Genomic DNA, 57,671 nt, shown 5'->3' with positions numbered 1-57,671 from the left:
ACCGGCGTGGCGCAGTCGCACAGGATCGCCAGGGAGGAGATCTTCGGCCCGGTGCTGTCGGTTCTGACGTTCCGCACGCCGGCCGAGGCCGTCGAGAAGGCCAACAACAGCCCCTATGGCCTGTCCGCCGGGGTGTGGACGGAGAAGGGCTCGCGCATCCTCTGGATGGCGGACAAGCTGCGCGCCGGCGTGGTCTGGGCGAACACCTTCAACAAGTTCGACCCGACGTCGCCGTTCGGCGGTTACAAGGAGTCCGGATACGGCCGCGAGGGCGGCAGGCACGGATTGGAGGCGTATCTCGATGTCCGACCCATGTGAGCACCGCAGGAGGCCCCGCCGGTCCCGCCGCGCGCAGGCCACGAAGGGACGCGCCTACGCCCGTGCGGGCCGCACGACCACGACCGTCCGTCAGGGATGGTTCGCCCACCGCTGCGGGGTGAGCCGCTGCCGCCAGGTGTTCGTGCCCGCACGGCTCTCGCCGGAAGAGATGACCTGGAGAGGCGATGACTGAGCCGGGCAGGCTGGCCGTTCGCAAGACGTACAAGCTGTACATCGGCGGGGCGTTCCCGCGGTCGGAGAGCGGAAGGTCCTACGTCGTGACCTCCTCCAAGGGCGAGTTCCTGGCCAACGCCTCGCGGGCCTCGCGCAAGGACGCCCGCGACGCGGTGTCGGCCGCGCGCAAGGCGTTCCCGGGCTGGTCCGGGGCGACCGCCTACAACCGGGGGCAGATCCTCTACCGCGTCGCCGAGATGCTGGAGGGGCGCCGGGCCCAGTTCGCCGCCGAGCTGGTCGACGCCGACGGCGTGTCGGCGCGCAAGGCCGGCGAGCTGGTCGACGCCGCCGTGGACCGCCTGGTCTGGTACGCGGGCTGGTCGGACAAGATCGGCGCGCTGCGCGGCGCGGCCAACCCGGTCGCGGGGCCGTACTTCAACCTCTCGACGCCGGAGCCGACGGGCGTGGTGGCCGTGGTGGCGCCGCCCACGGGGCCCCTGCTCGGCCTGATCTCGGTCATCGCGCCGGTGATCGTGACGGGCAACACCTGCGTGGTCGTGGCCTCCGAGCGAGCGCCGCTGCCGGCGATCACGCTGGGCGAGGTGCTGGCGACGTCCGACCTGCCGGGCGGGGTGGTCAACCTGCTCACGGGCCGGGTGGCCGAGCTGGCGCCCTGGCTGGCCTCGCACATGGACGTGAACGCGATCGACCTGACCGGCTGTCCGGAGGAGCTCGCGGTGGCCTGCGAGCGGGACGCCGCGGAGAACCTCAAGCGCGTGCTGCGTCCCGCCACCGGGAAGGTCGACTGGCTCGCCGACCCGGGCGTGGAGCGCATGACGGCCTTCCTGGAGACCAAGACCGTCTGGCACCCGATCGGGGTCTGACCGTTCCATCCATGAAAGGGCGCCGGCCACGTGTCGGCGCCCTTTTTCGCGCTCGGGGTCCTGCTCGCCGGTCTCGGCGAGGCGTTCCTGGCCGGCGTGGCGTTCGGCGCGCTGCCGGGGAATTTCGCCGGACTGGTCGCTGTTCCGTCCGGCATCGTGCTGACGATCGGGGTGGTCGTGTCGGGGCCGCTGCGGGCCATCGGCTTCGCCGGAGTGGGCCTCGGGGCGCTCCTGTTCATCCCGGTCGGCCTGCCCGCCAGTGGGGGGCCGCTTGGTGCCCGCTTTGTCCTGGAATGGTATGCCTGGGTCGCAGGTTTCTCTTTGTGGGACCGGGGGCGGAAGCGGTGCGGAACGTCGTCTACTTCGGTGGCGCCGCGCTCGCCGTGCCGCTCGCGGTCCTCGCCGGCTGGGCCCTGCTCGGCCTCGTCCTTGCTCGTCCTTCTGGCCCGGCGGCCCTCTGCCGAGCCAGAAGCCCCTCGCCACCCGGTGACCGCTTCCGGAATCTGAGGGCTACTCCCCAAAAGCGGTGAACCAACTGTTCGCTGCACGCCCGGACGTTTCGGGAAACCGGAAAGATCGGGCCGGGCAACTGTCGGGATCCGGCACTCGCTCGGCCCGCCCACGGACGTCATGATCCTCACAAGGAGGCGATGGTGGGAACGATGGCCGCAGAGAGGGCCAGTGAGATGGGCGACGCCGAGGCGCCCGCGGGCCGACCACCCCGGCCGCGGACCCGGCTGGTAGGGCGGTTGTTCATGATCGCCTGTGTGGCGGTCGTGGTGGTGACGTTCCGCGACCGGCTGCCGGACCCCGGCGAGATATGGGCGCTGATGACGGGCGCCCACCCCGGCTGGCTCATCGTCGCCGTCACGCTGGAGACGTCGTCCATGCGCGCGTACGCCCGGCTGATCCGGCACCTGCTCGCGGCGGGCGGCGCCCGGCTCACGCTCCCGCGCGCCGTGGCCGTGACCTACGCGCGCACCGCGGTGTCGAACTCCCTGCCCGGCGGCCAGGTGCTCAGCGTCGCGTACACCACCCGGCAACTGCGCGTGCTCGGCGCGACGACCCCGCTCATCGCCGCCACGCTCGTGCTGCTCGCGGTGTTCTCCACGATGACCTTCCTCGCGCTCGGCGTGGTCGCCCTGCTGGCCGAGCCCGCGACGCGCGCCCCCGCCGCGTGGATCCTGGCGGCGCTGGCCCTGACCGTCGCCCTGACGGTCAGGTTCCGCCCGCGCGGCCTCGTCCGGTGGCTCGCCGGGCGCGGCGGGCGCATGGGCGCCATGGTGCGGGGAGTGTGCGACGCGCGCGCGGCGATCTCGCTCACGCGGCGCGACGCGTTCGTCCTGCCCGGCCTGGCGCTGCTCAACTGGCTGCTCGACGTCGGCTGCCTGGTGGCCGTGTGCCTGGCCACCGGCGTCTCCGTCGGCCCGAACACGGTGCTGCTCGGCTACGTCGCAGCCAAGGCCGCCGGCGTGATGGCGCTCGTCCCCGGCGGCCTCGGCGTCACCGAGATCGGCATGGCCGCGACCTTCGTGGGAGCGGGAATGACGGGCGCCGCCGCCGCGGCCGTGGTGGCGATCTACCGGCTGATCTCGTACTGGGGCGTGCTGATCGCGGGATGGGGCGCCTGGCTGGTGCTGAACTTCATCGCGACTGGAGCGCGTCCAGAGCGACGGCCATCGCGATGATCAGCCGCCGGTCGAGCCGAGGGTCGTGGATCTCGACCACGTAGCGGTCGCGCAGGCCCCACACGCGGTCCACCGAGAACGCGATCTGGGCGCCCACCCCGAAGTCGAAGTGATACGGCAGCCACGACAGCAACTCGGTGCGGCGCAGCAGGCTCACCAGCAGTCTGCGTTCCCGTCCGGTGGAGGTCGGCATGCCCGGCTGCTGGAAGTGCCACGTCGAGCGGAGCAGCGACTTGGCGAAGTCCTTCTTGAAGAAGCCGATCGGCTGCCCGTTGTGGTCGACGACGTCGTAGCCGCTGGCGAGGTCGATGACCTTGCGGGCCTTGAACCCGGCGAGCACGTACTCGCGGGAGTCGTCGGTGTAGAGCGTGACCTGCTCCTTGAGCGCCATCCGCTTCTGCTCGGCGAAGGCGACCATCGGGCCCTCCGACCCGTCGGGCTGCTCAAGATGGACCGCATAGCGGTTCACCATCATGGTGATCTTCTGGCGCACCAGCAGCCGGCGCTGTGATTGTAAGGTCGCGAAGTCCACGTCGCTCTCCATGGTCGGGGGATTGCCACTGTAAGGGGTCTGCACAGGGGCACGGCGTCATGGCCCGCACCCCGGAACGACCCTGACCTCCCTCCGGGACGACCCTGATTTCCCCCGAACGACTGACGTCCCCGGAACGGGGCATGGATCTCCTTCGTTGGACGGGCTGGAAGAAGATCCGGGGGAGGAGACGAATGCATCGGTCACGAGAACACAGGATCATCGCGGGAGTCTGCGGCGGCCTCGCCGAGAGCTGGGGATGGCGCCCCTCGATGGTGCGCCTGCTGTTCGTGCTCTCCTGCATTCTGCCGGGGCCGCAGTTCCTCATCTACCTGCTCTTGTGGGTGTTGATCCCGAAGGCGCCGCCCCGCGCCGGGCGCTGGTAGCCCGCCCATGACCGGGGCGCCGCGCGGCGACGGCGCCCGAATCATCCATTCATAGGACGTACGCTCGGACTGTGAGCGAACGAATCGTACGCGCGCGGCCGCTGGCCCTGATCGAGGACGACCTGGTCGACTACGAGAAGGCCATGGAGAGCATGGCCGAGCTGGTCGCCGCGCGCCAGCAGGACGAGCGGCCGGACACGTTGTGGCTGCTCAGCCACCCTCAGGTGTTCACCGTCGGGAGGCGCACGCTCCCCGAGCACCTGCCCGACCCCGAGCGGGGCATCCCCGTCGTCGCGACCGGCCGCGGCGGCCAGCTCACCTACCACGGCCCCGGCCAGCTCGTCGGCTACCTGATCGTCAAGCTGCGGCCGGACGAGGGCGTCGTCGACTACGTCCGCGAGGTCGAGCTGCGGCTCGTCGAGGCCCTCGGCGAGCTGGGCCTGGCCGCGGAGCGGCGCGACACGCCCCCGGGGTCGGAGCTGCTCACCGGCGTCTGGACGCGCGACACCGGCCGGAAGATCGCCTCGATCGGCATGCGCGCCGGGCGGGGCGTCACCAGCCACGGCTTCGCCCTCAACGTGGACGGCGACCTGGACCCGTGGCACTACGCCGTGCCGTGCGGCATGCCGGAGGTCGAGATGACGTCCCTGGTCAACGAGGTCGCCTCCGCCCCGGACGCCGAGCGCGTCCGCCGCGTGGTGGCCGGGGCCTTCGAGGCGTCCTCCATCTGACGAACCCTCATCGGCTCGCGCCGCGCGGGCGCGAGCCGATGAGGCACAGGCTCAGCCGACCGGTTCGGCCTTTCCCGCGGGCAGTTCCTCGATGTTGCGGCGCGGGCCGCTGAACCAGTGGCGGGCCGAGACGAACCACCAGACGGCGATGGCGAGGATCACCGCCCCGACGGCGATCGGCGCGTAGTTGACGGCGGTCCAGGCGAAGTCGTCCGCGCCCGGCACCCCGGCGGGGCTGATCGGCAGGACGAAGTAGATCGAGATGACGATGATCTCGATCACCGCGATCCAGCCGAACGCCTTGTACTTGCTCCCGAGCGTCCACGGCCCCGGCTGGAACGCCGCGCCCATGCGCAGCCGCAGCCAGATCGGGATGAGGAACGCCAGGTAGAGCCCGATGACGGCGATCGACACGACGGCGAGGAACGCCACCGGCGTCGTGGAGCCCTCCGGCGCGTACAGGGCGGGGATCGTGATGAGCAGCGCCACGACGCAGCCGGCGATGATCGCGTTGACGGGCGTCCTGTTCTTGTCGACGCGTGACCACAGCCGCCAGCCGGGGATGGCGCCGTCGCGGGAGAACGCGTAGGTCATGCGGGACATCGAGGTCACGCAGCTCATGCCGCAGAAGAACTGCCCGATGGTCGAGATGAGGAAGACCACCTTCACCAGGTTCGCCGGCAGCGACGACTCGAAGATCGCGCCGACGAAGCCGCCCGCCTTGTTGACCGCGTCCACGTCGGTGGCGGCGAACAGGAAGGACAGCAGCAGCACCCAGCCGCCGATGGCCGAGTAGAAGATCGACTTCCACAGGCCCTTGGCGGCGCTCATGGCGGCGCCGTGCGTCTCCTCCGACACGTGCGCGCAGGCGTCGAAGCCGGTGATCGTGTACTGGGTGAGCAGGAAGCCGAGCGGCAGCACGTACAGCCAGAACGCCGGGCCGGAGGTGCCGTCGCCGAAGCCCGAGTTGTTGAACCGCTCGAACAGGAAGCCCACGCTCTGGTGTTCGGAGGGGCCGAAGACCAGGATCAGGATCACCACGGCCGCGCCGGCGACGTGCCACCACACCGAGATGTTCTGCAGGATCGAGATCAGGCGGTGGCTGTAGATGTTGATCAGCGCGTGCAGCACCAGGATGACCGCGAACAGCAGGAACGTCTGCTTGAGCGCGTCGCCGCTCGCCCAGCCCTCGTCGAACAGGCCGATCGTGATGTTCAGGAACGTCGCGCAGCCGTAGTCCACGGACGCGGTGACGGCGATCAGCCCGATCAGGTTCAGCCAGCCGGTGAACCACCCGTGGACGGGCCGGCCCAGCTTGGCGGCCCACCAGTAGATGCCGCCCGCCGTCGGGTAGGCCGAGACGAGCTCGGACATGCAGAAGCCGATGATCAGGATGAACGCCGAGATCACCGGCCAGCCGACGGAGATGGCGAGCGGCCCGCCGTTGTTCCACGCCTGGGCGAAGGTGGTGAAGCACCCGGCCAGGATCGAGATGATCGAAAAGGAGATCGCGAAGTTGGAGAAGCCGCTCCACGTCCGCGCCAGCTCCTGCTTGTAGCCGAGCTGGGCCAGGCGTTCGGCGTCGTCGTCGAGGTGGGACTGCTGGGCCATCGGGCCTCCTTGCGTGCGCGGTGGTGCCGTGGGGGGTGCGCGTCGGGCTGAGTGGAGATGACGGTCGGGAAGAGCGGCGCTCTACCCGGGGCGGTCGGTCGGACGGGGAGGCGACGGCGGGCGGGGACGGGACGGGGGCCGTCGTCCCCGGGCGCCGTCGATGAGCGGGCCGAACCCGGGATCGTCCAGGTCGCGCACGGCCTGGGCGAACTTGTCGGCGGCTTCGGCGTCGTAGTCGAGGTCGGCCGCGGCGGCGTGTTCGGCGAGCAGGCCGTGGTGGACGCTGAACCACAGGGTCCAGGTGAAGTTGGACATGATCAGAAAAAGCTGAACTCTTGCCGCGGGATCCTCGTCTCCGAAGTACGCATTCGTCAACCTTTTGACCATTTCTTGGTCGTAGTCCGCCTCCGCCGCGATGTCGCCCAGCTCGAACGCCGGGTCGTAGTTGCCGGAGAGCTGGTAGTCGACGATGCGGACCGCGGTGCCGTCGAAGATGAAGTTCTCCGGCAGCAGGTCGTTGTGGCAGGGGACGTCCGGCGAGCGGCGCGCCTCCAGGGCCGCCTCGATCTCGGCCACCACCGGAAGCCGGTCCTCGAAGCCCTGCGGGATCTTCAGCCCGTGCGTGTGGCACAGGCCGAGCAGCTCCTCCAGCTTGCGGAAGATCGAGAAGTCGGTGGCGAAGCGCGGGCCCGCGTGCAGGCGGCGGCAGGCCTCCGCGATGCGCCCGGCCATGGCCGGGTCCCGTACGGCCGCCGCGTCCAGGGTGACGCCGTCGATGTACTCCAGCAGCACCGCGCCGGGCAGCCGCAGCAGCACCTTCGCGCCGACGCCGGTGCTCGCCGCGGACACCGTGTTGGCGATCTCCAGGTCGAGGGGGATGCCGAGCCCTACGGCGGACACGCGCGGGTCCAGGACGCGCAGCAGCCAGCGGTCGCCCTCGGCGGTCTCGACCAGGACGATCCTGTGGCTCAGGCCGCCCTTGATCTGGGTATGGGTGACCGGGCGGCCGGCCCAGGCCGTGACGAGTTCGAGTGCCGAGGTGAGGACATCTGGCACGCGAGCCTCCTTTGGTCTACCTTCAGACCATTGATCCGATTCTCCGGGCTGGTTGTTACACGGGGGTACCAATGGTGAAACTTCCCGCCGAGGCCCAGGCCGTGGTCGTCGGTGGAGGTGTCGCCGGATGCAGCGTCGCCTACCACCTGGCGCGACACGGCTGGACGGACGTCATCCTCCTCGAACGGCACGAGCTGACGGAAGGGACGACCTGGCACTCGGCGGGGTTCGTCGGCCAGCTCAGGTCCACGGTCACCCAGACCCGCATGATCATGTACTCGGCCGGGTTGTACCCCGAACTGGCGGAGCTCACCGGCCTCGACCCCGGCTGGCACGGCGTCGGCGGGCTGCGGCTCGCCACCACCCCCGAGCGGCACGAGGAGCTGCTCCGCCAGGCCGGCGCCGCCGAGACGTACGGGCTCGACATGGAGCTGCTCTCGGCCGGCGCCGCGCGGGACATGCTGCCGCTGATGGAGGTCGCCGACGTGCGCGCGGCCCTGTGGCTGCCCGGCGACGGCTGGCTCGACCCCGCGAGCCTCGCCCGGGCCCTCGCGGCGGGCGCCGAGAAGCTCGGCGTGCGCATCGTGACCGGCGCCGAGGTGACCGGGCTGGACGTGCGGGACGGGCGCGTGCGCGGGGTGCGGGTCGGCGAGCAGGTCATCGCCACCGAGACCGTGGTGAACGCGGCGGGGGCGGCGGCCGGGACGATCGGGCGGCTGGCCGGGGTGGACGTGCCCATCGTGCCGATCAAGCACCAGTACGTCGTGACGCCGCCGTCCGGAGCGCCGGCGACCACGCCGACCGTGCGGGACCCGGACAACATCGTGTACTTCCGGGAGGAGGGCGGCGGCATCCTGGTGGGCGGGTACATCCGGAACCCGCAGATCTGGGACACGGCCGCGCCGCTGGCCGAGCCGCGCACGCTCTTCGACCCCGATATGCCGAAATTTCAGGAATCGTGGGACTCGGCGCGGCACCGCCTGCCCCACCTGCGCGACCTCGACGGCACCGAGCCCGGCGCGTTCGCCAAGGTCGTCCACGGCCCGGAGGCCTTCACCCCCGACGGCGAGTTCCTGCTGGGCGAGACCGCCGTCGCCGGGCTGTGGGTCGCCGCCGGGTTCTGCGTCCACGGCCTCGCCGCCGCGGGCGGGGTCGGCAAGGTCATGGCCGAGTGGATCGTCGACGGCTCGCCCGAGTACGACGTCTTCGGCATGGACATCCGCCGGTTCGGCGCCCACGCGCGGGGCTCCCGCTGGTCCCGGGCCAAGGCCCTGGACTCCTACGGCAAGTACTACGACATCGTGTACCCCGGCGAGGAACGCACGGCCGCCCGCCCGCTGCGCCGCTCCCCGGCCTGGCCGCGCCACGCCGCCCTCGGCGCCGAGTTCGGCGAGAAGGCCGGCTGGGAGCGGGTGAACTGGTTCGCGCCGGGCCCGGAGGACGAGGGGGAGGAGTTCCGCCCCGCCGGGTGGGCCGGCCGCGTCTGGTCGCCTGCGATCCGCGCCGAATGTCTCGCCACGCGGGACGCCGCCGCCCTGTTCGACCAGACCTCCTTCGCCAAGCTGGAGATCAGCGGCCTGGCAGGCCTCCAGCGGCTGTGCGCGGGCGACCTGGACCGTCCCGTCGGCTCGGTCGTCTACACGCAGATGCTCAACGAGCGCGGCGGCATCGAGGCGGACGTCACCGTCACGCGACTCGCCGAGGACCGCTTCCGCGTGGTCACCGGCACGGCCTTCGGCGTCCACGACGCGGCCTGGCTGCGCCGCCACGGCCTGGACGTGCGGGACGTCACCTCCGCGTACGCCTGCTACTGCCTGTGGGGCCCGAAGGCGCCGGCCATCCTGGGCGAGCTGACCGGCGACGACCTGACCTTCGGCTACCTGCGGGCCCGGGAGATCAGCGTCGGGTACGTGCCCGTGCTCGCCCAGCGCGTCACGTTCGCCGGGGAGTTCGGCTGGGAGCTGTACTGCCCCGCCGAGTACGGCCTGACGCTGTGGGACACGCTCATGGAGGCCGGACTGCCGCACGGCATGCGCCCGGCCGGGTACCGCGCCCTCGACTGCCTGCGCCTGGAGAAGGGCTACCGCGTCTGGGGGCTGGACATCACGCCCGAGACCACCCCGATCGAGGCGGGCCTCGGCTTCGCCGTCCACCGGGACAAGGAGTTCCTCGGCCGCGACGCCCTCGGCGCGCCCGCCCGGACGCTGCGGTGCCTGGTGCTCGCCGACCCCCGGCAGGTGTGCCTCGGCGGGGAGCCGGTCCGGGTCGGCGGCGTCCCCGCGTCCCGGGTGACCAGCGGAGGGTACGGCCACCGCGTCGACCGCTCGATCGCCTACACCTACCTGCCCGCCGGGGACGAGCCGGGGGACGTCGAAGTCGGCGCTAACGGCTCCTGGGTGGCCGCCGAGATCGTCTCCGAGCCGCTCTACGACCCGGGCAACAAGCGCGTCCGCGGCCTGCCGGGCACGTAGCGGCGCCGGACAGGGTTGAGGCGGGCCCGTGGCGTGAATACACACAACCTATGGGCCCTCGTCACCCGGCGCTCCGCCCGCGCGGGCCGCCGCCCGCCGAGCCGGAACGAGGCGAACCGACCAGGCGAAACCTCAGCACAGGAGGGCGAGCATGGGCACTCCCGCCGCCGACGACACCGGCCGCGACCCCGTGACGGTCAACCTCATGGATCCCGGCCTGATGGCAGATCCCTTCGCGGGCTACGGGCGCCTGCGGGAGGAGGCGCCGCTGGTCCGGGGCACGTTCTTCGGCCGTGGCACGCCGATGTGGCTGGCCACGCGGTACGAGGACGTCAAGATGGTGCTCGGCGACCACCGGTTCGTGAACAACCCGGCCAGCGTGCCGGGGCTGGACGTCGAGAACATCCGCCGGCGGGAGCTCGGGGCCCGCGGCATCCCCGCCGACCTGGCCGAGTACGTCCTGGAAAGCGTCCTGGACGCCGACGGCGCCGACCACATTCGCCTGCGCAGGCTCGTCTCGCGCGCGTTCACCGCCCGCCGGGTCTCCGAGCTGCGGCCCCGCGTGGAGCAGATCACCGAGGAACTGCTCGACCGGCTGGCGGCCACGGCCGAGGACGGCGTCGCCGACCTGATCGAGCACTTCGCCTACCCGCTGCCCATCACCGTCATCTGTGAGCTGGTGGGCATCCCCGAGGAGGACCGCCCGCGGTGGCGGGCGTGGGGCAAGGCGCTGGTCACGCTGGAGAACGGCGGCATGGGAGACGCCCTGCGCGAGATGGTGGCGCACATCCACGAGCTGATCGACCGCCGCCGCGCCGCGCCGACCGGCGACCTGCTGACCGGGCTCATCCGCGCGCACGACGAGGACGGCGACCGGCTCAGCGACACCGAGATGGTCACGCTCGTGCTCACGCTGGTCCTGGCCGGGCACGAGACGACCGCCCACCTGATCGGCAACGGCACCGCCGCGCTGCTCACCCACCCCGGCCAGCTCGCCCTGCTCAGGAGCGACCCGGCGCTGACGCCGCGCGCCGTCCACGAGCTGATGCGCTGGTGCGGCCCGGTGCAGGCCACCCGCATGCGGTACGCGACCGAGGACCTCACGGTCGGCGGCATGCCGGTGCGCAAGGGCGAGACCGTGATGGCCGTCCTGGTGGGAGCCAACCACGACCCGCGCGCGTTCGACGACCCCGAACGCCTCGACATCACCCGCGAGCCGGATGCCGGGCGCAAGGAGACCCACGTCGGTTTCGGGTACGGGCTGCACTACTGCCTCGGCGCGGCGCTGGCGCGCCAGGAGGGGGAGGTCGCGTTCGAGGCCCTGCTGCGGCGCTTCCCCGACCTGTCGCTGGCCGTCGACCCCGCCGACCTGGAGCGCCAGCCGATGCCCGGTTCCTGGAGGCTCGCCCGCCTCCCGGTGAAGCTCTGACCCTCTGGCACGGGGCTCTTGGGGCCGCCTGGACCTCGGCTAGATCTCGTCGCGCAGGGTGGTGAGGAAGCGCCGCGACTCCGACGCCGTGGCGGCCTCGACGCACAGCCGGTCCATCACCCGCATGTAGGGGTCGGTCTCCTCGCGCTTGTCGAGGTAGAGCGCGCTGGTGAGCTGCTCCATGTAGACGACGTCGGGAAGCTCGGGCTCAGCGAAGCGCAGGATCGTGAACGGGCCGCCCGCCGCCGCGTGCCCGCCGTGACCGAACGGGATGACCTGGACGGTGACGGTGGGGATCTCGATCAGTTCCAGGAGCCGGTCGACCTGGGCGCGCATGATCGCGCGGCCGCCGAGCGGGCGGCGCAGCGCGGCCTCGTCCACCAGGGCCCACAGCCGCGGCCCGTCCGGGCCGGTCATGCGCTCCTGCCGGGTCATCCGCAGCGCGATGCGGCGGTCGATCTCCTCGGCGCTCGCGTTGGCGTGGCCGAGCTTGATGATCTCGCGGGCGTAGTCCTCGGTCTGGACGAGGCCCGGGATGAACTGGATCTCGTAGGTGCGGATGATGGAGGCGGCCTCCTCCAGCCCGACGTACAGCTCGAACCACGTGGGGAGCAGGTCGCTGAACTTGTGCCACCAGCCGGGGGCGTTGGCCTGGGCGGCGAGGGCGACGAACGTGCTCCGCTCGCCGGGGTCGGTCACGCCGTAGAGGGTCAGCAGGTCGGCGACGTCGCGGGTCTTGAACCCGACCCTGCCGAGCTCAAGGCGGCTGATCTTGGCGTGCGAGGCGCGGATGGCGTGGCCCGCCTCCTCGCGGCTGATGTCGCGGGCGGTGCGCAGGCGGCGGAGCTGGGCGCCGAGGAGGATCCGGAGCACGGTGGGACCGCCCCGTGAGTAGGCGAGGACATCGTTGTCCTCTGGCCGGTGTTCGGGACCGGGCGCCGACGTCATGGGAGCTCCCTGAGAGCCGTGGATCAGTGATTGACGCGCCAGTGTCTCATCCCTCGTCGAGCGACGTACACAGCGGGTGATGGCGGCATTTCTCACACTGATGCCGTTATGTGCACGTCATAGGGGTAGCTGTCGGGATTTTGTTGGAGAAAATTCGATCTGCACGTGCATCTGCTCTTGCACCCGTACGCCCAGTGAAGAAAGATTGACCTCCCACGTCATGCCCCCGACCGCGCCAACGGCCCAACGTAGCGAGGATCCCGATGACCGCACACCTGGTACGCCGGCAGAACGTGGTACGGGGTGAGGCTCCCTGGTGGCTCCTGCCGACGATGGAGTACAACCTGTGGGAGCCGGTGGACGCGGAGCTCTCCGGGCTGGGGCGCACCGGCACGTCGATCAAGACCGCGCGCGACTTCACCGTCGCCACGCTGAGCGACTGGGGTCTCGGGGAGCTGTCCTACGACGCGCGCGTGGTCATCTCCGAGCTGGTCACCAACGCGGTCCGGCACGCGGGCGAGCCGACCCGCATCCGCCTGCTCCACCACGCCTCCCACCTGGTGTGCGTGGTCGCCGACCCCACCGACCGCCCGCCCGTCGTCACCGACGCCGACTACTTCGCCGAGACCGGCCGCGGCCTGCGCCTGGTCGAGAGCCTGAGCTGCTCCTGGGGCTGGCGCCTGTTCGACGGCCGGGGCAAGCTCGTCTGGGCCGCCTTCACCACCCCCGCGACCCTCCACCAGCGCCGCGCCTCCGCCTGACCCCGGTCTCGCGCGGCCGGACCCCTAGCGTTCGAGGGTGCGCCCCTCTTCCAGGGCCAGGCGGGTCAGCTCGACCCGGGAGCCGACGCCCAGCTTGCGGAAGATCTGGCGCAGATGGAACGCCACAGTGTGCACACTGATGAACATCTGGTCGGCCACCTGCCGGTTCGTCCACCCCTCGGTGACCAGCAGCGCGACCGTGCGCTCGGTGTCGGTCAGGCTCGCCCAGCCGGACACCGGCCGGTCGGCGGTCGCCCAGTGCCGGTGGCGCACCCCCATCTCGCGCAGCCCGCGGCGCACGCGCGCCGCGTCCCTGACCGCCTCGGCCTCCTCGTAGCGGGCGAGCGCCCGTTCCAGCGCGCGCACGGCCCCCGGACGGTCGTCCCGGCCGGCGAGCTCCACCCCGAGGTCCTCGGCCGCCGACGCCCGCGCCCACGGGTCGCCGCCGCTCTCGCAGGCGGCCCGTAGCGCCTCCGCGTCGCGGTCGAGCAGCCCGCGGGCGTGCAGGGCCGCGGCGCCGGCGGCGGCGAACCCGGGGTTGCGGGCCGCGAGGTTCTCGGACGCGGCCGTCACCACCTCGGCGCCCGCGCGGTCCCCGGCGGCGAGGGCCAGCCTGACCAGCCAGGACGCGGCGTCGGGCTCGCCGGCCAGCACTCTGCGCGCCTCCCGGGCACCGGAGTAGAGGTGCGCCACGAGCTTGGCCGCCTCCACCGGGCCGTCACGCGCCTCGGTGGCCTGGGCGGCGACGATCGCGCACCACGCGGGCGTGACCGTCCCGGAGCCCGGCGGCTCCCGCGACGCCTCGGCGTGCCGGCAGGCCCCGCTCACGTCGCCCCGGCGCAGCGCCACGGTGGCGAGCACGGATTCGGCGAGCGGGCCGAACAGGCGCCTGCCGAGGCCGTCGGCGAGGTCGAGGGCGGCCCGGGCCTGCGCGGCGGCCCCGTCCAACCGGCCCGCGACCAGCTCCACGCGCGCCCGTACGGCGGCCGGACCCGCCGCCCACGCGACCTGTCCCAGCGCGTCGGCCTCCCGGCCGGCCTCCTCGACCACCGCCCGCGCCTCGTCGGGCAGGCGCGAGTCGGCCAGCATCGAGGCCAGGGCCAGGCGCGGATGCGTCCGGGGCGCCGGGCCCCTGTCCGCCCGCCGCACGGCCTCCCTGGCCAGCCGGAGCCCCTCGGCGAGACGGCCCGACTCCCACCGGATCACGGCCAGCACCACCATGGCCCCGGCGACCACGCCCTCGCCGCGCCCGTCCCCGGCCGCCCACACCGCCGGGCCGCCCCGGCCGAGCAGGACCCTCCCGGCCTGGTGGCGCAGCGCGTTGCGCACAGGCGCGGGCAGCCCCTCGGCGACCGCCCGCCACATCAGCTCGTGCCGGAACTCCAGCTCGTCGCCGGCGGCCGTGAGGACGCCCGCGTCCAGCGCCTCCTCGAACGCGGGCAGCAGCGTCGCCGCGTCCGTCCCCGCCAGCTCGGCCGCGTCCTCGGCGCGGAACGTGCGGCCGAGGACGGCCGCCGTCTCGACGAGCAGCCGGGTCTCGCGGCCGAGACCGTCGAGCATCGCGCGCGCGACGGCGAGGACCCGCTCGGGCGGCCGGTCGGACAGCAGCCGGGCGCGCCCGCACGCGACCTCGACGGCGCCCTCCTCGCGCAGGCCGGTCAGCAGTTCGGTGAGCAGGTGCGGGTTGCCCCCGGCGCTCGCGGCGAGCGCGAGCACGTCCGGGTCCGGCGCCGCGCCGAGCAGGTCGGACGTCAGCGCGGCCACCGCCTCCTCGTCCAGCGGCCCCAGCGCGGCGCGCGCCGCCCCGTCCCGTTCCAGCACGTCGAACAGGCGCCGCGCGTCCTCGTCCGGCCGCGGGCCGGGGGTCTCGGCGATGCCCGTGCGCCGGGCGAGCAGCCACACCAAGGGCGCGTGCGCCAGCTCCCAGTGGAGCGTCCGCAGCGCCGCGAGCGTGTCGTGGCCTGCCCACTGCAGGTCGTCCAGGCAGACGAGCACCGGCCGGGTGGACGCGGCCTTCTCCAGCCGCGTCCGCAGCCGTTCCAGCAGGTGGAGCCGGGGGTCGCGCCAGTCGCCCGGCGCCTCGTCGTCGAGGAACTCGCCGACGGGTGGCTCGTCCAGGGCCCGGAGCAGTGGCGCCAGAGGGACGAACTCGCCGAGCCGCTCGGCCCCGCCGCTGATCGCCAGGAAACCCTCCCGGGACGCCCGCGCGGCCGCCTCGGCGAGCAGGGCGCTCTTGCCCGTTCCCGGCCCGCCCTCGACCAGAAGCGTGCCGCCCTTGCCCGTCCGGGCCGCCGTCAGCAGCCGGGTGACGGTGTGCCATTCGGGCCCAGGCGGTCGTGAATCGCGTCCGCGCATGCCTCCCCCCGCTCGCGGGGTCCGTCCGTTTTCCTCCACCGTACACATGGGCTGAGCTGGGCTTTCCTACCAGGTTGAAGGATGTGCCCGGTCGTTTCGCCGACCAATGTCGTATGTGGGCGTTCGTGGGGTCGCGCGGGGCGGCCCCGCCGCGTCAGCGTGCACGCGACCGGGGGGTCACGGGACCGGGGAAGTCGCGGAAGCCAGCGGGAGCCATATGGGGAGGGCGCAATGGCCAAGGCAGTCGGAATCGATCTCGGTACGACCAACTCCGTCATCGCGACGACGGAGGACGGGCAGCCGGCCGTCATACCCAACGCGGAGGGCCAGCGGACCACGCCGTCGGTGGTGGCCTTCACCGAAACCGGCGAGCGCCTGGTGGGCCAGCTCGCCCGCCGCCAGGCCATCCTCAACCCCAAGGGCACGATCTACTCGGTCAAGCGCTTCATCGGACGCCGCTACGACGAGGTGCAGAGCGAGATCAACGCCGTGTCGTTCGACGTGGTGCCCGGGCCCGAGGGGGCCGTCCGGTTCAAGGTCAGGGACAAGCCGTACGCGCCGGAGGAGATCTCGGCGCTGATCCTGCGCAAGCTCGTCCAGGACGCCTCCAAGTTCCTCGGCGAGAAGATCACCGAGGCCGTCATCACCGTCCCCGCCTACTTCAACGACGCCCAGCGGCACGCCACCCGCGACGCGGGGAAGATCGCCGGCCTGGAGGTCATGCGGATCATCAACGAGCCGACGGCGGCGGCGCTCGCCTACGGCCTGGACAAGAAGGGCAGCGAGACCGTCCTGGTCTTCGACCTCGGCGGCGGGACGTTCGACGTCAGCGTCCTCGACATCGGGGAAGGCGTGATCGAGGTACGGGCCACCGCGGGCGACACCCACCTCGGCGGCGACGACTTCGACCGGCGCATTGTGGACCACCTCGCCGACGAGTTCCAGCGCCAGGAGGGCATCGACCTGCGCCGGGACCCGCAGGCGCTCCAGCGGCTGTTCGAGGCGGCCGAGAAGGCCAAGGTGGAGCTGTCGTCGGTGACCCAGACGACGGTCGGCCTGCCGTTCATCACGGCGGACGCGAACGGGCCGAAGCACCTCAACACCACCCTGATGCGCTCGACGTTCGAGGAGATCACCCGCGATCTGGTGGAACGCACCATGGGCCCGGTGAAGCAGGCCATGGAGGACGCCAAGCTGACGGCCGACGACCTCGACGAGATCATCCTGGTCGGCGGCTCCACCCGCATGCCGGCCGTGCAGAACATCGTGCGCCGCCTCACCGGCGGCAAGGAACCGAACATGACCGTCAACCCGGACGAGGTCGTGGCGGACGGCGCCGCGACCCAGGCCGGGGTCCTCAAGGGCGAGGTCAAGGACGTCCTGCTGCTCGACGTCACGCCCCTGTCGCTCGGCATCGAGACGCTCGGCGGCGTGATGACCAAGGTCCTGGAGCGCAACACCACCATCCCGGCCCGCCGCACCGAGACCTTCAGCACGGCCGAGGACGACCAGAGCGCCGTGGACGTGGTCGTCCTGCAGGGCGAGCGGGGGCGGGCGGCCGACAACCGGGCGCTCGGGCGGTTCCGGCTGGAGAACATCCGGCCCGCGCCGCGGGGCGTGCCGCAGGTCGAGGTCACCTTCGACGTGGACGCCAACGGCATCCTCAACGTCACCGCCAAGGACAAGGACACCGGCGGCGAGCAGCGGATCACCATCAGCGAGAGCTCCAACCTGGACAAGAGCGAGATCGACCGTATGGTGCGCGACGCGGAGGAGCACCGCAGCGAGGATCAGCGGCACCGCGAGGCGATCGACGCGAGGAACGAGCTGGACTCGGTGGCCTACCAGGTGGAGCGCAGGCTCACCGAGCTGGGGGACGCGGTGCCCGTGCACGAGAAGGCCCGCGCCGAGCAGCTCGTCGCCGACGCGCGGCAGGCCATCAAGGAGGAGGCCCCGACCCAGCGGCTGCGCGACCTGAGCTCCGAGCTCCAGCAGATCTACCACTCGCTGAGCGCCGTGTCGCCGCGGGGCGAGACCGCGGGCGCGGGGGGCCGGCGGCAGGGCGGGACCGGCGGCGGGCAGGACGACGTCATCGACGCGGAGTTCACGACATCCGATTGAGGGCCCGCTGAACGGACATAGGGCTTATATCAGCAAATATCGGGCGTGCGTAGGCAGGGGTCGCGCCGCCGGCACGCATCGACTGGACGGGCGTGGGCTGACATGGCTGATCAACACGACGAGGCGCCCAGGGCGACACGGGCCGGACCCGCCGAGCCCGCTGGGCCCGTCGAGCCCCCGGAGCCGCCGGGGTCCGGCGCCGGGACCTCGCGGACCTCCGAGACCGAGCCCCCTGAGACCTCCGAGAACTCCGTGGGGTCGCCGGTCGAGGACATGGAGGCGAAGCTCGCCGAGCTGGAGGACCGCTGGCTGAGGTCCGCCGCCGAGCTGGACAACTTCCGCAAGCGCATCGCCAGGGACGCCGAGCGCATCCGCATCGACGAGCGCGACCGCGTCACCCGGGACTGGCTGCAGATCGTCGACAACCTGGACCTCGCTCTCCGGCACGCGGGCGATACGGGGGGCACAGGGGAGTCGCGCCTGGTGAACGCCGCCGTCATCGAGGGCGTGCGCGCGGTGCGGGACCAGGCCGTCGGGCTCCTCGCCCGGCTCGGGTTCCGGCGTCACGACGAGGTCGGGGTGCCGTTCGACCCGGCCTTCCACGAGGCCATGGGCACGGTCGAGAACGACGAGCTGCCCCCGGGGACGGTCATGGAGACCGTGCGCCCCGGCTACGGGGAGGGCGAGCGGCAGCTCCGCCCGGCGGCGGTGATCGTCTCGACCGCGCCGGAGTGAGGCGGCGACGATGGCCGCGCGCGACTACTACAGCGATTACTACGAAGCCCTGGGGGTGCCGAGGACGGCCGACCAGGACGAGATCCAGCGCGCGTACCGCAAGCTCGCCCGCACCTACCACCCCGACGTCAACAAGGACCCATCGGCCGAGGAGAAATTCAAGGACGTCTCCGAGGCCTACGACGTGCTCTCCGACCCCGACAAGCGGCGCCGCTACGACGCGTTCGGCCCCGACTGGCGGTCGGTGCCCGAGGACGTCGACCCCCGCGCCTGGTCCCGGGCGCGCGCGGGAGCCGGAGCGGGCTTCGGCGGCGGGCCGTGGGGCCGCGCCGGGCGCGCGTCGGCCGGGCAGGGCCGGGGCTTCCGCTTCGGCTCCGGGGAGGGCATCGACATCGGCCTGGGCGACCTCCTCGGCGGCATGTTCGGCGGCGGGAGACACGGCGGCCGCTGGGGGCCCACCCCGGGAGCCGACCAGGAGGTCGAGCTGCCCCTCACCGTGGACGAGGCCTATCACGGAGGCCGCCGCTCGCTGACGATCCATGCGCAACAGGGCCATGCGCAACAGGGCCATGCGCGACAGGGCCAGGGCCCGGGCGGGCCGAAGACGCTCCAGGTCATGATCCCCGCCGGGGTCACCGACGGCCAGCGGATCCGGCTGGCCGGCCAGGGCGGCACCGGCACCGACGGCGGCCGGGCGGGCGACCTGTACCTCATCGTCCGCCTCTCCGACCCCCGCTACCGCGTCGAGGGCCGCGACGTCTACGTCCCGCTGCCGCTCGCCCCGTGGGAGGGGGCGCTCGGCGCGACCGTCGCCGTCGACACCCCCGCAGGTGAGGCCAAGGTCAAGGTGCCGCCGGGCACCTCGACCGGCCGCCGCCTGCGCCTGCGCGGCCGGGGCCTCCCCAACCCGAAGGGCGCCCCCGGCGACCTGTACGCCGAGGCCCGCGTCATGGTCCCGCCCCACCTCACCGGCGAGGAGCGGGAGCTGTTCGACCGGCTGGCGCGGGCGTCCACCTTCAACCCGAGGAGGGGGACGCCATGAGCGAGGCGGGTCCCGTGAGGCCGAGCGAGGAGGGGAACGTGGGGAACATGGCGACGTCACTCGTCCGGGCGCCCGGCATCGGCCTGGAGGCGTTCGCACGGGCCGGCGGGCTCCACCCCGACCAGGTGAGACGGCTGGTCCGGCTGGGGCTGCTCGATCCCGTGGACGCGTCCGGGACGGACATGAGATTCCCGCCCTCCCAGCTCGTCCAGCTCGGCAGGATCGAACGCCTGCACGCGGGGCTCGCGCTCAACTACGCGTCGCTCGGCGTCGTCCTCGACCTGCTCGACCGCATCGAGCGGCTCGAGGACGCCCTGCGGCACCGCCCACCACCCACGGGAGTCACATCGTGGACCCGAACCGACTGACCCAGAAATCACAAGAGGCCCTGCACGACGCGCAGACCAAGGCCATACGCTTCGGGCACACGGAGGTCGACGGCGAGCACCTGTTGCGGGCGCTGCTCGACCAGTCCGAGGGGCTCGTCCCCCGGCTGATCCTGGCGACGGGCGGCGACCCCGACAAGCTGCGCCTGGAGCTCGCCGCCGAGCTGGAGCGGCGCCCCCACGTCAGCGGCCCCGGCGCCTCGCCCGGCGAGGTGTACGTCACCCGGCGCCTGTCGCGGCTGTTCGACACCGCGGACGCCGAGGCCAGGCGGCTCAAGGACGAGTACATCTCCGTCGAGCACCTGCTGCTGGCGCTCGTGGAGGAGGGCCCGGAGACGGCGGCGGGCCGCCTGCTGCACGGCCAGGGGCTCACGCGAGACCGCCTGCTCGATGCGCTCACCCGGATCCGCGGCAACCAGCGCGTCACCTCGGCCACCCCGGAGGTCGCCTACGAGGCGCTGGAGAAGTACGGCCGCGACCTGGTGGCGGACGCGCGGGCGGGCAAGCTCGACCCCGTGATCGGGCGGGACACCGAGATCCGCCGGGTGATGCAGATCCTGTCCCGCAAGTCCAAGAACAACCCCGTGCTCATCGGCGACCCCGGCGTCGGCAAGACGGCGATCGTCGAGGGGCTCGCCCAGCGCATCGCCCGCGGCGACGTCCCCGAGGGGCTGAAGGACAAGACGATCTTCGGCCTCGACATGGGCACGCTGATCGCGGGCGCGAAGTACCGCGGCGAGTTCGAGGAGCGGCTGAAGGCCGTCCTTACCGAGGTCAAGGCGTCCGAGGGACGGATCCTGCTGTTCGTCGACGAGGTGCACAACGTCGTCGGCGCGGGCGCGGCCGAGGGCGCGATGGACGCCGGGAACATGCTCAAGCCCATGCTGGCCCGGGGTGAGCTGCACCTGATCGGTGCCACCACGGTCGCCGAGTACCGCAGGTACGTCGAGAAGGACGCGGCCCTGGAACGCCGCTTCCAGCCGGTCTTCGTGGACGAGCCGTCCGTCGAGGACGCCATCTCGATCCTGCGCGGGCTGCGCGAGCGGTTCGAGGTGTTCCACGGCGTGAAGATCCAGGACGGTGCGATCGTCGCCGCCGTCGTCCTGAGCCACCGGTACATCACCGACCGGTTCCTCCCTGACAAGGCGATCGACCTGGTCGACGAGGCCTGCGCGATGCTGCGCACCGAGATCGACTCGATGCCCGCCGAGCTGGACGAGCTCACTCGCCGCGTGACGCGCCTGGAGATCGAGGAGGCCGCGCTCTCCAAGGAGGACGACCCGGCGAGCGGGCGGCGGCTGGAGGCGCTGCGCCGCGAGCTGGCCGACCTGCGGGCCGAGGCGGACGCCATGCGCGCGCAGTGGGAGGCCGAGCGGCACGCCCTGAAGAAGGTGCAGCAGCTCCGCCAGGAGATCGAGACCGTGCGGCGCGAGGCGGAGCGGGCCGAGCGCATGTACGACCTCAACCGGGCCGCCGAGCTCACGCACGGCAGGCTCCCGGAGCTCCGGCACAAGCTCGCCGTCGCCGAGGAGCAGCTTCAGTCCAAGCAGGGCGGGCACCGGCTGCTGCGCGAGGTCGTCACCGAGGACGAGATCGCGGGCATCGTGTCCCGCTGGACCGGCATCCCGATCACCCGCCTGAAGGAGGGCGAGCGCGAGAAGCTGCTCAAACTCGACGAGGTCCTGCACCAGCGGGTCATCGGCCAGGACGAGGCGGTCGACGCGGTGGCCGACGCGATCATCCGCGCCCGGTCGGGCATCAAGGACCCGCGCCGGCCGATCGGCTCGTTCATCTTCCTCGGCCCGACGGGGGTGGGGAAGACCGAGCTGGCCAGGGCCCTCGCCGAGGCGCTGTTCGACAGCGAGGAGAACATGGTCCGCGTCGACATGAGCGAGTACCAGGAGCGGCACACGGTCAGCAGGCTCGTCGGAGCCCCTCCCGGCTATGTCGGGTACGAGGAGGGCGGCCAGCTCACCGAGGCCGTGCGGCGCAAGCCGTACTCGGTCGTGCTGTTCGACGAGATCGAGAAGGCGCACTCGGACGTCTTCAACACCCTGCTCCAGGTGCTGGACGACGGGCGGCTGACCGACGCCCAGGGCCGTACGGTGGACTTCCGCAACACCGTGATCATCATGACGTCGAACATCGGGTCGCACTACCTGATCGACGGCGTGACGCACACGGGCGAGATCGAGCCGCAGGCCCGCGACCTGGTCATGGCCGAGCTGCGCACGCGGTTCCGTCCCGAGTTCCTCAACCGCGTCGACGACACCGTGCTGTTCAAGCCGCTGACCGAGCCGGAGATCGAGAAGATCGTCTCGCTCATGTTCGACGACATCAGGGCGCGGCTGGCCGACCGGCGGATGACCCTGGACGTCACCGAGGCCGCGCTGCGGTTCATCGCCGAGCAGGGCTTCGACCCCGTCTACGGCGCCCGGCCGCTGCGCCGCTTCATCGCCCGCGAGGTCGAGACCCGCGTCGGCAGGGCCCTGATCGCCGGGGACGTCCGCGACGGCGCCCTGATCCACGTGGACGTCGCCGATGGCCACCTCGGCATCGGCTACGAGAACCCCTCGGAGTGAGGCAGGTGATCACCGATGCCGGGGCCGAACCAGCGCGTGCGCGCCCGGGTGCTGGGGGAATGTCGTGGATTCGTTCTCAGCGAAATTCGTCCAGAGCGTAATCGGTGTCCCGGAAATGTGCCCTCAGTGAAAAAGGTGTCCGCCCGGTCGGATATCTGGCAGCGTTAAGTCACCTTATGGCGCGCGTAAAAGCCCGTCATTACCAGGCGACTAATCTCTGGGAGCAGGTGACCAACGGTGACCCCGAGGCGTTCTTCCCGTGACCCGTTCACGACCACCTTCGAGACCGGCTCGCACCCCGTCCAGGTGCAGCAGCCGATGATGGACCCGCTGAGTCAGCGCCTGCTGCGCGAGCGCATCATCTTCCTCGGCCAGGAGGTCGACGACGAGATCGCCAACCGCATCTGCGGCGAGCTCCTCCTGCTCTCCGCCGAGGACTCCGAGCGTGAGATTTTCCTTTACATCAACTCCCCGGGCGGCTCGGTGTCGGCGGGGCTGGCGATTTACGACCTGATGCAATACATCCCGAACGAAGTCTCGACGGTGGCGATGGGTCTCGCCGCCTCGATGGGCCAGTTCCTGCTGAGCGCGGGCACCCATGGCAAGCGGTACGCGCTGCCGCACGCCCGCATCATGATGCACCAGCCGCTCGGCGGCATCGGCGGCACCGCGGCCGACATCAAGATCCAGGCCGAGCAGATGCTCCACACCAAGAAGACCCTTGCCGAGCGCACCGCCTTCCACACGGGGCAGACCGTCGAGCAGATCGAGTCCGACTCCGACCGCGACCGCTGGTTCACCGCCTACGAGGCCAAGGACTACGGGCTGGTCGACCACGTCGTGCCGAGCGCCAGGCTCGTGCCATCCGAAGGCCCGGTCTCCTCGCCGTCCCCGGCATGATCCCCGGACCGGTGGCGACCCCAGAACCCCGCGAACGGAGGCGATCATGAGCGATTCGACAATACCCGGCTTCCCCGGCGAAGTGGCGCCGATCCACGGCCGGTACGTCCTGCCGTCCTTCACCGAGCGCACGACGTACGGCGTCAAGGAGATGAGCCCGTACAACAAGCTCTTCGAGGACCGCATCATCTTCCTCGGGGTGCAGATCGACGACACCTCGGCCAACGACGTCATGGCCCAGCTCCTCACGCTGGAGTCGCTCGACCCGGACCGCGACATCAGCATCTACATCAACTCGCCGGGCGGCTCGTTCACCGCCATGACGGCGATCTACGACACGATGCAGTTCGTCAGTCCCGACGTCCAGACCGTCTGCATCGGCCAGGCGGCGTCGGCCGCGGCCGTGCTGCTGGCGGCGGGCGCGCCCGGCAAGCGTTTCGCGCTGCCGCAGGCGCGCGTCCTGCTCCACCAGCCCGCGATGCAGGGCACGTACGGGCAGTCGAGCGACATGGAGATCGCGGCCCGCGAGATCCTGCGCATGCGCGCCCTGCTGGAGGAGCTCGTGGCCCGCCACTCCGACAAACCGGCCCACGTCTTGCGCCGCGACATCGACCGCGACAAGATCCTCACCGCCGAGGAGGCCAAAGAGTACGGCCTGATCGACGAGGTGTTCTTCCCCCGGAAGCGCGTGGCGGCGGGTCCGCCCACGGTGGTGCGCTGACTGTTCGCCACACCGTCGGGCGCTTACGCTGCGCCTGCCGTAGCTCGCTGACGGGCCGATCACCGTGATGCGCTGACAACACGCCGAAGGCGCCCGCCCCCAGATGATCCGGGGGACAGGCGCCTTCGTGTGGTCCCGAGTCGCCGACCGTCGGATGGTCCGGTCGTCGATTCGATCGCCGGCCCGGTCACGTCAGACGGACCTGGCCGGCCTTCTCGTCACGTCAGACCTGGCCGGCCTTCTCCAGGGCCGCGCAGCAGGTGTCCACGATCAGGCGGGTCACCACGTACGGGTCGCAGTTGGCGTTCGGGCGGCGGTCCTCGATGTAGCCGTGCTTGTCGATCTCGACCTGCCACGGGATGCGGACCGACGCGCCGCGGTCGGCCACGCCGTAGCTGTACTCGCTCCACGGGGCGGTCTCGTGCATGCCGGTGAGGCGGTGCTCGATGCCCGCGCCGTACCCGGCGATGTGCTCGGCGGCCTTCCCACCCAGCGCCTCGCAGGCGGTGATGATCGCGTCGTAGCCCGAGCGCATCGCCGCGGTGGAGAAGTTGGTGTGCGCGCCCGCGCCGTTCCAGTCGCCCTTCACCGGCTTGGGGTCGAGCGTGGCGGACACGTCGAATTCCTCGGCGATGCGGTAGAGCAGCCAGCGGGCGACCCAGAGCTGGTCGGAGACCTCCAGCGGCCCGCCCGGGCCGACCTGGAACTCCCACTGGCCGGGCATGACCTCGGCGTTGATGCCGGAGATGGCGAGGCCGGCCTCCAGGCAGGCGTCGAGGTGCGCCTCGACGATGTCGCGGCCGTACACCTCGTCGGCGCCGACGCCGCAGTAGTAGAAGCCCTGCGGGGCGGGGAAACCACCGACCGGGAAGCCGAGCGGGCGGCCCTCCTTGAAGAAGGTGTACTCCTGCTCGATGCCGAACCAGGAGTCCTGGTCGGCGAACTGCTCGGCGACGGGGGCGAGCTGCGCCCGCGTGTTGCTCTTGTGCGGGGTCATGTCGGTGAGCAGCACCTCGCACAGCACGAGGACGTCGTCACCGCCACGGATCGGGTCGGGGCAGGTGAAGACCGGCTTGAGGACGCAGTCGGAGTTCTTGCCGGGGGCCTGGTTGGTGCTCGACCCGTCGAAGCCCCAGATGGGCAGTTCCGCGCCGTCGGCAAGGATCTTCGTCTTGGAACGAAGGCGTGCGGTCGGCTCGGTGCCGTCGATCCAGATGTACTCGGCCCTGTAGGTCACTTCGATCCCTTCGGCAAGGCGGACAGTGGCGTGATGGAGCGGGACTCGACGAACTCTCCGCGCTTCCTCGCAACGCCGACGTTGCCAATTAGCCGTTTCAAGGCTGTTGCCCGTTTATAAACGCCGTGTGAAATCGGTCGCGGTCCAGGGTGTCTTCCGTCACACATCGTCCCTGGTCAGGTACCCCGCCTGGGTGTTCCCGGCCGCAGGAGCCATCAAGCTCGAAATCTGGAAAGGGATGACCGTGCCGCCGCTCCGGCCCGCCGTCGCCTAGTCTGAGGATCATGGCCAGAAGTTCCTGGTCAGCCAGGTCGAGATCGGGCCACGTTCACGGCATGGACGCTTGCGCCCGGAACATCGGGCGAACAGCACGGAAGCTCGCACGTGCGCCCGGGGCGGTGGTTCTCCGTGCCGCCTCTCGATCTTTCGCCGTTCGGTACGTGTCTGGAGGAAGCTCATGATCCTGGTCACCGGAGCCACGGGCAACGTCGGCCGCGAGGTCGTCGACCAGCTTCTCGCGGCCGGGCACGACGTCCGCGCCCTCACCCGCGACCCCGGGACCGCGCGCCTGCCCGGCGGCGTGGAGGTCGCGGCCGGCGACCTCACGCGGCCCGAGACGCTCCCGGCGGCCCTCGACGGGGCGACCGCCGTGTTCCTGTTCCCCGTGCCCGGCAGTGCGCCCGCGTTCCTCAAGGCCGCCAAGGACGCCGGCGTCCGCAGGGTGGTGCTCCTCTCCTCCATGGCCGTGGACGACGACGCCGAGGTGCAGTCCAACCCGATCGCCGCCTTCCACGCCGTCATCGAGGACGCTGTGGCCAGGTCGGGCCTGGAATGGACGTTCCTGCGCCCGGGTGCCTTCGCGGCCAACTCCTACCAATGGGCGGAGCAGGCCAAGGCCGGTGACGTGGTACGCGTCCCCTTTCCCGGGGCGGTCACCGCGCCGATCGACGAGGCCGACATCGCCGCCGTGGGCGTACGGGCGCTGACCGAGGACGGCCACAACGGCGCGAAATACACCCTCACCGGCCCCGAGCAGCTCACCCAGACCGACCAGGTCCGCATCATGGGCGAGGCCCTCGGCCGGCCGCTGCGCCTGGAAGAGCTGCCCGCGGAGGTCGCGCGGGAGCGCATGATCAAGCACACCCCCGCGGAGATCGTCGACACGTTCCTCAACATGTTCGCCAAGTTGGTCGGCGGCGAGGCCCTGGTAACCGGCACCGTCCAACAGGTGACCGGCCACCCCGCCCGCACCTACGCCGAGTGGGCCCAGACCCACGCGAACGCCTTCCGCTAACCCCGCCCCGGGGGTCGTCCAGTCGAGCGGGAGGCCCTTCGGGATCGCCCAGGAGACGAGCACGCCGTCGCGCTCCAGCCGGAAGTCCCAGTGCAGGCGGCGCGCGTGGTGCTCCTGGACCACGAACGGGTCGTCGCGGCCCCGCAGGAGCGGCCCGGGCCCGGGTACGGGTACGGGCGTACTCTCGGGCGTGATGTTCGCGCGGGTTCGACCGAACGGCTCACCGGTTGTAACGAAGATCGGCTATGGTGCGTCTGGCCGCAGGCGCCATCTGGCCGCAGTCGATGCTCGCGTGACGCCCGTGAGGACCTTTGACGACGCAGGAAGTGCACCAGCCACCCGCCACCGTCTCCGCGTACCAGCAGGACCGGCAGGCAGGCGACCGCGGTAGCCGCCTTACCCGCTGGACACGACTTCGTGACCGGGCTCTGCCGTGGACGCTCGTCGCCGGCCCCCGCCTCCAGGCGGCCTTCATGGCCGGGATGCTCGCGCTGATCGGCCTGTGCGTGGGCGACGCCGTCGCGGGGTTCTTCCCGTTCGGCGCCTCCACTCGCAGCGTCAACGACCTGGGCAACCAGTACATCCCGTTCTACGCGTACTACTGGGATGTCCTGCACGGCCACGCCCGCGGCGACCTGTTCGTGAACTGGGCGTCCGGTTTCGGCTCCAGCTACCTGCCGGACGTGTTCTACTACCTGGCCAGCCCGTTCTCGTTCCTCATCGCCCTGTTCCCGCGCGACCAGATCGACCTGGCCGTGTACGTCCTCACGGTCGCCAAGATCGCCACCGCGGCGGCCGTCATGGCCCTGTATCTGCGCTGCCTCAGCGTCCGCGGGCGGCTGCGCTCCGGCTGGGCGGCCGTCTTCGGCGCCGCGTACGGCCTGTGCGGCTGGGCCGTGACCGACGCCGCCTACAACCCGATGTGGCTGGACGGCCTGATCGCCTTCCCGCTGCTCTGCCTCGCCGCCGAGTGGGCCCTGGCCCGCCGCCACCCCGTCCTCGGCACACTGTGCGTGGCCTTCACCTGGGCCTGCAACTTCTACACCGCGTACTTCGCCATGATCGGCGCCGCCGTCGTGCTGCTGATCCGGCTGGTGTCCGAGCACCGTCCCCTGCGCGACCGGCTGCGCATCTCGGGTCGCGCGCTGCTGTGCGGCGGGCTCGGCGTGGGCCTGGCCGCGCCGATCGTGCTGGTCGTCTTCAGCGCGGCCCGCGACACGTGGCCGGTGGCCTCGAGGACGTTCATCTCCGTCGACGCGGCTCCTCTGCTGGGGCGGCTGCTCGCCGGTAGCTACGCGTTCAGCTCGCCCGCGCTGTTCGTGGGCACCTTCGCGCTGTTCGCCGCGCTGACCCTCCCGTTCAACCCGGCCGTGCCGCCGCGCGTCCGCGTGGCATGGACGGTCGCGATCACGCTGGTCCTCGGCTCCATGCTGTGGGAACCGACCGTCCACCTCTGGTACGCCTTCACCAACCCCAACGGCAGCTACTACCGCCAGGCGTTCGTGCTGTGCGGCCTGCTCGTGATCGCGGGCTGGAAGTCGTTCGCGTACGGCGTCCCGCGCCCGTACGCGCTGGTGTGCGCCGCCGTCCTGCTCGGGGCGGCGGTCTGGGTCGCGTCCCGATGGCAGGACGCGACCCCGCACATGATCCAGTGGACGGTCGTCACCGCCGCCGTGGGCGCCGTGCTGTACCGCACGCTGACGCTGATGCGGGGCCGGGGCCCGGCTATGCACCACGGCGTGGCCGTCGCCCTCCTGGCGCTCCTCGCGACCGTCCAGACCGTCGAGGCGGCGGCCAACGTGGCACTGGTGGACGCGCGGCGCGCCGACTTCCTCCACAACTACGCGACCCGCGGCCCGTGGCCGGAGAGCCTGCGCGCGGTCGTGGTGTCCGCCGACCGCTGGCCGGCCTACCGTACGGATCCTGGGGAACCGCGCATAACGGCCAACGACCCGCAGTTCCTGGGCGGTGAGGGCGCGGAGTACTACAGCAGCATGACGTCCACCGCCCTCATCGACACCCTCGCCCACCTCGGTTTCGGCTGGACGTCACGCGGACGTGCCCCCAAGAGCGTGGACAACCCGGTCACCGACACCGTCTTCGCCATCGGCGCCCGCGCCCACTCGCGCCAGGTGACCCATCCCATGGGCCCGCGGCGGGCAGCCGAGCGCCGGACGGAGGTGACCCTGACCGTCCGCACGACCGCGCCCCTGGTGACCGTACGGCCACCGTCCCGGCGGTCGCCGCGCTACGGCCATTCGCCCTTCCGCAACCAGGAGCTCCTGCTGGGCGCCCAGGTGTACGACCTTCCCGCCACGACGTACCTGCGCAAAGACGGCACACCGCTCCCCGGGAACCCCGACGGCTCGCTCCAGACCATCCCCGACCCGGTCCGGACTCCCTCGTACCCGTACATCCTGCGCGCCACGTGCCGCCCCGGGGACGAGGTCTACCTCCACGCCCCCGAGTTCTCCGGCGCCGCGACGCTGGCCGGCCGCGACCCGGTCTCCTTCACCGGCGTCGCCGGCCAGAGCCGCGCCTCGATCCAGAAGCTCGGCACGGTCCCCGGCAGCGGCCGCCTGAAGGTCAAGCTGCGCCCGTACCTCGTCAGCCGGGTGCCCGCCCAGGCGCTGGCCTGCCTGGACCCCGCCCGCCTGGCCGAAGCCGTCCGCCACCTGCGAGCCACGGGCGCGACCCGGGTCGACGTCTCGGGCCACACCCTGAAGGCCACGCTGCCCCCCGCCGCCACGGGCGCGACCCGGGTCGACGTCTCGGGCCACACCCTGAAGGCCACGCTGCCCCCCGCCGCCACGGGCACGGCCGTGGTCGCCGTCCCGGCCATCACGGGCTGGACCTGCTCCCTCGGCCCCGGCCCCCGCAGCCGTCCCGGCCAGTACCTCGGCCTCCTCGCCATCCCCCTGAACGGCAGGGAAACCTCCCTGACCTGCTCCTTCACCCCGCCGGGCCTGGGAGTGGGCCTGCTGATCTCCGGCGCGGCCCTGCTGACCGGCGGCGTCCTCTACGTGGGCCGTCGCGCACTCCGCCGCAGGCGAACCCGGCTCAGGCCCACACCCGCGACATGAGCCGGGGCACCGCCTAGCTGGGATGATGCCGTACGCCATGGCGGTCGTCCCGGTGAAGTCGGCGTGCCACGTGGTCGCGCCGCGTCACACCGTGGCGCGCTCGCGCTGGAAGGTGCGGACGCCGGCGACCGCGAGCGGCAGGTACATCAGGGCGAACGCCGTGCCCACCACGTAGGTCAGGCTGACCGGGATGACCATCATGCCGACGAAGGCGGCGAGATAGACGGCGGTCAGCCACCACCCGGCGACGCCTGCCCGGGCGAGGGCGACGCTCAGCGAGAGCAGGCCCAGGAAGGCGAGCAGCGTGGTACCGCTCCACAGGGGCATGAACGCCGAGGCGTCCACGGTGTCCGAGACGCGCGCCGCGACGTCGATCGGGAACTGCTGTCCGATGACCATTCGCCACCAGTCGTCGCGTACGGCCCCGGACACGTTGAGCAGCCCGATCGCGGTGGCGAGCGCGCCCAGCAGCGCCGGCCACCGGCCCTTGCGTCCGCGCACCAGCCCGGGGACGGCGAGCGCGCCGAGCGCGCCGAGGATGAGGCCGTAGTGGAGCAGCATGGCCGAGAGCTGCGTCAGGAAGCCGTCGCGGGCCAGTGAGGTGATGTAGTCGACCGTCGAGTCGGAGGCTTGCGGCGGGCAGGCCATCATGCCGCCGAAGATGAGCACGGGACCGCTGATCAGGGCGGCGCCGCCGGCCCGCCGCAGGAAGCGCCCGGTGCGGTCGGTTTCTTCGGTCAGCGGCTCCGCGGTCGCCGTGGCGCTGTGGGTGAGGGGGGTCATTTGGTACCTCCGTGTCGCTTTCGCTGTGGGATTTCGTTATGGCGAGAACTCTCCCGCCGCGGGGCCGTCCGGCGGATCAGCCGTCGCGCATCGTGATGGCTCCTCGCTTCGACGGATCGGACGTAGGCCGCGTCCACTGTCCGGTGGACCCGGCGAGCTGCGAGGGTCCGCCATTCGGGGGAGTCGCCGCAGGCCGCGCGCGGTTACGATCGGTGGCCATGACGATGACCCGGTTGAGGGACGTCCGGCTCATTCCGCTGGTTTTCGGGCCGCTGATCAGCTTCCTGGCCGTTCTGGAGACCACGCTCGACACCTCCTCCTTCGGCGCGAGCGCTACGGCCACCTGGATGTCCGGGGTCGCGCTGGGCCTCGGGGTCGTGGTCGCGGCCTGGTACCCGCTGGCGGGCACGGTCATCGCCGCGGTCTGCCTGCCGGTGGGCGTGGTCGCGTTCGGCGCGCCGGGGGTCGGCGGCGCGGCGATGATCGGGCTGATCGGCGTGGTCGGGTGGGCAGGGTGGCGCGAGCCCCCCCGGCGTTCGGCCGTGGCGCTGTGCGTGGCGGGCGTGTCGTTCGCGTGGATGTCGATCGCGGCCGGCGGGACCCTGTGGGAGCTGTTCTTCGTCCCGGCGGTGCTGCTGCCGGGCTGGTTCATGGGACTGCTCGCGCGGCGCAGCGGCGAACGTGCGGTCAAGCTCGCCGAACTGGCCGCCGCGCTCGACGCCGAACGCGAGGCGAACGCCCAGGCCGCGGTGGCGCAGGAGCGCACGCGCATCGCCCGGGAGGTGCATGACGCGGTCGCGCACTCGGTCAGCGTGATGACGCTGCAGCTCGGAGGCCTGCGCCGGATGCTCGCGGACCGTCCGGTCGAGCTGGAGGTCGTGGCCGGGCTGGAGCATCTCGGGCGGCAGACGGTGGAGGAGATGCGCGGGCTGGTCGGCATCCTGCGCGAGCGCGTCGACGGCGAACGGCCGGCGCCCGCGCCGTCGCTGGCCCGGGTCAGTGAGCTGATCGCGGACGTCCGCGCCGCCGGTCTTGAGGTCACGCTGAACGCCCCGGCCGAGCCGCCCCGGCTGCCGCCGGTCCTGGACCTCACCGCGTACCGGGTGCTCCAGGAGGCCCTGACGAACGTGCTGCGGCATGCCGGGCAGGTGCCGACCGTGGTCACCATCGGCTACACCGAGCAGGCGCTCACCCTGGAGGTGCGAAACGAGCCGGGACGTCCCGCCGCCGACGCCCGGAGCGGCGGCCACGAACTCGGCGGACAGGCTTCACGGCGCGGTGGTCACGGGCTGGTCGGCATGCGCGAACGGCTGACGATGGTGCGCGGGAGCCTGCACGCCGGTCTCGAGCCTGACGGTGGTTTCGCGGTCCGTGCCCGATTCCCCATCCCCCGCATATGGTAAGAAAGGCGACAGAGGCATCTCGGTGGCCCTCGCCGACGACGAGGCGATGGTGCGCGTGGGCCTGCGGATGGTGCTCAACGGCGAGCCGGACATCGAGGTCGTCGGCGAGGCGTCCGACGGCGTCGAGGCGCTCGACCTGGTCGCGCGTACCCGGCCGGACGTCGTGCTGATGGACATCCGCATGCCCAGAATGGACGGGCTGGAGGCGTCGCGGCAGCTCGTCCGCGACCACCCGGACAGCAAGGTCATCGTGCTCACGACGTTCGACGAGGACGAGCACGTCGCCGCGGCCCTGCGTGCCGGCGTCAGCGGCTTCATGCTCAAGATCTCCCCGCCCGAGCACCTGATCGAGGCGGTCCGGACGGTCGCGGCAGGCGGGGGCCTGCTACACCCGGCGGTGACCCTGCGCGTGATCGCCGCGTTCGCCGGACAGCCCGACCCCGCCCGCGTCCCGAACCGCGCGGCCGAGCTGGACTCACTCACCGGCCGCGAGACGGACGTGCTCAAACTGCTCGCCCAGGGCTTGACCAACACCCAGATCGCCGCCCGCCTCTACCTCGGCGAGGCCACGGTCAAGACCCACCTGTCCCGCGTCCTGATGAAACTCAACCTGACCACCCGAGTCCAGGCAGTCGTCTTCGCCTACGAAAGCGGCCTCATCCGCCCCGGAGACCACGACCGCCCCTGACCATGGTCACCCACTCGGTTGAGCTTGCTCCCGGTGAGGATGGGCCACGGAACCTGCGAGACCAACTTTCCGACGCCGAACGTAGCGTCTCTGAATCAGATACGTATCATTGATTCAGGAGGTGGGGCGCTCATGGATCTCCAGCAAATAGGTGCACGGGTAAGGCGGGAACGCGAACGGGCAGGTCTCACTCAACGAGAGTTGGCCGACCTGACCGGCATATCTCAGCCCACCCTGGCGCGCATCGAGTTGGGTAGCCGGCCAAGGCTCACGATCGCCGAGCTAGATCGACTCGCTACGGCCGTTGGCGTTCCACTACGTGAGCTCACCTCGGGCAGCCCGGTGAGAAGTCGGGTTCGCATCGCGGCGCGCATGGCGGAGGCGCCTACTGAGGCTCTAGAGGCCGCCTTGCGGCTGGCCGTCGACATACTCGTGCTGGACGACCGCCTTGATCGAATCCTCCAAAATAGTCAGACTCCAGCGGGCGAGGTACTTCGTTCGGTCGTGGATCTGCCGCTTCCAGACCCGGTCGACTCCTGCGAAGAGCGAGGGCGCGCGCTCGCGCTGACCGTGCGTAGGGAACTCGAACTGGGCGGCGCACCGCTGGCCGACCCTGCCGAACTGGTGGAGCGACTCACCGGAGTCGATACCGCTGTTGTGGACTTCCCTGCGGGGATCGACGGGTTCACTGTGACGGACCCGGCCCGCAACGTCACACTGATCGTGGTCGGTACGCGGGCGGTAGCCGAGCGACAGCGCTTTACCTACTGCCATGAGCTCGGACATCTGCTGTTCGGTGATGGTACCGAGACGCACCTTTTGGACGGGAGTCGTACCCCAGCTGAGCTTCGCTGTGATGCGTTTGCGCGCAACCTCCTCGCCCCCCAGGACGGAATCAGGGCTTGGCTCGGTGCTGAGGGCTCACAGGGCGAGAGGGCTTTCAACGAGCGGACATGTGCGCTACTGGCCCGTCATTTCGGGGTCAGTCTGATGGTGATCCTCATTCAGTTGCAGCGCACGGGCCTGATCACCGAACAGCAGGTTGAGACGTTGCGTGGTCCCAGCGGCGTGCAACTGGCGTGGCGCTACGGGTGGGGTCCCCAGTACGACCGTGAGCAGGAGGTCAGTCGAACGATCCGTCCTCCGCAACGAGTACTCGAAAGGGCCACGGCGGCTTACCAAACAGGCAAGCTAGGCATTCGAGTGCTGGCCGAACTAGAAGGCCAGGATCCAGCGGTTACCGAAGCCGCCCTGACGGCGGCGGGCGTCGTACCCGAACCCCCACAGATCCGCCGGGCGGACATGGATCGTCTTCTCGCTCGGAGTCGCTCACACGGACCTCTGCACTGCTCATCGCAAGAGCAGGATCATCAGGATGGCTTGGAGGTTCCTCCTCCTGGTCGGACACCACGGCGGCCGGTGAGCGGCAACGGGTAGTCCTGGCAGCGGGAGCGTGACCGGTCGGGCTCCTCGTCGACTCTCGTAACCGGCTAAGACCAGGAAGCTTGGGCTTCTTGCCATCGGCACATTTCCGGGTTTTCTGGTAGGAAATATTGACTGTGTCGTGAAGTGGTGCAAACCTCCTTGCTGTGAGCAGCGCACCTCTGACGATCGTGGTGGTGGGAGCCGGGCCGGGCGGCACCGTCATGGTCGATCGCCTCATCGCCAACGCACCCCCAGGGCGCCGGCTGGAGATCCACGTGGTCGACCCGCAGCCCCCGGGCGGCGGGCGGACATGGCGACGCGAGCAGTCAGAGCTGATGTGGATGAACTCCCAGGCCGTGGACGTGAGCCTGTTCACCGACACGAGCGTGCAGATGGAAGGACCGATCCGCCCGGGCCCCGCCATCCACGAGTGGGCGGCCGAGCACGGCTACGACGTCACACCCGCCACGTTCCCGCCCCGGGTCATCCAGAACGCCTACCTGTCCTGGTGCTTCGAGTACATCGTGACGTCGGCGCCGCCGGAGGTCACCGTCCAGGTCCACCGGGCCACAGCCGAGGCGCTCACCGAGGCCGGTGGCCGTCAGCGGGTCTGGCTGGACGACGGGGGCGAGCCCCTCGACGCCGACGCCGTCCTGCTGGCCCAGGGCTACCTCGACGCGGCGCCCGGCGGCGTCCATCAGGAGCTGGCGGACTTCGCCGACGCGCACGGACTGGTGTACGTGCCGCCGAACTACGTCGCCGATCTCGACCTGGACATGATCCCGGCGGGCGAGCCGGTCATCCTGCGCGGCATGGGTCTGGCCTTCATCGACACGATGGTCCTGCTGGCGCAGGGGCGCGGCGGCCGGTTCGAGCCCCGGCCCGGCGGCGGATACGTGTACCACCCCTCCGGCGCGGAGCCGATCATGTACGCGGGCTCACGCCGGGGTATCCCGAACCACTCCAAGATCACCTATCCCGAGCTGGGCGCACCCCTGGCCGAGCCCCGCTACTTCGTGCCCGACGCGGTCACAGGGCTGCACGAACAGCACGGCCCGCTCGACCTGCCCCGGCATCTGTGGCCACTGATGGCCAAGGAGCTCGCTCACTTCTACTACCACGAGCTGTTCGCCGCCCACCCCGAGCGGGTCACGCTCCCCTGGGAGAAATTCCTCGACCGGTACGACCCGCTCGGCTGGGACGACGACGAGCGGATCACTCTGGTGGAGGAGGCCGTGCCGAGGCGCGAGGACCGGCTCGACCTGTCGTACCTGCTGTCACCACTGGAGGGGCTGCGCTTCGACGACGCCGAGGATCTTCAGCAGTGGCTCCGCGCGTACATCGTCGCCAACGTCGAACGGCACGCCGACCCCGCCCACAGCGCCGACCTGGGGCTCTACAAGGGGCTACTGGTGATGCTGGGCCTGATCCTGGACGTCGTGAACCGGGGCCTGCTGTCGGCGAGGTCCCAGGCCGAGGATCTCATGGAGTGGTTCCAGGGCGTCTTCAGCTACTACGCGTCCGGGCCTCCACCGCAGCGGCTCCTGGAGTTGGAAGCCCTGTCGCGGGCCGGGATCGTCCGGTTCCTCGGCGGCGGCGTCACCGTGACCGCCGATCCGGAGGCCGGACTGTTCCGCGCGTGCGGCACGCAGGTGCCCGGCCACGTCGAAGCGCGGGCGCTGATCGAGTCCCGGCTGCCCGCCGCGAGCATCACCCGGGTGCAGGATCCCCTGCTGCGCGGCCTGTACGACAGCGGCTCGATCACCGAGGGGGTGCTGACCGGCCCGGACGGCACGACCTACCGGCTCGGCCGGCTCCGGGTCCAGAACGGACGACTGGTGAACGCCGCAGGTACGGTCCACCCCCGCCGCTTCGCCCTCGGCCACTGGGTAGGCCAGGGCTTCACAATCGCCGGCTTCGCCCGCCCCCACGCCAACGCCTTCCCCTTCCGCATCGCCGACGCCCTAGCCCGCGACCTCCTGTCCGAAATCACCTGACCGTCCACCACAGCCCCCTCGACGCCGAACGCCGTCTTGTAGAACTCCACCGAGGGAATGACGGCGACCAAGGGTCATGCGGACCCTGATGCCCCTTTGTGGTACGCGCCACCAGGTCTCTCGACGTGGACGGCCCGGGGCGGTGCTCGGTTATGCAGCGCGATTCCCACCGCTCACCCCACGTCCAGACGGTCGGCGATCCGCCGTAAAACAGTCGCTACACGCGGTGACCTGTTCCGGGCTCGCGGCGTTGTGTCCTGGGCTGGTGGGTCGAGCACAGGCTTGGCCGCGATCGCCCTGTTGTACTCCTCATCGATAATCGCGTGGAACCGCCTCGCCTTACGTGTCTGCGAGGTCCTGATACGCGCCTCCCGCGCGTCTCTCCAGAAGATCCGCCCTGGCCTGGCGGAGAAGATGGCCGTCGCTCCATGACGAAGATGGGTCTCGGAAAATGTGCCGAGCTCGAACCTGGTCTGCCAGTAAGAGACGATGAGATTCGTGTACAGCTGCTGCCTGAGGGCGTTCTCATCCTTCTCCGCGCTGAACACTCCCCAGCATTCACGATAGAGGGGATCATCCAGGGCCATCGTCATCAGCTCATTGTGAGTCGTACGTGAGGCCTGTTCCCTGGCGAGCTTGGCGTCACGTGCCTGTAGCACCAGGGAAACGGTGATCGCTACCAGCGCGAAGACGGAGATCAGCGCGGCAGCCGCCCCATACGTCTGCCCTATCTCACTTCTGCGTGACCACCCGCCGCCATCGTCGAGCAGGTCGACCGCGAGTGGCGACAGCACAACAAGCCCTACTGCCAGCAGCACGAGCGCGACGGTCAAGAAGGTGGTGAGATGGCGTGCCGAATGTGAGCTTGTCAATGCTTTGAGCTTCGCGTGACGCTGAGGAATCTGGGCGGTCATACCGCCTTTCATACCCCTTGAGGTGCGGGACGCGGAAGGTCCGCGATCTTCCTGGGGAAGTATCGAAGGAGGTCCTCGCCCGCCTGCCAGTAGTCGATGATCTCGCGACGGCAGATGTCGATGAGGTCGACATCGGTGAACTTACGCGCGCCGGACAAAACGCCATTCGTGTACTGAATGTCGTACATAACGGGGGGTGTGGAGTGGTGTCCGAGTACTACGACCTCGGGCAGCGTGGCTCGCGTCTCCCGAGGTGTGGCGGCTTCTACGGGCAGGATCCGAATCTGCTCGCCCAGTTCGGCCCACGCCATGAGCAGGTGCAGTTCCCACTGAAGGTAGGGAGTCGGTGGTTCGCATACGAACCGGATGCGCCGTTGGACGATCCCACACCGGTCGAGCTCGCGCTGGTGCTCCATCCGGCCAGGGCGCATCTCGCCGGCAAGCCTCAACGACGTGTCCCAGTCGCCTTCGGCCATGGCCAGCCAGCTCGGGGTGGTGGGTTCCTTGAATGTGAGTTGCCGCTCCAGCTTCCAGGACATGTCGATCTTCCAGAAGTGATGCCGGAAGTCCTTTTTGTAGCTATCCAGGTCTAGAAACTGCGCGGGAATGTCGCCGAGCTGCTCAATCATCTGGAATGTCCGGTTTGGCGGCCTGGAGAAGGAATCGCGGGATCATCACGAGACGTTCGTCGGCGCGAATGGTCACATCGTCGGGGAGTCGTCCTGCATAGCTCGCTGTGACATCTCTCCCTACCACCGCGATGTCCCCGTTCTCCATCTCCCATATGTCGGGGCAGCCGTCCGTATTCGCAGTGCTCCCGAGCTCACGCATCGACTTTCCGAGTCTACGCAGAAACCCGGCCTCAGTCTCCGCTTCCCAAGGTGTGTCCACTGGCCTCACCTTCCAGGTACGAAAACCGTCTCGGAATCTCTCCCAGCGTCACACGACTGATGAAATATATCAATAAATTAGGCCGAAGGTTGATATATGTCGCATCCGAAAGCGCGTATTTCGCCATGGTCGCCGGGCTAAACCGCTACCCGACCCAGCCCGGGGGCTCACCCCTTCCGCATCGCCGACGCCCTGGCCCGCGACCTCCTGACCGAAATCACCTGACCGGCGGGTGCGGAGTCCCCTCTGTGACCGTTCTCACCGTGGTGAGAAACGGTCAGGGAAGCGCGACGAACCGGCCGAGGAACCGCCGCGCCGAGGCGGAGTCCAGCCTGCGGTCCACGTTGGTCGCCCGGCACGCGGAGTCACCGGTGATCGTCGTGGCCACGAGGAGGTCCGAGTCGGGACCGCCCAGGAAGTCGGGGCCTCCGGAGTCTCCATGGCAAGTACCACCGTCACCAGTCGACGGGTTCTGCGACAGTGTGAGCCATACCTTTTCGAGGCTTTGGAAGGACCCGGACGTCTGGTTGCGCGTGTCGGTGTAGAGGTAGGTCTCGCCATCGGGTCCGTCGGTGGGGGCCGGCGATCCGTACCCGACCGGGGTGAACGTGGCCGTCGCCAGCGTGTGGTCGTCCTTGAGCCGGTCGAGCAGGTTCGCGGTGGGCAGTCTCGCCGGCGTGATGTTCGGAATCGCCTTGGTGAAGACGACCACCGCCATGTCGTGCGGGTCGGAATGGCGACCACCATAGCTCGGGTCCGCGATGTAGCGACCGCTGTAGACCGTGTCACCATCCCGGTAGTGGGTTGAGAACGAAACCCGGGCGGTCGTCTGGCCCGGCTTGCCGCAGTGGGCGGCCGTGAGGAAGACGGTCGGCGAGATGAGCGTGCCACTGCAGTAGGCCCATGTGCCGTCAGTGAACATGTGATCGGCGATCAGGGCCCCCACCTGCGGGTGCTTGTTCCCGTCGGGGGTGCCGTCGGTGATGGCGCCTGCGGGGGAGACGCCACCGGCGACCACCACAACGACGAGCGCCACTGCCAGGAGGGAAGTTCGCATTCGCATGGAACACGATAATAGGTAAAAAACCACCCCAAAACGGACGGCTGAGGCGGTTCGAGGGTAAAGAACTAGGCTGCCGAACCGGCCGAGCGGAGTCCGCGGGCGCGGGCAGCTGATCGGGCGGGTGCCCTTGGGTCGGCGGCCTCCACCGCAGCGAGCCCGGCATCCAAGAGCGCGAGGTCGCCGACCAGGTGTTCACCAGCACATCGAGCCGCCAGGCGTCCAGGCGGTCGCCCTCGGCGGCATAGGGAATCGTCCGCAGATCGGCCGGCGCCGGATTGCGGCCGGCCCGGCATCGGCGAGCCGCCGAGGTCATCGCTTCTGCAGATCCAGATCCTGCAAGAGATCGACGATTGTGGTCAAAGGGTATGCGCCGCCGATGAACCTAGACGCATCCGAACCGGCGAACGTGATACCGAGCATGACATCTGTCATCGGGGAGGGGTGAACGGCGCATCGGAACCGGTGTGCTGTGGCACTACAGCGACGAGTTGTGCCATCGAAGACTCTGTACATGAGACGACGAACCCTCCTCGCCGCCACCGCGGTGGCCCTGCCCGTTACGCTGCTCGGCTTCCGCCCCGCCCAGGCCGCCGCCCCGCGACTGGACCCGCGGACGGGCGTGCCGCTGGACACCCGCGCCCAGGCGTTGATGGCCCGGCAGGCCCTCGCCGGGGCCTCCGGACCGGCGCTGAAGTCCGCGACGGTCGCCGGGTCGACCCGGCTGCGGCTGCCCGCGCCGACCGGCCGGCACCGCATCGGCACCGTGTCCCTGCACCTCGTCGACCGGTCCCGGCCCGACCCCTGGGTGCCGTCCGTCCCGGTCCGCGAGCTGATGGTGCAGGTCTGGTACCCGGCCCGGGACGTGCGCCACCACCCGCGCGCCCCGTGGGTGTCGCCGGCCCTCGCCGCACTGCTCGCCCCGCCCGGCTCCGACATCGAACTGCCCACCACGCACGGGCACACCGGCGCGCCCGCGCTGCCGGGCCGCCGGCCCGTAGTGCTCTACTCGCCCGGCTTCGGCGTCGAACGCACCGCCGCCACCGCGCTCGTCGAGGAGCTCGTCAGCCACGGGTACGTCGTCGTCACCATCGACCACACGCACGACTCGCCGCTGGTCGAGTTCCCCGACGGGCGGGTCGCCCTGAACGCCGTGCCACCGCCGACGGGCGACCCCGCCGACGAGGAGCGGCTCATCACGAAAGCGTTCGCCGCGCGGGTGGCCGACACCCGGTTCGTCCTGGAGGCCGTGACCGTCCTCGCCTGCGGCGGCAACCCCGACAAGGGGCGCCGGCCGCTGCCGAGCGGGCTGCGTGACGCCTTCGACCTGCGCCAGGTCGGGATGCTCGGGCACTCCCTCGGCGGCGCCACCGCAGCCGAGATGATGTACCTCGACCGCCGGGTGGTCGCCGGCGGCAACGTCGACGGCACCGCCCTCGGCCGGGTCCTGGAAGGTCCGGGCGGCGGACTGAACCGGCCGTTCCTGCTGCTGAGCTCCGACGGGCACGGCCGCGACACCGACGAGTCGTGGGCGCGGCTGTGGGCCGGGCTGCGGGGGCCCCGCCACGAGCTGCAGCTGCTGCGCTCCGGGCACATGTCCTTCACCGACTACCAGGTGCTCCTGCCGCAGGCCGGGGTCCCGGCGGCGGACCTCGAGCCCGGGTTCGGCACGATCGACGGCGAACGTTCGGTGCGGGTGCAGCTGGTGTACCAGTTGGCGTTCGTCGACCGGTACCTGCGCGGACACCGCGAACCGCTGCTCGACGGGCCGTCGGCCCGCTACCCGGAGATGCGGTTCCTGCCGTGACCGCCGTCGTGGAAGCCGTCGCGTTGCAACGCCGCTACGGTGCCTTCACCGCCGTCCGGGACGTCTCGTTCAGCATGCGGAAAGGGGAGCTCTTCGCGCTGCTGGGGACGAACGGGGCCGGCAAGACGTCGACGCTGGAGCTGGTCGCCGGGCTCGGCCGGCCGGGCGGCGGCACCGTGCGGGTCCTCGGCCACGACCCGGTCCGCGAACGGGCCGTCGTGCGTCCCCGGACGGGGGTGATGCTGCAGGAGGGCGGGTTCCCGCTGGACCTCACCCCGGTCGAGGCGCTGCGGATGTGGGCCGGGACGCTGCCGGCGCCCCGCCCGGTCGCCGAGGCCCTCACCCTCGTCGGGCTCGACCACCGGGCCACGGTCCGGGTCCGGCAGCTCTCCGGCGGTGAACGGCGCCGCCTCGACCTCGCCGCCGCCGTCCTCGGCCGCCCCGACCTGCTCATCCTCGACGAACCGACGACCGGCCTGGACCCGCAGAGCCGCCACGACGCCTGGTCGCTGCTGCGCGGTCTGCTCGCCGACGGGGTCTCGATCCTGCTCAGCACCCACTACCTGGAGGAGGCGCAGGAACTCGCCGACCGGCTCGCCATCATGCACCGCGGCGTGATCGTGACCGCCGGCACCGTCGCCGACGTCGTCAGCGCCTACCCGGCGCGGATCGCGTTCGACCTGCCGGCCGGGCTGGACCTCACCGACCTGCCCGACCTGCCGGGGACCCGCGGGGTCGACGGCGGCCGGGTGACCGTACACACACCGCAGTTGCAACCGGCGCTCACCGCGCTGCTGGCCTGGGCCGACCGGCACACCGTCGAACTGGCCCGCCTCGACGCGAGGTCGGCGTCGCTGGAAGAGGCATTCCTGTCGATCGCCGAGGAGGGCGCATGAGAAGGCTGCTGTCGATCGGCCGGGCGGAGCTGCTGCTGCTCGGCCGCAACCGGACCGCCCTGTTCAACGCGGTGCTCGTGCCGGTGGCGATCATCGGCCTGCTCGCCGCGGGCCGGAACCGGTCCGACCCCACCGGTGGCGCCGAGCTGATGACCGGACTGCTCGGGTTCGTGCTCGTCGGGGTCCTGTACTACACGCTGGTCAGCACCTACGTCGCCCGCCGGGAGGAGCTCGTGCTCAAATGGCTGAGGACCGGCTCGTTGACCGACACGGAGATCCTCATCGGGACCGCCGGGCCGACCGTCACGGTCGCGCTCGGGCAGATGCTGCTGTTCGTCACCGCCGGCGCCGTCGTCCTCGGCCTGCGACTGCCCGTCAACGCGCTCGTGCTGCTGGTCGGGGTGCTCGCCGGGACCGCCGTGTTCGTGCTGCTCGCCGCGGCGAGCTCCGCGTTCACCCGGACCGTCGAGCTGGCGCAGGTCACCACCCTGCCGGTGCTCATGGTGTGTATGGCCGGGGCCGCCTTCCCCCTGGACACCCTGCCGGCGCCGGTGGCGGAGGCGCTACGGTGGCTGCCACTGGCCCCCACACTGGACCTCGTGCGGCTCGGCTGGCTCGGCACCACCGGGCCGGGGCCCGCACACGACTTCGTCGGGGTGCTCGGTGCGGCGGCCGCCCCGGCGGGGCTGCTCGCCGTGTGGATGGTCCTCGGCTGGCTCGCGGTGCGCCGCTGGTTCAGCTGGGAACCGCGTCGTTGACGTCTTCGGAGGGGGACCGGTGATCGGTTGGTGGCGGCGGCAGAGCCAGGCCACCCGGTTCGAGTGGTACGTGCGGGGGTCGTTCTACACCCAGGTGGCGCTGTCCCCGTTGTTCCTCGGCGGGCTCGTCCAGCTCGAGGTCGCCCCCGGGCACCGGTTCGTCCTCATCGCCCTGCTCGTGCTGCACACCGCGGTCTGCCTCGTGCTCGTCCACCACGGCATCGGGGCGTACCAGGGGTCCCGGCCCCGCCCCACCGGCCTCATCCTCGTCGGCGGCGGGTTGACCGCCGTCGGCCTGGTCGCCGGGTACCTCGCCTACCCGGAGCCGACCCCCGGCCACCCGGACGGCCCGGCGGCGGGCCTGCTGCTGGTCGTCAGCGTCACGTACGTGTCGGCGCTCGCCGCCGCGGCGCGCCCCCGCACGTCGATCGCCGTCGCCGTGGCCTGCTGCGGCGTCGGCGTGCTCCACGACCGCACCGGCGGGACCGCGATCGCCCTCGGCTCACTGCTCATCGGGGTCGTCCTGGCGTACCGGGTGTCACTGTGGATGCTCGTCGTGGTCCGCGAACTGGACCGGGCCCGGCACGTCCAGGCCGGGCTCGCCGTCGCCGAGGAACGCCTCCGGTTCGCCCGGGACATGCACGACGTCGTCGGCCGTACCCTGTCCGTGGTGGCGTTGAAAGCGGAACTGGCCGCGCAGCTCGCCCGCCGGGGCCGCGCCGAGGCGGTCGACGAGATGCTGGAGGTGCGGCGGATCGCCCAGGACTCGCTGACCGAGATGCGCGCCGTCGTCCTCGGCTACCGCGCCGCCGACCTCGACGTCGAACTGGCCGGGGCGCGGGCGCTGCTCGCCTCCGCCGGGATCGAGTGCCGCGTCATCGGCGACGGCAGCGGCCTGCCGGCCTCCCTGCAGGGCGCCCTCGGCTGGGTGGTCCGCGAGGGCACGACCAACATGCTGCGGCACAGCGAGGCCCGCACCTGCACCGTCACCATCGACGCGTCGCCCGCCGCGGTGACGGTGACGATGTGCAACGACGGTGTCCCTTCAGGTGCCCCGCCCCGGTTCGGCAGCGGCCTGATCGGCCTGAAGGAACGGATCGCGGACCTCGGCGGGACGGTGACCGTCGAACGCCTCACCCCGGACCGGTTCCAGCTGTCGGTCCACCTGCCCGCCGCGCCTGTCCTTGGTGAAGGGGCGGTGCCGGCATGATCCGCGTCCTGCTCGCCGATGACGAGCATCTCATCCGCGGGGCGATGGCGGCGCTGCTCGGCCTCGAGGAAGACCTGCAGGTGGTGGGGCAGGCCGCGACCGGCGCGGAGGCCCTCAACCTCGCCCGGGCCCTGCGCCCGGACGTCGCCGTCCTCGACCTGCAACTGCCAGACCTCGACGGGGTCGCGGTCGCCACCGCCCTGCACGCCGAACTGCCCACCTGCCGCACGATGATCGTCACCAGCCACGGGCTGCCTGGACACCTCAAACGGGCCCTCACCGGCGGGGTGCGCGGGTTCCTCGCCAAGACCGTCTCGGCCGACATCCTCGCGACCGTGGTGCGCACCGTGCACGCCGGCGGCCGGTACGTCGACCCGCAGCTCGCCGCCGAGGCCATCAGCGCCGGCGAAAGCCCACTGACCGCCCGGGAGGCCGACGTTCTGGCACTCGCCGCGACCGGCGCGCCGGTGGAGGAGATCGCCCGCCGGGCCGCCCTGTCACCGGGCACGGTCCGCAACTACCTGTCGTCCGCAGTCGGCAAGACCGGTGCCGCCAACCGCCACGAAGCCGCCCGCCTGGCCCGCACCCGCGGCTGGATCTAGCCGGTGGACTCCGTCCTCCCAGTGGACCTAGGAGCTCCGGAAGTGACAGCCGCACGCGCTTAGGTGCCGTGGCGGCATCCTCGGTCAGACATCTCGGCCGACGATCCGGACGCCAACGGCCTCCGGCGCGGGGAGCAGGCAGCGGACCTGCTTGCCGATCGGGGTGAGCGCGACGTCCCACCCGGGCGCGAGCGCGTCCAGCAGCCAGAGCCCACGCCCCGACTCCGCCTGGTCGTCATCGGCCGCGATCCCCGTCCGCCTGGGCAGCCGGTACGGATCCGGATCGTGAACTCTGACCCAGACGCCCCGCCGATCCGACTCGATCTCCACAACAACCGGCACCCAGTGCCCACAAGCCCGAACCGCATTTCCGACCAGCTCCGACGCCACCAACCGCGCCGACTCGACCATCTCACGGTCGACCCCCGCAGCGGTCAGCACACTCTGCGTCACCTCCCGCACGGCACGTAGGTTCTCCTCGCTCACATTCATATGAACGACGAACCCCTCCGGCCGCGTCGTCATGTAGAACCCGAGCCCGGCGTCTACGCGGTCTTCTCCCATGGGGGCCTCCTCTTGAGGGCGGGGATGCAGCTGCGAGCGATGTCACTATTTGTGCTGTTCTGGTGCCCCAGAGTGATTGCTGCTGGTGATGGCAGCATGGAGGTTGGCACCGAAGCTCGCAACCTTGTCACCTAAATTCGAACGGCGACTTTGATGATCCGCCGGTCCCGTCACTCGACGTGATGGAACACTGCGCCTATGCCGAACGAGCGCCCCGTCCCCACCGTTCGCCGACGTCGGCTCGGTGAGTCCCTGCGGCGCTTCCGCAATGCCGCGGGGCTGACCCTGGACGCTGCTGCCGAGGCAGTCGGATGGAAGGCTCCGAAGCTGTCGCGCATCGAGAACGCCAATGCCCACATCCGCCCGGCCGAAGTGGCCGCCTTGCTCAAGATCTATGGTGTGCACGACCCCGAGATCGTGGCCGCGTTGGAGAACCTCGCCAGGGACGCGAGCAAGAAGGGCTGGTGGCAGACTTACAGCGGTCTCGTCGCACCGGCGTACGCCGACTACATCTCCCTGGAATCCGACGCCGACAGCATCCGGGTCTTCGCCCCGCTGCTCGTCCCTGGCCTACTGCAGACGGCGGCCTACGCGCGCGAGACCATCGCCGGCATCACGATGACCCGCACTACTGAAGAGATCGCAGCCCTCGCAGAAATACGCCTGGCACGCCAGGCTGTCCTCACCCGGCCAAGCGGCCCGTTGAAAGTCTGGGCGATCATCTCCGAAGCCGTCCTCCACCAACGCTTCGCGGTCAGACCAGAGACGATGCGCGACCAACTCCGCAGACTCCGCGAACTCGCCGACCTGCCCACCATCACCGTCCAGATCATGCCCCTGGACGCCACCCCACACCCAGGCTCCGCAGGCGGCTTCAGCCTCGTCGGCTTCCCCAACGCCATGCCCGACGTAGTCCTCCTGGAAAACCTGATCGGCGCCACCTACGTCGAAGGCGTCGCGGAGGTACGCACCTTTGCTGATGCCTTCGACAGGATTGTCGCCGCCGCCTTGCCGGTGGAAGACTCCACGGCACTGATAGCCCGCCTGGAGAAGGGCAGCAAGCCGTGACCAACCAGAACACCGACCTCTACGCCTACGACCTCTCCATCGCGAGGTGGCGCAAGTCCTCCGCCAGCGCTGCCGAAAACGACTGCGTAGAAGTCGCCACCCTCCCCAACGGCGCCAAGGCCATCCGCGACTCCAAGTGCCCCGACCGCGCTTTTCTCTGCCTCAGTGCTTCTCAGTGGGCCGCTTTCATCCATGGTTTGGCAGCAGGAGAGATGTAACGTTCGGTTCATCGCCTTGGGCAGTTGGAAACCCAGCCGAAGCACTTAACGATCCCCGGTGGGGAGCCCCGCTCTGGCTCGGCTCACTGTGAATTCCACCGGGGATCAGCGTCAACGCCCGGGCGTCACCACCTTGAGTGTGAACGTTGCGACGACCAACGGCCGCCATCGAGGGATGGAACCGGCGGAGCTAGTGGAAGAAGCCGATCTGCGGGTCGTCGGGAGTACCGACCAGCATGGCACGGTCGAGGAAGGTGTTATTCGCTTCGCAACTGACCTCAGGCAGGAGTACACAGGCATAGCAGGCCGCCAGATTGAGACTGTCGGCACCGCTGGCCTCCGATTCCATACATGGAGGGTCTTGAGAGCACCAGGAGATGCGGTCCATTGCGGATCTGAGTGAGTTACGCAGCTTGTGTAGTTCGCCTTGGCTTACGACTCCTCCCAGACTCCCGGCGGAATCACTGGTAGCGGTGTAGATGAGGACACCGGCCATGTCATCCGAACAGTAGATGCGCTCTCGAAGAGCGGCGGCCGGATAGCCACTGTCCAGGCTCCATTCATTTATCAGCGCGTGCGAGAGCGTATGCAAGAGGATGTAACGAGGCGTTATCGGGGAGTCGGTGTCGACGGTGGCATGCCGTCTCTGCGAAAGCTGCGCCCGTCTCAGCAATACTGCACGGTGGTTGTCGCGAATGCGGTTCGCGCGGGCCGATGGGCCATCGGCACCCTCCCATTCACGCAGCCTGCCGGCTTCGATCGTCAGGAACACACCTTCCCCCATGACCTCGATGGCCGGAAGCCAGTCCATCGCCCGCTTGGATAAGGGGGCAGGCCGAGAGGCGGAGAGGGCAGGATCAGGCACCTCGACTCGGGTGAAGGCTTCAAGCACTCGCACTTCACGGAGCCGCTTGACCAGCATGACCTTGCCGAGACCTGGGGGGATCGGGTCGGACGCGTCCGTCTGCGCGGACTCGCATTCGAAGTCGTCGTCACGCGACACCTCGGCCGTCCCGTTCAGTAGCTCTCTGTACTCCTTTTGCCGTAGGCGGCTGGAGGCGTCGAGTCGTGTCGCCTCCTCTTCTCGATTCTCCTCCCTCAGCTGGCGATGTTCAGAAAGGACACCCAAAACTTGGTCCTTGGTGAACGGGTACCCCTTGATGATCGCGCCGATGACGGCGTCGAGCACCACTTCGTTCTGTGCATGCTGGAGCAGTTGCTCCAGATGCTTGACGACGAACTTGTGGAGCGCTTGAGACCACGGCGGTATGGAGAGAGATGAGCGCTGAACGGGAAACCATGCCGCCGACGACCCTCGTTGGAGTGCTCGCGGCGTTTCCGAACACGCCTCATCATCACCGTCACGTCCCAACCACGGGCGTCTGCCTCTGCAACGAAAACCGATGGACTCAAGGGCTCCTCCGCCGAGCGCGCCTTCCATCGAGACCGGTCTCACGCCGCAGGAGCATTTGATGAGAATCGACCGGAGGGAGGCGGTCCCGCCTGTGTTGTGCAGAGTCAAATCATGACGTTCACCTCGGTCACCGGTCGAGTCGCCTGACTTGTTGTGCAACCATTCCCAGTACGGAAAGTCGTCGAGGTGTCCGTTGACACAGGCTGTGACGAAGCGAGACGGGGTCAGTGGCCTGTCGCAGGCGCCGCAACGGCTCTTTCCTCTCGGTGAGCCGAATCTAGAAAAGGGCTGCAGTGCCTTGCACTCCGGACAGGAGTACATTTCCGGGAACAGTCGGACTCTGACCCCGTCGCCTGCGGGAGGGCTCGCCGCGGGAGGGAGTCGAAACTCGTTCACGGAAAGCCAGTGCTGAAGATTCGGTTCGTGGATGACAGGAGCCAGGTCGGCTTTCCAGGTGTCGAGTCCACTGATGATGAACGACTGGTCGCCGATCGCGACCAGCGAGCCGACACCATAGGTCGTGATCATCTGTGTGCGCCGTACGGCCCCTTGGGGCGTACGGGTCCGCTCCGTGATCTCCCGACGACCCGGCGTCGGACGCCTGTTGGAACCGATACGCGGAACCATGTCACCTCTCCAGATACAGGTCGGACTCGACGTCTACATCGCGGAGACTCCACAGGGTCGTGAGGCCGTCCTCGAGATCTTCATCAGAGTAAGAACGGAGAAGGGCCGCGTCCCGCTCTCTCGGTTCACTGCGTTTGTACGTGTACGGAGCCTCGTAGACCAGCTCGGAGTTCGATTCGGCGAGATCACGCCAGTGGTCGATGATGATTTCAAGGTCTCGGCGGGTGGCATCGAGTTCCTCCGGTGCCACCTCTTTGACTCTGAAAAGGATCACATCGCAGAGATCCTGTAGCTTGTCGAGGAACTGCTCCACGTTTGCTGCGGCCTTGTTGGGCCGTGCCTCCTCCCGGGTCAACCGCGCGAGGCCGATCAGTACGGCGTGCAGACCACGATCGCGTGCGCGGGCGGAGAACGGCGTCACGCTCGTGGACTCCACCTGTCGGTACAGGGCGGAGTGGTACGAGAGAAAGTTCTCGTAATGCGACCTGTCACGGGAGCGTGCCGCGTTGAGCAACGTCACAACCAGGCCCGGATGCCGTCTGCCTACACGGCTTGTGGCCTGGATGTATTCGGCGGTGGTCTGGGGCTGGCCCATGACGGTCATCAGGCCGAGGCGATCGACGTCCACACCGACCGAGATCATATTCGTCGCGAGGACGGTGTCGAAGGGCTCGTTCGGAAGTGCCAGTTCCAGACTCTTCAAACGTGTCGGAATCTCGCTCGACTTCACTCGACTCGTGAGCTCCGTTTGTAGGTCCGCCGGGCGCGTGTGAACGCCGGCCCGTTCGGCGAGTAACTGCAGTCGATCCTGGACGTCGTCATTGACCTGTAGTTCGGCGGCGGCGAGGAGTCGCAGACTGTTGAAGTACCCGATGAGGGTCCAGTAGGCGTCCCGCACGGCGTACTCGCCTCTGACCTGTCCGGCGTGATGGAGCAGGGCGGCGTATGCACGAACCAGCAGAGTCGCCTGACTCGTGCTCGGTGTCATGAGCCCTACGTACAGGCGCGAGCCCTTTCTGTCGGCCGGCGCCTCGACCGCGAACCAGGAATCTCGAGAGTCCAGCCCCGCGGGCGGGAACTGACTGACCTCTCGGTCGAACAGTGCCTTTCCCTGCTGTCCGGCTCGTCGGATCGTGGCGGTCGAGGCGAGGATCTTCGGCTGGGCGGCGGCCACGTCGATCGCGGTCTCATAGAGGCCTGTGAGTGTTCCCAGCGGTCCTGAGATCAGATGTAACTCGTCCTGCACGATCAGTTCCGGTGGCGGTGTTCCGTCCGGACGGTCGAGGTTGAAGAGTGCGGCGACTTCAGCACGCCACGCGATCTGGGCGAACTTGTCGACGGTCGCGATGACGAGCGTGGGACGTGCCTTGTAGATCGCCTCGTCGACGACATGTACGGGCAAGCCCGAATGGAAAGCGCAGTCTTCCGCGGGACACGTGATGCTCATCGTGGCGAGATCGTCGGCGACCTCGTAGTCCTCCTCGCTCATCTCGGTGCCGCACCAGGGACAAGTACGCAGTTGTACCGGATTCTCCTCAAGTAGTTCTGCGCCGTCCCGAAGTGCCGCGATGCTGGCGGCGGCCGCCTTCAGAGTGTTCGGGGTGGCCGCCTTGCCGACCCACATCCCCAGTGAGATCTCCTCGGCACCGAGCCGGACCTCGTCGTCACGGCGCATCGTCTCCATCGCGCAGATGAGAGTTGCGGCTCGTTCGAACTGTTGCAAGGTGAGGAGACGCAACGTGTAGCGCATCAGCGCCGTCACTCCACCGCCGCGTACACCTCCGCGGATACGACGAAGGAATACCGTGTACGCGATGAGGCCGAGATATGCCTCGGTCTTGCCGCCACCGGTCGGGAACCACAGCAGGTCTGCGATCGGACGATCAGGATGGTCGTGGTCGGTGATGCTCTCCAGACAGATGAGCAGGAAGGCGATCTGGAAGGGACGCCAACGCCCGGTGAGTTCTACGTCGCCCTTCCGTCGAGCCTTGATCCAGGAGCTTCGTCCTCGCTGGAGTGCCATGGCTTGATTGGCGAGGCGAAACGCGGTCATCGCTTCGGGCGTCTGGCCGAGTAGGGCGATGCCGCCGGCCATGCGGTCGGCGATGAGTCGGCATTGGTCGATCTGCTGCCGCGCGACCTCCTTGTATTCGGTGTCTCGCAGTTCGTCCGCTTCCATGGAGCGGTCGGCGATCCAGGCGCGGTAGCCCGAAAGCAGGCCATGCAATGCGCTGACCACCTCGGTGTCCGGTGCATTGGCGAGGTGAAGCATGTCAAGGGTCGGAATGTCGAACTCGGGGTTCGAGTCGGCGAGTAGGACGTCATGAGTCGGAACGAACGACGACCAGACCGCCGAGACGGCGGCAGCGGTGGCCTTTTCTCGAACCGCGCCACGTACGGGTGGTGGTGTCCACTGCCATGCGGCGGCACAACCGTGCCCGACCGCGAAGGTAGGGGCATGACGGTGCAGTAGTTTGTTGACCAGGACCTCGTTCTCGCTGGACCCTACCGGCACCGGGCGTTCTACCAGAGGGACGGTTCCTTCCGGCCCTTCGACTTGAAGTACAGGCTGAAAGAAGCAGTGCGTATCCTGCAGGGCGCCCCTAGCGAGTTCATGCACGTTGACCAAGGTGGCGGTGATCGCGACGGCGCCGTTTGTCGGCCTACGAATCCGCAACCTCAGTTCCAATCCAGGCGCCATCGTCTCTGTGCGCTGTCCGGGTTCGGTCACATCGACACGGACGGGTGGGATCTCCAGCGGCTTACGACGCCATCGAGCCTTCAGCTTTTCGGTGGACCGGCGTTCTGCCCGATGGGCCTTCACGACGTTGCTGGCATGGTCGATGGGCTCGTATATCGCCGCGGAGGGGTTGATCAACACCGTTGTGGAACGACCGGGATCGACCGCGAATGTGAGACCCATCGACGAGGGGGCTTGGACGTTCGCAAGCGAGACGCCGGTGTCGGGCACTTCCTCGACGGCAAGTCGGGCGGGCGCCAGATCGGCATCCTTTTCCCTCTGCTCCTCCTGGGATTCATCTTTGTCTCTACGGCGGGGGAACAAAATTCCAGCGGCATACGTGGTGATCGGGGGATCCAAGACGATCTCATTCTCCCCGCCGGCCGGTCCGAGGAGATCCTCCCGGAGCCGTTCGACCAGCTCGGCCCGGAATCGGTAATGCTCGGCGTGATCAGGCACGGTCGCCCTCCTTGGCCGAAGCCTCGTCATAGGTGAATCTGCCGAGCCCGAACAGACGCGGAGCCGCCCACACGCCATGTGATCCCAGTCCGGACAGGGAGCCGGCCGAGACACTTCCGGCCACCGTTTCGATCGTGTCGATGGCGAGGCCACTGATCGTTCTGGGCCATGAAGACGGGGCGTGGTTTCTGAAGATTCGCATGTAGTCGTAGAGGTCCCTTGAGAAGGATTCAGAGGTGATACCTATGGGACACCCGTTGTCCTTGAGTGTGACCGTGTACCTTGGACTCCGATCCGCGTCCGCCGGTTCACCGTCGATGCGCCCAAGCATCACTTCGTCACCGGATCGCACCTTGTCAAGGAGCAGATCCTGGAGGTCAAGCGCCGTGTGCTCGTACCGCACGCCGGGAAGGTCGCCGGGCGAGCCGGGAGGTTCCACCGTATCGACATCACCAGCGATCAATTCCACGCCGAGCCGCAGGCTCTTCTTGCCCATGTGATAAACACCCCAGCGCTCCTGTCGACCGACTTTCCTGACGTACGACGGCACTGTTCGGGGAGAGTTCAGATGCATCAATTCCTGTCGTGCTCGCGTGAGCGCCACATACAGAGTGCGGGCCTCCTCACCGATATCGACAGATCTGCCGCCCTCCTCCCGTAAAGGTCCGGGATCGACGACGATGACCCGGTCGAACTCCAACCCCTTGGCCCTGTGCACCGACGACACGATCAGTTGTGCGGTGGGCTGGGCCGTGAGTTCGTCGGGAAGTCCGCCGTTGATGATGGCCGTGCGCAACCGCGCCAGATCGAGTGCTCGCCCTCGCCCCCGTCCGGTGCGCAGGAGCATGTTCCAAAGCCGAGAATGGTCCGCTTCATCGAGCATGGCCTGGTCCCCGACCACCTCCAGAAACCGCGACTGCGACAACATCGAGCCGTCGATCGCGCGGAACAGCAAGGACAGCCATGCCGGCACCACTCGATCACGTGCCGAGCGCTGTAAACGGTGATCGACTCCGCCCGCACGGAGCTGCCCGGACACCAGCAAGGCCTGACCGTTCGTACGACACAAGATCGCTGTCGTTCCTTCGTGGTCTCGAAGACTCTCGTGAACGAACGGGTCCTCGAGATCGCCCATCAGGAGGGTTTCCTGGAGAGAGTTCCGCAATGCTCGGTACAACTTTTCGGCGGATCTCGCGGTACCCGCCTGAAGTGCCGGACCGAACGCGAGCGCGATCTCGGCCTCTTCGGTTCGGGCCCGGAAGTTGCGAGTGAGCCGGAGCTCGACCAGTTCGTCTCCGAAGCGGCTTCTCAGCCAGTCGAAGAAGCGGCCATTCTCTCCCGTGCGCTCCGCCTCGGGCACCTGGAATCCATAGATCGCCTGCGCCGGATCGCCTACGACGGTGAAGCCGCAGTTCTGGGTATCCAGCAGGGTCTCCACCAGGTCCCGTCGGCTGCCGACGAGGTCTTGGACCTCATCGATGACGACGTGGCGAAGGTCGTCGTACAGCTCGTCGAGGCCGTATCTCTCGATGACGTCGGCCGCCGCCTCGATGCGCTCGTCAAAAGCGCGTGATCTCCAATCACCCTCGGGGTCCATCTCCAAAAGGAGTTCCAACGCCCAGGAGTCGAACGTCTGGACACGAACATGCCGAGAGGCTTCACCGTGACGTGCGAGCCGCTCTTTCAGCTCACGTACGGCCGCCCGGGAGAAACTGAGTACCAGTAGATCTCCTGCGCTCAGCTGGTCCCGTTCCACGAGGGTGTCGAGGCGTCTCACCAAAGTGTAGGTCTTGCCCGCACCGGCTCCGGCGATGACGAGGGCCCGGGCGTCGTCGGGTAGCCGAACGACCTCTTTTTGTTCGGCGGTGAGTTCCGGGGTGTCTTCGAAGGGGCCGGTCATTTCTTGCTCCAGAGGTGTTCGAACCGGGTGAAGGCGAGTGCCTCACCGAAGTTCGTGATGTTGTCCTGCACGTCGAGGATGAGGCACACCTCGTTGCCGCCGTTCTTAGGTCCCCGCAGCCCACGGCCGATCATCTGCTGATAGACGTTGGGACTGTAGGTGGGACGGGCGACCACGACCGCGCGCGTGGCCGGGGCGTCGAAACCCTGCGCGAGCACACCGAAGTTCGCGATGACACGGATCCTCCGATTGCGGAAGTCCTCGATGATGCGTGCTCTCTCCGAGGCGGGTGTCGCGGATTCGATGACACGAGAGGAAATTCCACGGCCGTTGAGCCGGGCCACCAGCAATTGAGCATGATTCACCGAGGCCGCGAACAACAGCACCGGCCAGCTGGAATCCAGCGCGGCGATCTCCTTGATCAGCATGTCGTTGCGTTCCTCGTCGGCCGCCAATCGTGCCTCGGCGCTGGTCGGAAGCCCCCGGAAATCGGCCTTTTTGAGCTCTTCGGGCGTGAGGCTGATCGTCGCGCCGACCAGTGGCCGATGTTCCGCGCGTGCCAGGACGCCCTGTCGCTGCAAGATCTCGTATGGATCGCCGTCGAAGACGCCCTCATCGAGCCGGGTGGACCCGAAACGGTCGATGAGCAGACGGGTCTGCTCTTCGTTCGTGCTGCGGAACGGGGTCGCCGTGAGGCCGATGAGCGGCCGTTCCGTCTTGGTGAAGGTGAGTCCAAGATGCCGGAAGATCTCGGTGTAGGTGGGTGCCAAGGCGGAGTGCGCCTCGTCCACGATCACCACTGCGGCTTGCCGGAGCCATTCGTACTCATCGTCCCGCAGACGATTCTTGAGCGAGTCGTCGATGGCGACCACCAGGTGCGCGTTCGCGGTCACGGCTGTGGCGGAGTTGCCGTCCCACAACCGACTGATCGTCAAGCGCTCCTTCGGCGGCCCGACCTTGGACCAGAGGAAACGCCAGCTTTGAACGGCCTGCTCGCACAGTTCGCGGGACTGCGCGATCCACAGCACCGGTCCCATGACACTGTGCGCCTTGATCGCGTTGATCACCGCCTCGACGGCGACCCGGGTCTTGCCGGCGCCCGTGGGCAGCGTCAGCATCGCCCGGCCGGGTCGCGCACGATCCAGCAGACGGAACATGTTGTCGGCCAGTTGCCTTTGGTAGGGGTGTAGGGCCGGGAGGTCGATGGGCCCATCAACGATCTCTTCCGCGGGTAGAGGGATGGCCTTCGTCCCCGCGTAGCTCTCGGGAAGTCCCAGGTCGCTGGTGAAACGACGTGCCGTACCGTCGCCTCTGAAACTGGTGGGGGCCTCAGGTAGGCGGGCCGCCAGATCCTTCCCGTGATGGCTCAGAATGGCCTCGCCGTGGGCATGTATCGCTAGTTTCGCTATCCGCTGTGCATCCGGAACGCGCCCCATCTCGGCCTGATCGCTCTCCAGCAACCCCTGGGGAAGTCCTCGCCGGAGAGCCTCCTCGCCCACGAGGAAAAGAATCTTCTCTGCGGGGTCGACCGCCTCGCGCGCGCGACGCACATGCTCGTCGTTTCGTTGCTGCTCTCGATACTTGAGGATCGAACGACATCCGGCCTCGCCGAGTCCCAGCCGCAGTGTCCGATCGATCGCGGCGAGCGCGGCGAAATCGTCTTCGGGCCGGAGGACGAGCACGTTCCTCTCATGGAGGGTTTCCGCGAGTGCCTGTGTCCGCATCCCGCTCGGTGTTCTGATGATCTCGTCCAACTCGCTGCAGCGGACAAGCGACCAACCGTTCACCTGTGGACGGCGGTTCACTTTGAGGTGCGGGAACTCGTCGATGAGCAGAACAGGCTCGGCCTGCGCCACATACCGGATCTCCTTCTCGACCACCTCGGAGAATCGCAGCATGCCCCAGGTCTCGATCATCGCCTCGGCGGCTTCGACGGAGGGGACGAGCAGCGCAGGGATCTGTTCGCGGATCAGCGTGTCATATTCGTCCCGGTCGGCGGTCACCGCGATCTCGTTGTCGGGACGATCGGTCGCCCACTTGTCGCCGACACGGGATCGCGTCACGGCGCTCTCCGGCCAGGCCGCCTTCGCCTCGAACAGCAGTGCGTACACCTTGCCGGCGAACTCGTGCACGTCGCTCTCAGCGGCCGTGGAAACGGCCCTGTCCCAGATCGGCTGTGGGACATCGCTCAGTGCGGATGGCAACCTGAGCGCGACCGCCACTGTGTCGGAGACCCGGGCCACGGGGAGGAGGTCGCGGTACGTGGCGAGTTGGGGGCCAACGCATGACCTAATCGGTAGCAGCCCTTGTGATGTGGAGAGATAGCCGTATTTCCGGGCTATCCACACGAGGGGGGACACCACCCTGGTCCGGGTGGCGGCCTGACTGCCGTGCTGGAGATGCCAGCTCGTGACGATGGCATGCTCGGGAAGCGCTTCGAGAAAAGCGGCTCGCCCCTCCTCGCTGAGCTCAGGCAGGAAGTGCAACGGGCCGGGAACGTGCGCGCCGTCCACGCGGATGCTCTTCAGCTGCGGAGTGGGTGAAGTGCTGGGCAGCGTCTTGACGTACCCCTTCCAGACCGCCTCGACGTACTGCTCGAACCACCACTCCTTGCGAGGATCCTGATCCGGTACTGGCCGGTCGACCAGGCCGAGCCCTTTCAACAAAGAAAGATCGTCGGCATGGAAGGCCAGGTCGAGGGCGAGGCTGGCGTCGCGTGCCCCGTCCCTGGGGACCACAGGGCCAGGGAGCAGGCAGTGCCATAGCGACTTCCACCCGCCGGACATCACACGGACCCTGATGACCCGTGCGGCGTCCAAGCCGCTCGCCTCAAGGGTCGCGAGCACTCGCGTGGGGCCCGCCTGTCGTGCGAGCTGCCAGAAGTCGCCCCACTGGGCATCGCTATATCCGTCGAATCCCTGATCGACGATGGCCGCGAAGCGACCTGCCGCGTCCGCCTCCTGGATTCCCAGCGACTCCAGTGCCCGCACGGCCTCCTGGTCCAGGAGCAGGTCGGGATGAACGTAGACCATCGTGTCCTGCAGGTTGTCGGCCCCGCTTCGCCGGAAGACCTTCCCGCGCACCGGAGGGACGAGCTCGCCGCTCTCCGTCAGCAGGATCCGAGCCCTGAGTGCCTCGCCCGCCATGGGATGGTCGGACTGCCGCATGTCGGCGACGATGCGGATGGCACGCGCGGAGGCTTCCGCCGAGCGGTCCGAGACAAGAGCCAGCAGCCACTCCTGGACGGTGGCCGGCCGACCGCCTGACTGTTCGATGATCCTCTCCGCCCGGGCGCGACGCTCGCGCTTCTCGACGGAATGGTGGCACCAGTCGTAGGGCCGCTTCGGGTAGCCCTGCCAAAGATCACGCCAGTGCTCCTGCAGGCCGGCTGGGTGCAGCTTCATCGCCTGCGGGTGTCGAAGCCGACCGGTCTGGTCTGGAAGGGACGGTTTGCGCGCGGCCACGGCCCAGATGGCGTCGGTGAGGCTCTTGTCCGCCCACTGGGGGGCCTCACGTCCGCGGCCGGGGAGAAGATCAATGTAGGAGGCGGGATCGTCCTGGTCTGTGAGGTGAGGCAGCGAGTCGACGACCAACTCCGCGGCCACCCTGATCAGCTCGTCGTTGAACTCATTGCGATCGAACAGGTTCTGCCGATCTTCTGAGGTCTTCCAGGGGGCGTTGAGTATGCCCCGGAGCGTCGTCGCGTAGTTCGTGGGGAAGTACGCCCAGAAGATGCCGCGGTCGCGCGCTCGGGAGGGCACCGCCCACGCGATGTCGATCTCTGGTCGATCGTGCAGCTCCCCGGCCGCGCGCAAGGCGGTCGTGCTGGGACGGTGTGTTCTCCTGAATACGCGCCAGTGATGATCGAGGCTCGCTCCGTCCGGACGTACCTCTTCAAGGGTGTGGTCGATGCCTTCGACTCGCTGGAAGATCTGACGCACCACCGGTCGTCCCGAACGTCGATCTTCCAGCGTGACAGTGTCCACGTGCGAGGAGAACAGCGAGAACTCGACAGGGAACTTGGCAAGGTCGACGCCGAGCCTTCCGACGCTGTCCGGTCGAAGAGGGAGGCGGACCACCGTGGTCGCCCACGTCATGAGTTCGTCCAGCACAGGATCGGACGCACGGGCCGTCTTCGGGTCCAGGACCCGAGCCATGCGGAGGACCGGGGTCTCGTCCGCTGTGGAGTGCACCGACTTGATCTGTGCGGCCGACCACGTCCGGTCAAAGCCGAAGCCGATCTCCACACCTTCGTCCTTGCTGAAGAACTCAGGGGAGTCGGAGATGCTGAGAACCGATTTGACGCCGACGCCGAACCGACCGATCTGGCCGCCACGTTTCCGGGAGACGCTCATCCGAAGAATGGTGTCGGCGCCGGCGGCCGTGACCGAGGCACCCTCGTTCGCGCAGTACAGATGAGTCGATGTCAGGACGACACGGACCTCACCTGGAGCGTCGCGCATCTCGTCGGCGCCGTTCTGGACGAGTTCGTACACCTGGCGATCACCGTAACCGCCCTGTGTGATCCGCCGCTCGCTGTTGGCATGCTCCTGGACGAGTCCCGGATCGACCTCGTACGTCCTGAGAACTCTGCGCGATTGCTCGGTCACGACCTGGAGAACGGAGCTTCCGCCGATGGTCTCGGCCACGATGGATCGTCAACTCCTTCGAGTACTTCTTATGGGATCCGAGACCACCCGTCGTCGGCCGGCCGAGCCCCGCGCCCGCGCGTGGGTGTTGTCGACCAGGTTTTATAGGTTTTTGGTGATGTGGTGGTAGGGGGGCAGCGCAAGGTCGTGGGG

The 57,671-nt window shown here is 69.4% G+C and carries 45 protein-coding genes and 1 pseudogene (1 of these 46 running past the window's edge); 29 read left to right on the top strand and 17 right to left on the bottom strand.

Features of this window, described 5'->3' with window-relative positions:
- From AB0M95_RS29120 to AB0M95_RS29105, 4 genes are all read left to right on the top strand, one after another.
- Nucleotides 1–318, top strand: the final stretch of a protein-coding gene (locus tag AB0M95_RS29120; protein ID WP_363771155.1) for an aldehyde dehydrogenase family protein. Its footprint begins 1,122 nt before the window's first position; the window shows 318 of its 1,440 coding nt (coding positions 1,123–1,440); its start codon lies beyond the left edge, outside the window; the stop codon is at nucleotides 316–318.
- A gap of 185 nt (nucleotides 319–503) precedes the next feature.
- Nucleotides 504–1,376 (top strand): aldehyde dehydrogenase family protein, encoded by an 873-nt coding sequence (locus AB0M95_RS29115; RefSeq protein ID WP_363771152.1) that lies wholly within the window; start codon nucleotides 504–506, stop codon nucleotides 1,374–1,376.
- A 30-nt stretch (nucleotides 1,377–1,406) separates the two neighbouring features.
- The gene (locus AB0M95_RS29110; RefSeq protein ID WP_363771150.1) at nucleotides 1,407–1,883 is read left to right on the top strand and encodes a hypothetical protein; all 477 of its coding nucleotides are present in this window, start codon (nucleotides 1,407–1,409) and stop codon (nucleotides 1,881–1,883) included.
- Nucleotides 1,884–2,038: 155 nt separating this feature from the next.
- A complete protein-coding gene (locus AB0M95_RS29105) occupies nucleotides 2,039–3,064 on the top strand; it encodes a YbhN family protein (RefSeq protein ID WP_363771147.1) in 1,026 nt (341 codons plus the stop codon).
- Here the strand turns inward: AB0M95_RS29105 and AB0M95_RS29100 are convergent.
- Entirely contained in the window at nucleotides 3,021–3,596 is a 576-nt protein-coding gene (locus tag AB0M95_RS29100) for a hypothetical protein (protein ID WP_363771144.1), read from the bottom strand. The two genes, AB0M95_RS29105 and AB0M95_RS29100, sit on opposite strands and share 44 nt — an antisense overlap.
- A 194-nt stretch (nucleotides 3,597–3,790) precedes the next feature.
- Between AB0M95_RS29100 and AB0M95_RS29095 the strand changes: the two genes are divergently transcribed.
- Nucleotides 3,791–3,982 (top strand): PspC domain-containing protein, encoded by a 192-nt coding sequence (locus AB0M95_RS29095; RefSeq protein ID WP_363771141.1) that lies wholly within the window; start codon nucleotides 3,791–3,793, stop codon nucleotides 3,980–3,982.
- Between the two features lie 71 nt (nucleotides 3,983–4,053).
- Nucleotides 4,054–4,713, top strand: a complete 660-nt coding sequence (gene lipB, locus AB0M95_RS29090) for a lipoyl(octanoyl) transferase LipB (RefSeq protein WP_363771138.1) — start codon at nucleotides 4,054–4,056, stop codon at nucleotides 4,711–4,713.
- A gap of 51 nt (nucleotides 4,714–4,764) precedes the next feature.
- Here lipB and AB0M95_RS29085 read toward each other — a convergent pair whose 3' ends face one another.
- Both AB0M95_RS29085 and AB0M95_RS29080 read right to left on the bottom strand, forming a co-directional pair.
- Nucleotides 4,765–6,324: an amino acid permease gene (locus AB0M95_RS29085; RefSeq protein WP_363771135.1), complete on the bottom strand. Its 1,560-nt coding sequence runs from the start codon at nucleotides 6,322–6,324 to the stop codon at nucleotides 4,765–4,767.
- An 81-nt stretch (nucleotides 6,325–6,405) separates the two neighbouring features.
- Complete coding sequence (locus AB0M95_RS29080; protein WP_363771132.1) at nucleotides 6,406–7,380, bottom strand: phosphotransferase; 975 nt, start codon at nucleotides 7,378–7,380, stop codon at nucleotides 6,406–6,408.
- Nucleotides 7,381–7,451: 71 nt separating this feature from the next.
- Between AB0M95_RS29080 and AB0M95_RS29075 the strand changes: the two genes are divergently transcribed.
- On the top strand, nucleotides 7,452–9,851 hold the full coding sequence (locus AB0M95_RS29075) for an FAD-dependent oxidoreductase (protein WP_363771129.1): 2,400 nt from the start codon (nucleotides 7,452–7,454) through the stop codon (nucleotides 9,849–9,851).
- 151 nt (nucleotides 9,852–10,002) lie between these two features.
- Nucleotides 10,003–11,280: a cytochrome P450 gene (locus AB0M95_RS29070; protein WP_363771126.1), complete on the top strand. Its 1,278-nt coding sequence runs from the start codon at nucleotides 10,003–10,005 to the stop codon at nucleotides 11,278–11,280.
- A 39-nt stretch (nucleotides 11,281–11,319) separates the two neighbouring features.
- On the opposite strand, the gene AB0M95_RS29065 is transcribed toward AB0M95_RS29070, so the two are convergent.
- Nucleotides 11,320–12,228 carry a helix-turn-helix transcriptional regulator gene (locus AB0M95_RS29065; protein ID WP_363771124.1) on the bottom strand — a complete coding sequence of 303 codons (909 nt, stop codon included), beginning with the start codon at nucleotides 12,226–12,228 and terminating at the stop codon, nucleotides 11,320–11,322.
- Nucleotides 12,229–12,491: 263 nt separating this feature from the next.
- On the opposite strand from AB0M95_RS29065, the gene AB0M95_RS29060 reads away from it, so the two are divergent.
- Complete coding sequence (locus tag AB0M95_RS29060; protein ID WP_363771121.1) at nucleotides 12,492–12,989, top strand: ATP-binding protein; 498 nt, start codon at nucleotides 12,492–12,494, stop codon at nucleotides 12,987–12,989.
- A gap of 24 nt (nucleotides 12,990–13,013) precedes the next feature.
- On the opposite strand, the gene AB0M95_RS29055 is transcribed toward AB0M95_RS29060, so the two are convergent.
- The gene (locus AB0M95_RS29055; RefSeq protein WP_363771118.1) at nucleotides 13,014–15,344 is read right to left on the bottom strand and encodes an AAA family ATPase; all 2,331 of its coding nucleotides are present in this window, start codon (nucleotides 15,342–15,344) and stop codon (nucleotides 13,014–13,016) included.
- A gap of 231 nt (nucleotides 15,345–15,575) precedes the next feature.
- Here AB0M95_RS29055 and dnaK point away from each other — a divergent pair, with 231 nt between their 5' ends.
- The 7 genes from dnaK (at nucleotide 15,576) to AB0M95_RS29020 (ending at nucleotide 23,831) form a co-directional block, all read left to right on the top strand.
- On the top strand, nucleotides 15,576–17,465 hold the full coding sequence (gene dnaK, locus AB0M95_RS29050) for a molecular chaperone DnaK (protein WP_363771115.1): 1,890 nt from the start codon (nucleotides 15,576–15,578) through the stop codon (nucleotides 17,463–17,465).
- 102 nt (nucleotides 17,466–17,567) lie between these two features.
- On the top strand, nucleotides 17,568–18,200 hold the full coding sequence (locus AB0M95_RS29045) for a nucleotide exchange factor GrpE (protein ID WP_363771113.1): 633 nt from the start codon (nucleotides 17,568–17,570) through the stop codon (nucleotides 18,198–18,200).
- Nucleotides 18,201–18,210: 10 nt separating this feature from the next.
- Nucleotides 18,211–19,242, top strand: coding sequence for a DnaJ C-terminal domain-containing protein (locus AB0M95_RS29040; protein WP_363771111.1), 1,032 nt, complete (start codon nucleotides 18,211–18,213; stop codon nucleotides 19,240–19,242).
- A 47-nt stretch (nucleotides 19,243–19,289) separates the two neighbouring features.
- Entirely contained in the window at nucleotides 19,290–19,610 is a 321-nt protein-coding gene (locus AB0M95_RS29035; protein ID WP_358516790.1) for a chaperone modulator CbpM, read from the top strand.
- On the top strand, nucleotides 19,592–22,210 hold the full coding sequence (gene clpB, locus AB0M95_RS29030; protein WP_363771108.1) for an ATP-dependent chaperone ClpB: 2,619 nt from the start codon (nucleotides 19,592–19,594) through the stop codon (nucleotides 22,208–22,210). The genes AB0M95_RS29035 and clpB overlap by 19 nt, the downstream gene beginning before the upstream one ends.
- A 318-nt stretch (nucleotides 22,211–22,528) precedes the next feature.
- A complete protein-coding gene (locus AB0M95_RS29025) occupies nucleotides 22,529–23,110 on the top strand; it encodes an ATP-dependent Clp protease proteolytic subunit (protein WP_358517304.1) in 582 nt (193 codons plus the stop codon).
- Between the two features lie 46 nt (nucleotides 23,111–23,156).
- Entirely contained in the window at nucleotides 23,157–23,831 is a 675-nt protein-coding gene (locus AB0M95_RS29020; protein ID WP_363771105.1) for an ATP-dependent Clp protease proteolytic subunit, read from the top strand.
- 223 nt (nucleotides 23,832–24,054) lie between these two features.
- Here AB0M95_RS29020 and glnII read toward each other — a convergent pair whose 3' ends face one another.
- Nucleotides 24,055–25,068: a glutamine synthetase gene (glnII, locus tag AB0M95_RS29015; RefSeq protein WP_363771102.1), complete on the bottom strand. Its 1,014-nt coding sequence runs from the start codon at nucleotides 25,066–25,068 to the stop codon at nucleotides 24,055–24,057.
- Nucleotides 25,069–25,525: 457 nt separating this feature from the next.
- Between glnII and AB0M95_RS29010 the strand changes: the two genes are divergently transcribed.
- The gene (locus AB0M95_RS29010) at nucleotides 25,526–26,362 is read left to right on the top strand and encodes an NAD(P)H-binding protein (protein ID WP_363771100.1); all 837 of its coding nucleotides are present in this window, start codon (nucleotides 25,526–25,528) and stop codon (nucleotides 26,360–26,362) included.
- Between the two features lie 30 nt (nucleotides 26,363–26,392).
- Here AB0M95_RS29010 and AB0M95_RS29005 read toward each other — a convergent pair.
- A pseudogene (locus AB0M95_RS29005) lies at nucleotides 26,393–26,485 on the bottom strand (DNA polymerase ligase N-terminal domain-containing protein); the annotation flags it as partial.
- Nucleotides 26,486–26,673: 188 nt separating this feature from the next.
- On the opposite strand from AB0M95_RS29005, the gene AB0M95_RS29000 reads away from it, so the two are divergent.
- A complete protein-coding gene (locus AB0M95_RS29000) occupies nucleotides 26,674–29,445 on the top strand; it encodes a YfhO family protein (protein WP_363771097.1) in 2,772 nt (923 codons plus the stop codon).
- An 84-nt stretch (nucleotides 29,446–29,529) separates the two neighbouring features.
- Here the strand turns inward: AB0M95_RS29000 and AB0M95_RS28995 are convergent, their stop codons facing one another.
- Nucleotides 29,530–30,228, bottom strand: a complete 699-nt coding sequence (locus tag AB0M95_RS28995) for a hypothetical protein (RefSeq protein WP_363771095.1) — start codon at nucleotides 30,226–30,228, stop codon at nucleotides 29,530–29,532.
- Nucleotides 30,229–30,446: 218 nt separating this feature from the next.
- On the opposite strand from AB0M95_RS28995, the gene AB0M95_RS28990 reads away from it, so the two are divergent.
- The 4 genes from AB0M95_RS28990 (at nucleotide 30,447) to AB0M95_RS28975 (ending at nucleotide 35,741) form a co-directional block, all read left to right on the top strand.
- A complete protein-coding gene (locus AB0M95_RS28990; protein ID WP_363771092.1) occupies nucleotides 30,447–31,631 on the top strand; it encodes a histidine kinase in 1,185 nt (394 codons plus the stop codon).
- A gap of 16 nt (nucleotides 31,632–31,647) precedes the next feature.
- Entirely contained in the window at nucleotides 31,648–32,319 is a 672-nt protein-coding gene (locus AB0M95_RS28985) for a response regulator transcription factor (protein ID WP_363771203.1), read from the top strand.
- 39 nt (nucleotides 32,320–32,358) lie between these two features.
- A complete protein-coding gene (locus tag AB0M95_RS28980) occupies nucleotides 32,359–33,756 on the top strand; it encodes an XRE family transcriptional regulator (RefSeq protein WP_363771200.1) in 1,398 nt (465 codons plus the stop codon).
- 152 nt (nucleotides 33,757–33,908) lie between these two features.
- Entirely contained in the window at nucleotides 33,909–35,741 is a 1,833-nt protein-coding gene (locus AB0M95_RS28975; protein ID WP_363771089.1) for an FAD/NAD(P)-binding protein, read from the top strand.
- A 173-nt stretch (nucleotides 35,742–35,914) separates the two neighbouring features.
- Here the strand turns inward: AB0M95_RS28975 and AB0M95_RS28970 are convergent, their stop codons facing one another.
- The 4 genes from AB0M95_RS28970 to AB0M95_RS28955 all read right to left on the bottom strand — a co-directional run bounded on the left by AB0M95_RS28970 (nucleotide 35,915) and on the right by AB0M95_RS28955 (nucleotide 38,609).
- On the bottom strand, nucleotides 35,915–36,655 hold the full coding sequence (locus AB0M95_RS28970; RefSeq protein WP_363771087.1) for a DUF6082 family protein: 741 nt from the start codon (nucleotides 36,653–36,655) through the stop codon (nucleotides 35,915–35,917).
- An 8-nt stretch (nucleotides 36,656–36,663) separates the two neighbouring features.
- Nucleotides 36,664–37,284 carry a DUF6879 family protein gene (locus tag AB0M95_RS28965; protein WP_363771085.1) on the bottom strand — a complete coding sequence of 207 codons (621 nt, stop codon included), beginning with the start codon at nucleotides 37,282–37,284 and terminating at the stop codon, nucleotides 36,664–36,666.
- Nucleotides 37,277–37,546 (bottom strand): hypothetical protein, encoded by a 270-nt coding sequence (locus AB0M95_RS28960; RefSeq protein WP_363771082.1) that lies wholly within the window; start codon nucleotides 37,544–37,546, stop codon nucleotides 37,277–37,279. Before AB0M95_RS28960 ends, AB0M95_RS28965 begins: the two co-directional genes overlap by 8 nt.
- A gap of 277 nt (nucleotides 37,547–37,823) precedes the next feature.
- Nucleotides 37,824–38,609 carry a trypsin-like serine protease gene (locus AB0M95_RS28955; protein WP_363771080.1) on the bottom strand — a complete coding sequence of 262 codons (786 nt, stop codon included), beginning with the start codon at nucleotides 38,607–38,609 and terminating at the stop codon, nucleotides 37,824–37,826.
- A 511-nt stretch (nucleotides 38,610–39,120) separates the two neighbouring features.
- Between AB0M95_RS28955 and AB0M95_RS28950 the strand changes: the two genes are divergently transcribed.
- From AB0M95_RS28950 to AB0M95_RS28930, 5 genes are read left to right on the top strand one after another with little or no spacing between them, the layout of a single operon-like run.
- The gene (locus tag AB0M95_RS28950) at nucleotides 39,121–40,413 is read left to right on the top strand and encodes a lipase (RefSeq protein WP_363771077.1); all 1,293 of its coding nucleotides are present in this window, start codon (nucleotides 39,121–39,123) and stop codon (nucleotides 40,411–40,413) included.
- Nucleotides 40,410–41,309 carry an ABC transporter ATP-binding protein gene (locus AB0M95_RS28945; RefSeq protein ID WP_363771074.1) on the top strand — a complete coding sequence of 300 codons (900 nt, stop codon included), beginning with the start codon at nucleotides 40,410–40,412 and terminating at the stop codon, nucleotides 41,307–41,309. Before AB0M95_RS28950 ends, AB0M95_RS28945 begins: the two co-directional genes overlap by 4 nt.
- Complete coding sequence (locus AB0M95_RS28940; protein WP_363771071.1) at nucleotides 41,306–42,067, top strand: ABC transporter permease; 762 nt, start codon at nucleotides 41,306–41,308, stop codon at nucleotides 42,065–42,067. The genes AB0M95_RS28945 and AB0M95_RS28940 overlap by 4 nt, the downstream gene beginning before the upstream one ends.
- Before the next feature lie 19 nt (nucleotides 42,068–42,086).
- Complete coding sequence (locus tag AB0M95_RS28935) at nucleotides 42,087–43,277, top strand: histidine kinase (RefSeq protein ID WP_363771068.1); 1,191 nt, start codon at nucleotides 42,087–42,089, stop codon at nucleotides 43,275–43,277.
- Nucleotides 43,274–43,879 (top strand): response regulator transcription factor, encoded by a 606-nt coding sequence (locus AB0M95_RS28930; RefSeq protein ID WP_363771066.1) that lies wholly within the window; start codon nucleotides 43,274–43,276, stop codon nucleotides 43,877–43,879. The genes AB0M95_RS28935 and AB0M95_RS28930 overlap by 4 nt, the downstream gene beginning before the upstream one ends.
- 84 nt (nucleotides 43,880–43,963) lie before the next feature.
- Here the strand turns inward: AB0M95_RS28930 and AB0M95_RS28925 are convergent, their stop codons facing one another.
- Nucleotides 43,964–44,443 (bottom strand): ATP-binding protein, encoded by a 480-nt coding sequence (locus tag AB0M95_RS28925; RefSeq protein ID WP_363771063.1) that lies wholly within the window; start codon nucleotides 44,441–44,443, stop codon nucleotides 43,964–43,966.
- Nucleotides 44,444–44,641: 198 nt separating this feature from the next.
- On the opposite strand from AB0M95_RS28925, the gene AB0M95_RS28920 reads away from it, so the two are divergent.
- Nucleotides 44,642–45,511: a helix-turn-helix transcriptional regulator gene (locus AB0M95_RS28920; protein ID WP_363771060.1), complete on the top strand. Its 870-nt coding sequence runs from the start codon at nucleotides 44,642–44,644 to the stop codon at nucleotides 45,509–45,511.
- Nucleotides 45,508–45,729 carry a DUF397 domain-containing protein gene (locus tag AB0M95_RS28915; RefSeq protein ID WP_363771057.1) on the top strand — a complete coding sequence of 74 codons (222 nt, stop codon included), beginning with the start codon at nucleotides 45,508–45,510 and terminating at the stop codon, nucleotides 45,727–45,729. Before AB0M95_RS28920 ends, AB0M95_RS28915 begins: the two co-directional genes overlap by 4 nt.
- A gap of 190 nt (nucleotides 45,730–45,919) precedes the next feature.
- Here AB0M95_RS28915 and AB0M95_RS28910 read toward each other — a convergent pair whose 3' ends face one another.
- From AB0M95_RS28910 to AB0M95_RS28895, 4 genes are read right to left on the bottom strand one after another with little or no spacing between them, the layout of a single operon-like run.
- Nucleotides 45,920–47,719, bottom strand: coding sequence for a DUF1998 domain-containing protein (locus AB0M95_RS28910; protein ID WP_363771197.1), 1,800 nt, complete (start codon nucleotides 47,717–47,719; stop codon nucleotides 45,920–45,922).
- Nucleotides 47,720–47,771: 52 nt separating this feature from the next.
- Nucleotides 47,772–50,969 (bottom strand): helicase-related protein, encoded by a 3,198-nt coding sequence (locus AB0M95_RS28905; protein ID WP_363771054.1) that lies wholly within the window; start codon nucleotides 50,967–50,969, stop codon nucleotides 47,772–47,774.
- The gene (locus tag AB0M95_RS28900; RefSeq protein WP_363771051.1) at nucleotides 50,962–52,869 is read right to left on the bottom strand and encodes an ATP-dependent helicase; all 1,908 of its coding nucleotides are present in this window, start codon (nucleotides 52,867–52,869) and stop codon (nucleotides 50,962–50,964) included. Before AB0M95_RS28900 ends, AB0M95_RS28905 begins: the two co-directional genes overlap by 8 nt.
- Nucleotides 52,866–57,224, bottom strand: a complete 4,359-nt coding sequence (locus AB0M95_RS28895; RefSeq protein ID WP_363771048.1) for a DEAD/DEAH box helicase — start codon at nucleotides 57,222–57,224, stop codon at nucleotides 52,866–52,868. The genes AB0M95_RS28900 and AB0M95_RS28895 overlap by 4 nt, the downstream gene beginning before the upstream one ends.
- Between the last annotated feature and the right edge of the window lie 447 nt (nucleotides 57,225–57,671).

Source organism: Sphaerisporangium sp. NPDC051017 (genome assembly GCF_040683095.1).
In the GTDB taxonomy this organism is placed as follows: Bacteria; Actinomycetota; Actinomycetes; order Streptosporangiales; family Streptosporangiaceae; genus Sphaerisporangium.
This window is presented reverse-complemented; position numbering and strand designations above follow the sequence as displayed.

What these genes read in the sequence shown, in the direction of transcription:
- AB0M95_RS29115 (WP_363771152.1), top strand. Translation starts at nt 504, where the DNA reads ATGACTGAGCCGGGCAGGCTGGCCGTTCGCAAGACGTACAAGCTGTAC.
- AB0M95_RS29105 (WP_363771147.1), top strand. Translation starts at nt 2,039, where the DNA reads ATGGCCGCAGAGAGGGCCAGTGAGATGGGCGACGCCGAGGCGCCCGCG.
- AB0M95_RS29095 (WP_363771141.1), top strand. Translation starts at nt 3,791, where the DNA reads ATGCATCGGTCACGAGAACACAGGATCATCGCGGGAGTCTGCGGCGGC.
- AB0M95_RS29085 (WP_363771135.1), bottom strand. Translation starts at nt 6,324, where the DNA reads ATGGCCCAGCAGTCCCACCTCGACGACGACGCCGAACGCCTGGCCCAG.
- AB0M95_RS29075 (WP_363771129.1), top strand. Translation starts at nt 7,452, where the DNA reads ATGGTGAAACTTCCCGCCGAGGCCCAGGCCGTGGTCGTCGGTGGAGGT.
- AB0M95_RS29070 (WP_363771126.1), top strand. Translation starts at nt 10,003, where the DNA reads ATGGGCACTCCCGCCGCCGACGACACCGGCCGCGACCCCGTGACGGTC.
- AB0M95_RS29065 (WP_363771124.1), bottom strand. Translation starts at nt 12,228, where the DNA reads ATGACGTCGGCGCCCGGTCCCGAACACCGGCCAGAGGACAACGATGTC.
- AB0M95_RS29060 (WP_363771121.1), top strand. Translation starts at nt 12,492, where the DNA reads ATGACCGCACACCTGGTACGCCGGCAGAACGTGGTACGGGGTGAGGCT.
- AB0M95_RS29055 (WP_363771118.1), bottom strand. Translation starts at nt 15,344, where the DNA reads ATGCGCGGACGCGATTCACGACCGCCTGGGCCCGAATGGCACACCGTC.
- dnaK (WP_363771115.1), top strand. Translation starts at nt 15,576, where the DNA reads ATGGCCAAGGCAGTCGGAATCGATCTCGGTACGACCAACTCCGTCATC.
- AB0M95_RS29045 (WP_363771113.1), top strand. Translation starts at nt 17,568, where the DNA reads ATGGCTGATCAACACGACGAGGCGCCCAGGGCGACACGGGCCGGACCC.
- AB0M95_RS29040 (WP_363771111.1), top strand. Translation starts at nt 18,211, where the DNA reads ATGGCCGCGCGCGACTACTACAGCGATTACTACGAAGCCCTGGGGGTG.
- AB0M95_RS29035 (WP_358516790.1), top strand. Translation starts at nt 19,290, where the DNA reads ATGGCGACGTCACTCGTCCGGGCGCCCGGCATCGGCCTGGAGGCGTTC.
- AB0M95_RS29025 (WP_358517304.1), top strand. Translation starts at nt 22,529, where the DNA reads ATGATGGACCCGCTGAGTCAGCGCCTGCTGCGCGAGCGCATCATCTTC.
- AB0M95_RS29020 (WP_363771105.1), top strand. Translation starts at nt 23,157, where the DNA reads ATGAGCGATTCGACAATACCCGGCTTCCCCGGCGAAGTGGCGCCGATC.
- AB0M95_RS29010 (WP_363771100.1), top strand. Translation starts at nt 25,526, where the DNA reads ATGATCCTGGTCACCGGAGCCACGGGCAACGTCGGCCGCGAGGTCGTC.
- AB0M95_RS28995 (WP_363771095.1), bottom strand. Translation starts at nt 30,228, where the DNA reads ATGACCCCCCTCACCCACAGCGCCACGGCGACCGCGGAGCCGCTGACC.
- AB0M95_RS28990 (WP_363771092.1), top strand. Translation starts at nt 30,447, where the DNA reads ATGACGATGACCCGGTTGAGGGACGTCCGGCTCATTCCGCTGGTTTTC.
- AB0M95_RS28980 (WP_363771200.1), top strand. Translation starts at nt 32,359, where the DNA reads ATGGGCCACGGAACCTGCGAGACCAACTTTCCGACGCCGAACGTAGCG.
- AB0M95_RS28970 (WP_363771087.1), bottom strand. Translation starts at nt 36,655, where the DNA reads ATGACCGCCCAGATTCCTCAGCGTCACGCGAAGCTCAAAGCATTGACA.
- AB0M95_RS28965 (WP_363771085.1), bottom strand. Translation starts at nt 37,284, where the DNA reads ATGATTGAGCAGCTCGGCGACATTCCCGCGCAGTTTCTAGACCTGGAT.
- AB0M95_RS28955 (WP_363771080.1), bottom strand. Translation starts at nt 38,609, where the DNA reads ATGCGAATGCGAACTTCCCTCCTGGCAGTGGCGCTCGTCGTTGTGGTG.
- AB0M95_RS28950 (WP_363771077.1), top strand. Translation starts at nt 39,121, where the DNA reads ATGAGACGACGAACCCTCCTCGCCGCCACCGCGGTGGCCCTGCCCGTT.
- AB0M95_RS28940 (WP_363771071.1), top strand. Translation starts at nt 41,306, where the DNA reads ATGAGAAGGCTGCTGTCGATCGGCCGGGCGGAGCTGCTGCTGCTCGGC.
- AB0M95_RS28930 (WP_363771066.1), top strand. Translation starts at nt 43,274, where the DNA reads ATGATCCGCGTCCTGCTCGCCGATGACGAGCATCTCATCCGCGGGGCG.
- AB0M95_RS28925 (WP_363771063.1), bottom strand. Translation starts at nt 44,443, where the DNA reads ATGGGAGAAGACCGCGTAGACGCCGGGCTCGGGTTCTACATGACGACG.
- AB0M95_RS28920 (WP_363771060.1), top strand. Translation starts at nt 44,642, where the DNA reads ATGCCGAACGAGCGCCCCGTCCCCACCGTTCGCCGACGTCGGCTCGGT.
- AB0M95_RS28900 (WP_363771051.1), bottom strand. Translation starts at nt 52,869, where the DNA reads ATGACCGGCCCCTTCGAAGACACCCCGGAACTCACCGCCGAACAAAAA.
- AB0M95_RS28895 (WP_363771048.1), bottom strand. Translation starts at nt 57,224, where the DNA reads ATGAGCGTCTCCCGGAAACGTGGCGGCCAGATCGGTCGGTTCGGCGTC.